Origin of the sequence: Microbispora sitophila (assembly GCF_014892245.1) — a bacterium.
Classification (GTDB): Bacteria; Actinomycetota; Actinomycetes; order Streptosporangiales; family Streptosporangiaceae; genus Microbispora; species Microbispora siamensis.
In genome coordinates, this window is sequence record NZ_JADBGC010000002.1 from 1 (window position 1) to 55,910 (window position 55,910).

General features: G+C 69.2%; 59 protein-coding genes, 1 tRNA gene and 1 pseudogene (1 of these 61 running past the window's edge). 27 read left to right on the plus strand and 34 right to left on the minus strand.

The annotated features are described in order from the left end of the window. The 5 genes from IL992_RS03140 to IL992_RS03160 form a co-directional block, all read right to left on the minus strand. On the minus strand, positions 1-156 hold a 156-nt coding region (locus IL992_RS03140; RefSeq protein WP_193201808.1), incomplete at its 3' end, for a cation transporter. Between the two features lie 307 nt (positions 157-463). Then, a complete protein-coding gene (locus IL992_RS03145) occupies positions 464-673 on the minus strand; it encodes a heavy-metal-associated domain-containing protein (protein ID WP_193201809.1) in 210 nt (69 codons plus the stop codon). 102 nt (positions 674-775) lie between these two features. After that, positions 776-2,065 carry an ArsB/NhaD family transporter gene (locus tag IL992_RS03150; RefSeq protein WP_193201810.1) on the minus strand — a complete coding sequence of 430 codons (1,290 nt, stop codon included), beginning with the start codon at positions 2,063-2,065 and terminating at the stop codon, positions 776-778. Beyond that, on the minus strand, positions 2,062-2,499 hold the full coding sequence (locus IL992_RS03155; protein WP_193201811.1) for a CBS domain-containing protein: 438 nt from the start codon (positions 2,497-2,499) through the stop codon (positions 2,062-2,064). Before IL992_RS03155 ends, IL992_RS03150 begins: the two co-directional genes overlap by 4 nt. A gap of 117 nt (positions 2,500-2,616) precedes the next feature. Beyond that, entirely contained in the window at positions 2,617-3,939 is a 1,323-nt protein-coding gene (locus tag IL992_RS03160) for an NUDIX domain-containing protein (protein ID WP_193201812.1), read from the minus strand. A 111-nt stretch (positions 3,940-4,050) separates the two neighbouring features. Here IL992_RS03160 and IL992_RS03165 point away from each other — a divergent pair, with 111 nt between their 5' ends. From IL992_RS03165 to IL992_RS03175, 3 genes are read left to right on the plus strand one after another with little or no spacing between them, the layout of a single operon-like run. Beyond that, positions 4,051-4,986 carry an aldo/keto reductase gene (locus tag IL992_RS03165; protein ID WP_226872291.1) on the plus strand — a complete coding sequence of 312 codons (936 nt, stop codon included), beginning with the start codon at positions 4,051-4,053 and terminating at the stop codon, positions 4,984-4,986. 46 nt (positions 4,987-5,032) lie between these two features. After that, entirely contained in the window at positions 5,033-5,359 is a 327-nt protein-coding gene (locus tag IL992_RS03170) for an ArsR/SmtB family transcription factor (protein WP_079320763.1), read from the plus strand. After that, complete coding sequence (locus IL992_RS03175) at positions 5,356-6,216, plus strand: SRPBCC family protein (protein WP_319018299.1); 861 nt, start codon at positions 5,356-5,358, stop codon at positions 6,214-6,216. Before IL992_RS03170 ends, IL992_RS03175 begins: the two co-directional genes overlap by 4 nt. An 18-nt stretch (positions 6,217-6,234) precedes the next feature. Here IL992_RS03175 and IL992_RS03180 read toward each other — a convergent pair whose 3' ends face one another. The 3 genes from IL992_RS03180 to IL992_RS03190 form a co-directional block, all read right to left on the minus strand. Then, positions 6,235-6,549 (minus strand): STAS domain-containing protein, encoded by a 315-nt coding sequence (locus tag IL992_RS03180; protein WP_193201813.1) that lies wholly within the window; start codon positions 6,547-6,549, stop codon positions 6,235-6,237. A 206-nt stretch (positions 6,550-6,755) separates the two neighbouring features. Then, positions 6,756-7,577 (minus strand): SAM-dependent methyltransferase, encoded by an 822-nt coding sequence (locus tag IL992_RS03185; RefSeq protein WP_193201814.1) that lies wholly within the window; start codon positions 7,575-7,577, stop codon positions 6,756-6,758. Positions 7,578-7,683: 106 nt separating this feature from the next. Continuing rightward, positions 7,684-8,088 carry an ATP-binding protein gene (locus IL992_RS03190; RefSeq protein ID WP_193201815.1) on the minus strand — a complete coding sequence of 135 codons (405 nt, stop codon included), beginning with the start codon at positions 8,086-8,088 and terminating at the stop codon, positions 7,684-7,686. Positions 8,089-8,383: 295 nt separating this feature from the next. Here IL992_RS03190 and IL992_RS03195 point away from each other — a divergent pair, with 295 nt between their 5' ends. From IL992_RS03195 to IL992_RS03215, 6 genes are all read left to right on the plus strand, one after another. After that, positions 8,384-8,632, plus strand: coding sequence for a DUF397 domain-containing protein (locus IL992_RS03195; protein WP_319018300.1), 249 nt, complete (start codon positions 8,384-8,386; stop codon positions 8,630-8,632). 77 nt (positions 8,633-8,709) lie between these two features. Next, positions 8,710-9,615 (plus strand): helix-turn-helix domain-containing protein, encoded by a 906-nt coding sequence (locus tag IL992_RS03200; protein WP_193201817.1) that lies wholly within the window; start codon positions 8,710-8,712, stop codon positions 9,613-9,615. Positions 9,616-9,757: 142 nt separating this feature from the next. Beyond that, positions 9,758-10,153, plus strand: a complete 396-nt coding sequence (locus IL992_RS03205; protein ID WP_193201818.1) for an ATP-binding protein — start codon at positions 9,758-9,760, stop codon at positions 10,151-10,153. 304 nt (positions 10,154-10,457) lie between these two features. Beyond that, entirely contained in the window at positions 10,458-10,577 is a 120-nt protein-coding gene (locus tag IL992_RS45785; RefSeq protein WP_208802288.1) for a DLW-39 family protein, read from the plus strand. Between the two features lie 39 nt (positions 10,578-10,616). Beyond that, positions 10,617-11,333: an HAD family hydrolase gene (locus tag IL992_RS03210; protein ID WP_079320758.1), complete on the plus strand. Its 717-nt coding sequence runs from the start codon at positions 10,617-10,619 to the stop codon at positions 11,331-11,333. A 155-nt stretch (positions 11,334-11,488) separates the two neighbouring features. Then, a tRNA-Ala gene (locus IL992_RS03215) sits at positions 11,489-11,564 on the plus strand. Positions 11,565-11,620: 56 nt separating this feature from the next. Here IL992_RS03215 and IL992_RS49245 read toward each other — a convergent pair. Further along, positions 11,621-14,086 carry a replication initiator gene (locus IL992_RS49245; RefSeq protein ID WP_449843663.1) on the minus strand — a complete coding sequence of 822 codons (2,466 nt, stop codon included), beginning with the start codon at positions 14,084-14,086 and terminating at the stop codon, positions 11,621-11,623. Positions 14,087-14,343: 257 nt separating this feature from the next. Here IL992_RS49245 and IL992_RS03235 point away from each other — a divergent pair, with 257 nt between their 5' ends. Continuing rightward, positions 14,344-14,817, plus strand: coding sequence for a hypothetical protein (locus tag IL992_RS03235; protein WP_193201821.1), 474 nt, complete (start codon positions 14,344-14,346; stop codon positions 14,815-14,817). Position 14,818: 1 nt separating this feature from the next. Here IL992_RS03235 and IL992_RS03240 read toward each other — a convergent pair whose 3' ends face one another. Then, entirely contained in the window at positions 14,819-15,502 is a 684-nt protein-coding gene (locus IL992_RS03240) for an integrase (RefSeq protein WP_226872293.1), read from the minus strand. Positions 15,503-15,809: 307 nt separating this feature from the next. Between IL992_RS03240 and IL992_RS03245 the strand changes: the two genes are divergently transcribed. After that, positions 15,810-16,166, plus strand: a complete 357-nt coding sequence (locus IL992_RS03245; protein WP_193201822.1) for a hypothetical protein — start codon at positions 15,810-15,812, stop codon at positions 16,164-16,166. 144 nt (positions 16,167-16,310) lie between these two features. Here the strand turns inward: IL992_RS03245 and IL992_RS03250 are convergent, their stop codons facing one another. Next, complete coding sequence (locus IL992_RS03250) at positions 16,311-16,793, minus strand: hypothetical protein (protein WP_193201823.1); 483 nt, start codon at positions 16,791-16,793, stop codon at positions 16,311-16,313. Between the two features lie 316 nt (positions 16,794-17,109). On the opposite strand from IL992_RS03250, the gene IL992_RS03255 reads away from it, so the two are divergent. After that, positions 17,110-17,298 carry a hypothetical protein gene (locus IL992_RS03255; RefSeq protein WP_193201824.1) on the plus strand — a complete coding sequence of 63 codons (189 nt, stop codon included), beginning with the start codon at positions 17,110-17,112 and terminating at the stop codon, positions 17,296-17,298. A 205-nt stretch (positions 17,299-17,503) separates the two neighbouring features. On the opposite strand, the gene IL992_RS03260 is transcribed toward IL992_RS03255, so the two are convergent. After that, positions 17,504-17,785: a site-specific integrase gene (locus tag IL992_RS03260; protein WP_193201825.1), complete on the minus strand. Its 282-nt coding sequence runs from the start codon at positions 17,783-17,785 to the stop codon at positions 17,504-17,506. Positions 17,786-18,303: 518 nt separating this feature from the next. Then, on the minus strand, positions 18,304-18,942 hold the full coding sequence (locus IL992_RS03265; protein WP_319018302.1) for a FadR/GntR family transcriptional regulator: 639 nt from the start codon (positions 18,940-18,942) through the stop codon (positions 18,304-18,306). An 84-nt stretch (positions 18,943-19,026) separates the two neighbouring features. On the opposite strand from IL992_RS03265, the gene IL992_RS03270 reads away from it, so the two are divergent. Next, positions 19,027-20,283, plus strand: a complete 1,257-nt coding sequence (locus IL992_RS03270; protein WP_193201827.1) for an MFS transporter — start codon at positions 19,027-19,029, stop codon at positions 20,281-20,283. Positions 20,284-20,866: 583 nt separating this feature from the next. Here IL992_RS03270 and IL992_RS03275 read toward each other — a convergent pair. Next, positions 20,867-21,460 (minus strand): DUF6461 domain-containing protein, encoded by a 594-nt coding sequence (locus tag IL992_RS03275; RefSeq protein WP_193201828.1) that lies wholly within the window; start codon positions 21,458-21,460, stop codon positions 20,867-20,869. Between the two features lie 1,277 nt (positions 21,461-22,737). After that, a complete protein-coding gene (locus tag IL992_RS03280) occupies positions 22,738-23,118 on the minus strand; it encodes a hypothetical protein (RefSeq protein ID WP_193201829.1) in 381 nt (126 codons plus the stop codon). Between the two features lie 1,395 nt (positions 23,119-24,513). Between IL992_RS03280 and IL992_RS03285 the strand changes: the two genes are divergently transcribed. Next, the gene (locus tag IL992_RS03285; protein ID WP_193201830.1) at positions 24,514-25,311 is read left to right on the plus strand and encodes a hypothetical protein; all 798 of its coding nucleotides are present in this window, start codon (positions 24,514-24,516) and stop codon (positions 25,309-25,311) included. A gap of 160 nt (positions 25,312-25,471) precedes the next feature. On the opposite strand, the gene IL992_RS03290 is transcribed toward IL992_RS03285, so the two are convergent. Then, entirely contained in the window at positions 25,472-26,578 is a 1,107-nt protein-coding gene (locus tag IL992_RS03290) for a phosphotransferase (protein WP_226872294.1), read from the minus strand. A gap of 154 nt (positions 26,579-26,732) precedes the next feature. Here IL992_RS03290 and IL992_RS03295 point away from each other — a divergent pair, with 154 nt between their 5' ends. Further along, positions 26,733-27,314 carry a TetR/AcrR family transcriptional regulator gene (locus tag IL992_RS03295; RefSeq protein ID WP_319018304.1) on the plus strand — a complete coding sequence of 194 codons (582 nt, stop codon included), beginning with the start codon at positions 26,733-26,735 and terminating at the stop codon, positions 27,312-27,314. A gap of 9 nt (positions 27,315-27,323) precedes the next feature. Here the strand turns inward: IL992_RS03295 and IL992_RS03300 are convergent, their stop codons facing one another. Together IL992_RS03300 and IL992_RS03305 are read right to left on the minus strand one after the other, a co-directional pair. Beyond that, positions 27,324-27,923, minus strand: coding sequence for an SMI1/KNR4 family protein (locus IL992_RS03300; RefSeq protein ID WP_193201832.1), 600 nt, complete (start codon positions 27,921-27,923; stop codon positions 27,324-27,326). Between the two features lie 144 nt (positions 27,924-28,067). After that, on the minus strand, positions 28,068-28,412 hold the full coding sequence (locus tag IL992_RS03305; RefSeq protein WP_193201833.1) for a MerR family transcriptional regulator: 345 nt from the start codon (positions 28,410-28,412) through the stop codon (positions 28,068-28,070). Positions 28,413-28,530: 118 nt separating this feature from the next. Between IL992_RS03305 and IL992_RS03310 the strand changes: the two genes are divergently transcribed. Further along, the gene (locus tag IL992_RS03310; RefSeq protein ID WP_193201834.1) at positions 28,531-29,334 is read left to right on the plus strand and encodes an aminotransferase class IV family protein; all 804 of its coding nucleotides are present in this window, start codon (positions 28,531-28,533) and stop codon (positions 29,332-29,334) included. Positions 29,335-29,430: 96 nt separating this feature from the next. On the opposite strand, the gene IL992_RS03315 is transcribed toward IL992_RS03310, so the two are convergent. Both IL992_RS03315 and IL992_RS03320 read right to left on the minus strand, forming a co-directional pair. Beyond that, complete coding sequence (locus tag IL992_RS03315; RefSeq protein ID WP_193201835.1) at positions 29,431-30,342, minus strand: helix-turn-helix domain-containing protein; 912 nt, start codon at positions 30,340-30,342, stop codon at positions 29,431-29,433. A 127-nt stretch (positions 30,343-30,469) separates the two neighbouring features. After that, the gene (locus IL992_RS03320; RefSeq protein ID WP_319018305.1) at positions 30,470-31,021 is read right to left on the minus strand and encodes a DinB family protein; all 552 of its coding nucleotides are present in this window, start codon (positions 31,019-31,021) and stop codon (positions 30,470-30,472) included. Between the two features lie 96 nt (positions 31,022-31,117). Here IL992_RS03320 and IL992_RS03325 point away from each other — a divergent pair, with 96 nt between their 5' ends. Beyond that, positions 31,118-32,071, plus strand: coding sequence for a helix-turn-helix transcriptional regulator (locus tag IL992_RS03325; RefSeq protein WP_193201837.1), 954 nt, complete (start codon positions 31,118-31,120; stop codon positions 32,069-32,071). A gap of 3 nt (positions 32,072-32,074) precedes the next feature. Here IL992_RS03325 and IL992_RS03330 read toward each other — a convergent pair whose 3' ends face one another. After that, positions 32,075-34,345, minus strand: a complete 2,271-nt coding sequence (locus tag IL992_RS03330) for an LLM class flavin-dependent oxidoreductase (protein WP_193201838.1) — start codon at positions 34,343-34,345, stop codon at positions 32,075-32,077. 91 nt (positions 34,346-34,436) lie between these two features. Here IL992_RS03330 and IL992_RS03335 point away from each other — a divergent pair, with 91 nt between their 5' ends. Continuing rightward, positions 34,437-34,964, plus strand: coding sequence for a MarR family winged helix-turn-helix transcriptional regulator (locus tag IL992_RS03335; protein WP_193201839.1), 528 nt, complete (start codon positions 34,437-34,439; stop codon positions 34,962-34,964). A 34-nt stretch (positions 34,965-34,998) separates the two neighbouring features. Here IL992_RS03335 and IL992_RS03340 read toward each other — a convergent pair whose 3' ends face one another. After that, the gene (locus tag IL992_RS03340) at positions 34,999-35,451 is read right to left on the minus strand and encodes a MarR family winged helix-turn-helix transcriptional regulator (protein ID WP_319018307.1); all 453 of its coding nucleotides are present in this window, start codon (positions 35,449-35,451) and stop codon (positions 34,999-35,001) included. Positions 35,452-35,543: 92 nt separating this feature from the next. On the opposite strand from IL992_RS03340, the gene IL992_RS03345 reads away from it, so the two are divergent. Then, complete coding sequence (locus IL992_RS03345; protein ID WP_193201840.1) at positions 35,544-36,002, plus strand: SgcJ/EcaC family oxidoreductase; 459 nt, start codon at positions 35,544-35,546, stop codon at positions 36,000-36,002. A 40-nt stretch (positions 36,003-36,042) separates the two neighbouring features. Further along, positions 36,043-36,669 carry an NAD(P)-dependent oxidoreductase gene (locus IL992_RS03350; RefSeq protein ID WP_193201841.1) on the plus strand — a complete coding sequence of 209 codons (627 nt, stop codon included), beginning with the start codon at positions 36,043-36,045 and terminating at the stop codon, positions 36,667-36,669. Positions 36,670-36,713: 44 nt separating this feature from the next. Here the strand turns inward: IL992_RS03350 and IL992_RS03355 are convergent, their stop codons facing one another. Then, a complete protein-coding gene (locus IL992_RS03355) occupies positions 36,714-37,160 on the minus strand; it encodes an Lrp/AsnC family transcriptional regulator (protein WP_193201842.1) in 447 nt (148 codons plus the stop codon). Between the two features lie 93 nt (positions 37,161-37,253). Here IL992_RS03355 and IL992_RS03360 point away from each other — a divergent pair, with 93 nt between their 5' ends. Further along, a complete protein-coding gene (locus IL992_RS03360) occupies positions 37,254-38,102 on the plus strand; it encodes a TIGR03619 family F420-dependent LLM class oxidoreductase (RefSeq protein WP_193201843.1) in 849 nt (282 codons plus the stop codon). Then, positions 38,099-38,524, plus strand: coding sequence for a nucleoside deaminase (locus IL992_RS03365; RefSeq protein WP_193201844.1), 426 nt, complete (start codon positions 38,099-38,101; stop codon positions 38,522-38,524). Before IL992_RS03360 ends, IL992_RS03365 begins: the two co-directional genes overlap by 4 nt. A 9-nt stretch (positions 38,525-38,533) precedes the next feature. Here IL992_RS03365 and IL992_RS03370 read toward each other — a convergent pair whose 3' ends face one another. From IL992_RS03370 to IL992_RS03385, 4 genes are all read right to left on the minus strand, one after another. Continuing rightward, a complete protein-coding gene (locus IL992_RS03370) occupies positions 38,534-39,082 on the minus strand; it encodes a dihydrofolate reductase family protein (RefSeq protein WP_193201845.1) in 549 nt (182 codons plus the stop codon). Positions 39,083-39,199: 117 nt separating this feature from the next. Then, positions 39,200-39,709 (minus strand): NUDIX hydrolase, encoded by a 510-nt coding sequence (locus tag IL992_RS03375; protein WP_319018308.1) that lies wholly within the window; start codon positions 39,707-39,709, stop codon positions 39,200-39,202. Positions 39,710-39,788: 79 nt separating this feature from the next. Continuing rightward, the gene (locus IL992_RS03380) at positions 39,789-40,337 is read right to left on the minus strand and encodes a dihydrofolate reductase family protein (RefSeq protein ID WP_193201846.1); all 549 of its coding nucleotides are present in this window, start codon (positions 40,335-40,337) and stop codon (positions 39,789-39,791) included. A gap of 186 nt (positions 40,338-40,523) precedes the next feature. After that, a complete protein-coding gene (locus tag IL992_RS03385) occupies positions 40,524-40,757 on the minus strand; it encodes a hypothetical protein (RefSeq protein WP_193201847.1) in 234 nt (77 codons plus the stop codon). A 201-nt stretch (positions 40,758-40,958) separates the two neighbouring features. Between IL992_RS03385 and IL992_RS03390 the strand changes: the two genes are divergently transcribed. Together IL992_RS03390 and IL992_RS48190 are read left to right on the plus strand one after the other, a co-directional pair. After that, positions 40,959-45,242, plus strand: coding sequence for an nSTAND1 domain-containing NTPase (locus IL992_RS03390; RefSeq protein ID WP_193201848.1), 4,284 nt, complete (start codon positions 40,959-40,961; stop codon positions 45,240-45,242). Between the two features lie 462 nt (positions 45,243-45,704). Continuing rightward, entirely contained in the window at positions 45,705-48,095 is a 2,391-nt protein-coding gene (locus tag IL992_RS48190; protein WP_193201849.1) for a discoidin domain-containing protein, read from the plus strand. Here IL992_RS48190 and IL992_RS47480 read toward each other — a convergent pair. The 7 genes and pseudogenes from IL992_RS47480 to IL992_RS03425 all read right to left on the minus strand — a co-directional run bounded on the left by IL992_RS47480 (position 48,083) and on the right by IL992_RS03425 (position 52,850). After that, a complete protein-coding gene (locus tag IL992_RS47480; RefSeq protein WP_264294893.1) occupies positions 48,083-48,205 on the minus strand; it encodes a hypothetical protein in 123 nt (40 codons plus the stop codon). The genes IL992_RS48190 and IL992_RS47480 overlap by 13 nt on opposite strands. A 19-nt stretch (positions 48,206-48,224) precedes the next feature. Then, positions 48,225-48,512 (minus strand): annotated as a pseudogene (locus IL992_RS48875) (SMP-30/gluconolactonase/LRE family protein); the annotation flags it as partial. 129 nt (positions 48,513-48,641) lie between these two features. Further along, on the minus strand, positions 48,642-49,586 hold the full coding sequence (locus IL992_RS03405) for a sugar kinase (protein ID WP_193201850.1): 945 nt from the start codon (positions 49,584-49,586) through the stop codon (positions 48,642-48,644). Continuing rightward, on the minus strand, positions 49,583-50,215 hold the full coding sequence (locus IL992_RS03410) for a bifunctional 4-hydroxy-2-oxoglutarate aldolase/2-dehydro-3-deoxy-phosphogluconate aldolase (protein WP_319018309.1): 633 nt from the start codon (positions 50,213-50,215) through the stop codon (positions 49,583-49,585). The genes IL992_RS03405 and IL992_RS03410 overlap by 4 nt, the downstream gene beginning before the upstream one ends. A 5-nt stretch (positions 50,216-50,220) precedes the next feature. Further along, positions 50,221-51,366 (minus strand): galactonate dehydratase, encoded by a 1,146-nt coding sequence (dgoD, locus tag IL992_RS03415; RefSeq protein ID WP_193201852.1) that lies wholly within the window; start codon positions 51,364-51,366, stop codon positions 50,221-50,223. Next, positions 51,363-52,067, minus strand: coding sequence for a FadR/GntR family transcriptional regulator (locus IL992_RS03420; RefSeq protein ID WP_193201853.1), 705 nt, complete (start codon positions 52,065-52,067; stop codon positions 51,363-51,365). The genes dgoD and IL992_RS03420 overlap by 4 nt, the downstream gene beginning before the upstream one ends. An 18-nt stretch (positions 52,068-52,085) precedes the next feature. After that, complete coding sequence (locus tag IL992_RS03425) at positions 52,086-52,850, minus strand: SDR family NAD(P)-dependent oxidoreductase (protein ID WP_193201854.1); 765 nt, start codon at positions 52,848-52,850, stop codon at positions 52,086-52,088. 162 nt (positions 52,851-53,012) lie between these two features. Here IL992_RS03425 and IL992_RS03430 point away from each other — a divergent pair, with 162 nt between their 5' ends. The 3 genes from IL992_RS03430 to IL992_RS03440 all read left to right on the plus strand — a co-directional run. Further along, positions 53,013-54,002 carry a substrate-binding domain-containing protein gene (locus IL992_RS03430; protein ID WP_193201855.1) on the plus strand — a complete coding sequence of 330 codons (990 nt, stop codon included), beginning with the start codon at positions 53,013-53,015 and terminating at the stop codon, positions 54,000-54,002. A 64-nt stretch (positions 54,003-54,066) separates the two neighbouring features. After that, complete coding sequence (locus IL992_RS03435) at positions 54,067-55,560, plus strand: sugar ABC transporter ATP-binding protein (protein WP_193201856.1); 1,494 nt, start codon at positions 54,067-54,069, stop codon at positions 55,558-55,560. 8 nt (positions 55,561-55,568) lie between these two features. Continuing rightward, positions 55,569-55,910, plus strand: the beginning of a protein-coding gene (locus IL992_RS03440; RefSeq protein ID WP_193201857.1) for an ABC transporter permease. The gene runs 672 nt beyond the window's last position; 342 of the gene's 1,014 nt are visible here — the first part of the coding sequence; the start codon lies at positions 55,569-55,571; its stop codon lies off the right edge, out of view.

Sequence of the window (55,910 nt, forward strand, 5' to 3'; positions counted from 1 at the left end):
CACCTTGGCCTTCTCCGTGGCGTAGTTCACCGTCGCGGACACGCCCTCGAGCTTGTTGAGCTTGCGCTCGATCCGGTTCGCGCACGACGCGCAGGTCATGCCGCCTATCGAAAGCTCGACCGCGCCGGTCGGCCGTTCATCGGTTGTCGCCGACATCACCGCTCCTTCCTCTCGCGTCGTGCCGCCGGCGGACGGTTCCCTCGTGCGCGAAGTCCGGGGACAGGTGGGAGTCCCCGCCGCTCGGCGCCGACGCGGCGAAGGCCGCTGCGCCCCCTCGCGCCCTCCTCGGGGTGCAGGTGCGAGTGAGCCAGGTCGCCCGCATGGATCCTTACCAGGTCACCGACGGGCCTGCCGTCCTCGCTCACCGTGAACACGAGCTTACTGACCCGGCCCGGTGCGAGGTCGCCCGCCGTGAAGATCACCCCGAGGCCTGCGGCGTACGGGCCGAGCCGGGCGGAGGTGTTCACGAGACGCCCGCCACGTCGTATCCGGCCTCCCGGACGGCCGCCACGATGGCCGCGTCGTCGACGCCGCCGTCGGTCTCGACCGTCAACAGGCCGGAGGCGAGGTCCACCCGGACGTCACTCACGCCGGCGACCGCGCCGACCTCCTCGCTGACCGAGCTGACGCAGTGGCCGCAGGTCATGCCGGTGACGGTGTAGGTGCTGGTCATGACGATCACTCCCGTAACTCGTTCCTCATCGATGTGAACACCGTACCCCCCTGGGGTATTTCGCCGTCAAGCCGGGGCCCGGTTCCGGCGGGCCCGCCGGGCCTACAGGAGGTAGCGCAGCCAGAGGTACGGCACGCACAGGGCCACCGTGACGACGGTGACCACCAGGCCATACTTGGTGAACTGCCAGAAGCTGATCCGCGCGCCGTTGCGCTCGGCGATGCCGAGGATGACGACGTTGGCGGAGGCGCCCACGGCGGTGGCGTTGCCGCCGAGGTCCGCGCCGAGCGCGAGCGCCCACCACAGCACATTGTGGTCGCCGCCGGGCACGTGCTGCGCGAGGTCGGCCACGATGGGGCTCATCGTGGCGACGTAGGGGATGTTGTCCACGATCGCGGACAGCCCGGCCGACGCCCAGAGCAGGACCATGGCGGTGACACCGGGCCGTCCGGCCGTCGCCTCCGCCGCCGCCCGTGACACCTGGTCGATGACCCCGGTCTCGACGAGCGCGCCGACCATCACGAACAGCCCGGCGAAGAACACCAGCGTCGGCCACTCCACCTCGCGCAGCGCGTCGTCGGTGGTGATCTTGGTGACCAGCACGAGCAGCCCGGCCCCGAGCAGCGCCACGACCGACGGCTCGTAGTGCAGCACCGGGTGCAGCACGAACGCCGCGATGACCACGCCGAGGACGGACAGGCTCTGCACGAGCATGACCTTGTCCTGGATGGCCGCCCGCTCGTCCAGTTGCATGATCTCGGCCGCCCGCTCGGGGTCGTACCGGAACGCCTTGCGGAACAGCAGCCGGCACAGTCCGATGAAGACCGCCGTCAGCACGATCACCAGCGGTGCGAGATGGACGAGGAAGTCGTTGAAGGTCAGCCCGGCACGGGAGGCGATGATGATGTTCGGCGGGTCGCCGACGAGGGTCGCGGTGCCGCCGATGTTGGACGCCATCGCCTCGGCGATCAGGAACGGCGCGACCGGCAGGGCGAGGCGTTCGCAGACGAGGAACGTGACCGGCGCGATCAGCAGCACGGTCGTGACGTTGTCCAGCAGCGCCGACGCCAGTGCCGTGATCACCAGGAGCAGCGCCATGAGCCGGAACGGCCGTCCCCTGGCCCGCTTGGCGGCCCAGATCGCGAGGTACTCGAACACGCCGGTCTGCCGCAGCACACCAACGATGATCATCATGCCCAGCAGCAGGAAGACGACGTTCCAGTCCACGCCGGACTCCTGCGAGAAGAACGCGGAGTCGGCCGCGGTCGCGTGGATGAGCAGCAGGACCGCGGCGCCGCCCAGGGCGGCCTTGACCCGGTGGACCTTCTCGCTGGCGATGAGGACGTACGTGGCGGCGAAGACGATCGCCGCCACCCATGCGGTCACCGTCATGTGAGCCGCTTGAGCAGCGCGGAGAGCGTGACCGCGCCCAGCAGGCGGTCGCCGTCGAGCACCGCGACCAGGGGGCTGCGGGTGCGCGCCATCAGCGCGGCGACCTCCAGGAGCGTGGCGTCGGGATCGGTCACCGGGAGCTCGCGCGGCCGTTCCGGCATCGCCTGGCGGACCGTGCGCTCGCCCAGCGCCCGGACGAACGCGTCGGCGTGCGCCTCGTCGATCACCCGGGCCAGCGCGGGATCGTCCTGGCAGTAGCGGGGGACGGCCAGGCGCAGCACCTGCGTGCCCGGCAGGATCGACACCGGCGCCCCGCGCTCGTCCAGCACGATCAGGCCGGGCAGTTCGCGCTCGGCCATGAGGCGCGCGGCGTCGGCTATGGGGGAGTCGAGCTCCACGGTGGGGAACGGCACTACGAGATCCCGGGCACGCATGGTCTCACCTGCCTGCCACGTGCGGCTGTGCTCACGTCTGCCTTCCGGTCGCCGGTACGGTCCCCGGGTACGGGAGACCCTTCGCCGACCAGACTTCCCGGCACGCCCCGCATCAGGCTATCGGCCGGATAAGCCGTACAAAAGCCCCGAAGAGGCGTGGCGGACGAATACCCCCTCGGCGTACGGCAGGCGCCCGAGCGACCCGGCCGGGAGCGGGACCATGCCCTCGGGCGCCTCCGTCAGCCGGGCGGAGAAGGCGAGACGGCGTCCGACGCGTCCCGAGGCCGAGACGTAGTCGTCCGCACCGGCGAAGGTCACCTCCCCCACCGGGGCGAGCCGCGCCAGCGCCGCCTCCACTCCCTCACCCGGCCGTACGACCGTGGCGGGCAGGCGGTCGGTCTCGTCGTCGGAGTGGACGAACACCGCGTCGTCGAGCCACCCGATGAGGCAGACCGTGACCTCCTCGAACCCGGCGCGTACGGCCTCGGCCGCCAGATCGGCGGAGCCCGGGACGTCCCATCCGTGCAGGGAGAAGACCGGCGACCCGGAAGCGGCGCCGGCGGACGCGGTGGGAACCGGCGGGGCCGGGGCGAGCGCCCGCCGCACGGCCTCGATGCCCGCCCGCGCGTACGGCACGGTCGGTTCGGGCAGCCGGTCGAGCGGGAACCAGGCGAGCTCGGCGCACTTGTGCGGCTCGGCGTTGATCGGTGTGCCGGTGATGGAGCGCGCCACGAGGAACATCCCGATGCGGGCCGTCCCGCCCGCATTGCGGTGGTGCATCACGTGGACCACCACGCAGCCGTCCACCTCGACGCCGAGCTCCTCACGGGCCTCCCGCACGGCGGTGTCCACCACCGACTCCCCCTCCTCCAGGTGCCCGGACGGCATGATCTGCCACTCCCCGTCGGCGTAGCCGGTGCCCTGGCGGCGGCCGAGCAGCACCTTCTCGCCGTCCGTCAGTACCAGGTGTACGTCGACGACCGGCCGGTAGCGGCCCGGGGCGTACGTCGCGGCGTCGAGCAGCGCGGGCAGGGCCGCGGCGTTCGCGGAGATGAACTCCCCCAGCTCGGGCGGGACCATGTTCAGCGTGCGCACGTCCTCCGGGCGTACGCGCCGCACCTCGTGCAGGCCGATGTCCGGTTCGAGGAACTCCGGGCCGCTGCGGCGCGACAGGTCGAGCGACACAAGACGACAGGCGAAGACCGTGCTCAGGCGGCCGGGCTCTGCGAGGGTGAACACGTGCAGCGCGGGTCCCGCCGTCGCCCCGAGCTCCTCGTCGAGCTCGCGGCGCAGCGCCGCTTCAGGAGTGGCGTCGGCGGGCTCCACCCCGCCGCCCGGCGTGACCCAGTACGGCTCCCGCTCCGGCCGCACGCGCCGGAACAGGACGACGTCGTCGCCGTCGAACAGGATGGCCCGGACGCTGTGCCGTACGGAGGTCATGTCCGGCATCCTCTCGCGGACGGTCCGGCGTCCGCTGCCGGAAGGGGCCGAAATACGGTGAGGAGAGCTCTCCCCGCAGGGAGGGGCTCCGTGAAGAAGGGATGCAGGGGCATGACCGAAATGACCTACCGGCGGCTGGGCGACTCGGGACTCGTCGTCTCGGCTCTCGGTCTCGGCGGCAACAACTTCGGCCGCAGGATCGACCTCGACGCCACGCGCGCCGTGGTCGACGCGGCGCTCGACGCCGGCGTCACGCTGATCGACACCGCCGACATCTACGGCGAGTCGGAGACGTTGCTCGGCGAGGTGCTGAAGGGGCGGCGTGACCAGGTCGTCATCGCCACCAAGTTCGGCGGGGACGTGAACGGCGCCAACGGGCCCGACTGGGGCGCGCGGGCCTCGCGGCGGTACGTCCGCCTGGCGGTGGAGCGGTCGCTGCGCCGCCTCAAGACCGACTGGATCGACCTCTACCAGCTGCACTTCCCGGACCCGTCCACGCCGATCGAGGAGACCCTGTCGGTGCTGACGGACCTGGTGCGGGAGGGCAAGGTCCGCTACGTGGGCTCGTCCAACTTCGCGTCCTGGCAGGTCACCGACGCGGAATGGATCGCCCGCACCGGCGGCTTCGAGCGTTTCGTGAGCGCGCAGAACGAGTACAGCCTGCTCGACCGGCGGGTGGAGAAGGAGCTCGTCCCGGCGCTGCTGCACCACGGTGTCGGCCTGCTGCCGTACTTCCCGCTGGCCAACGGCCTGCTCACCGGCAAGTACCGGCGCGGGGAGGAGCCGCCGGCGGGCACCCGCCTCGCGGGCCGGCCGCAGTATCTGACCGACTCGCGGTTCGAGGTGGTGGAGCGGTTGCAGGAGTTCGCCGAGCGGCAGGGGGTGTCCCTGCTGGACGTCGCGATCGGCGGCCTGCTCGCGCAGCCGGCCGTCTCCTCCGTGATCGCGGGGGCCACCCGGCCCGAGCAGATCAAGGCCAACGTCGCGGCGGCGGCCTGGCGACCGGACGAGGCGGCGCTGAAGGAGCTGAACGAGATCGCGAGCTGACTATATGCAGTTGTGGCTATATAGCTGATCGGGTATTTTCGAAGATGTGTCAGCGACCTTCGACGTACTCGCCGAGCCCGCCAGGCGGCGCATCCTCGACCTGCTGCTCGAACGCCCCCGTCTGGTCGGGGAGCTCACCGAGCGGCTCGGCCTGACCCAGCCCGGCACTTCCAAACACCTCAAGGTGCTGCGGGAGGCCGGGCTGGTCCGTGTGCGCCGGGACGCCCAGCGCCGGTGGTACGAACTGTGCCCCGAGCCGCTCGCCGAGATCGACGCCTGGCTCGCGCCCTACCGGCGGCTGTGGTCGGAGAGCTTCGACGCGCTGGAACGGCACCTGGACACGATGCCCGAACATTCAGAGGAGACACCGTGAACGCGACGCTCGGCATGTTCGACGGGCGGCCGTCGCTGCGCATGGAGCGCAGGCTGGCCCACCCTCCGGAGAAGGTCTGGCGGGCGGTCACCGAGCCCGACCGGCTCGGCCAGTGGTTCCCGTTCACGGTCGTCGAGATGGACCTGCGGGTAGGCGGAAGGATCACGTTCGACGGCGGCGGCATGACGATGGACGCCGAGATCACCGAGCTCGACCCGCCCCGCCTGTTCGCCTTCCTCCAGCACTCGCCGCGGGAGATGCCGCGCGAGGGCGACAACCTCCTGCGCTTCGAGCTGCTGCCCGAGGAGGGCGGCTGCCTGCTCGTCTTCACCCAGGTCTTCCACGACCGGCCGGCCGCGGCGAGCTACGCGTCCGGCTGGCAGGTCTGCCTCGACGCCCTGGAGGCGGTCGCCGGCGGACGACCCGCCGAGTGGCCCGAGGGGAACTTCGCCCACCTCCATGAGGCGTACGTGGAGGCGTTCGGGCTGGCCGAGGGGGTGGCCGGGCGACTGGGCGAGCAGGAAGGCGGCGGATGGCGGGTGCGCTTCGAGCGGCAGCTCACCCGGCCGGTCGAGGAGGTCTGGACCGCCGTCGGCGCACCGGCCGCGACACCCGGTGAGCCGGTGCCCGACGACATCGGCGAGGGAATCGTCACGGCCGTCCGGAAACCCGCTGCCGAGCTTCCCGCGTACGTGGAGTCCGGCGAGCAGGGCAGGCAGGTGCGCTGGGAACTGTCGCAGGGCACCGGGCACGGCGCCCGGCTGGTCGTCACGGAGACCGGCCTGCCCGACCCCGCCGGGGCCCTGAAGGCATGGCGGGACCGGATAGAGACCCTGGCGCGGCGGCTGCTCGTCTGAGCCCGGCGGGCGGGGCCGTCACTCGTCGAGCATCTCCAGGAGGCGGCGCAGGTAGGGCGGCACGTTGCGCAGCCGTACGGCGTCGCTCGCCGCGGGGGGCACCGGAGCCAGCAGAGCCCGCAGTCCCGACAGGTCGATGAACCGCAGAGCCGCCGTGTCGACGGTGATCTCGCTGCCCTCGCTCCTCGCCTCGGCGAGCGCGGTCGCCAGGGCGGCGCTGTTCGAGACGTCGACCTCGCCCTCGATGATCACGGAGGAGTCCGCAGAGGACCACCTGACGCTGAGGTAGGTGTCCGTGTAGAGAACGCCGCAGTGGCCGCCGGCTGGATTCACGAGACGCACCGGCCCGGCGAACCGGTGCGCGAAGCGCTGTCCGCCCGTCTTGGGCGCGTATTTTCGGAGCAGGACACGGTGAACGTCGTCACGGTCCCACCTCCTCGCTGCAAGTGGAAATACTCACTGAGCGTGGCCGTCCGACAGCGCATCTGTCAACGGTTAGCCCAGTTAATATTCAACGAAGATCAAAGATCTGGCGCTTCTCACCGCTTGCGGCCGACGCCGCCGACCGCCCAGACCGTGTCCTTCGGCGGTCGTAGCTCGTCGGGCTCCGGCCGCCATTCGGGCACCTGGACCAGGCCGGGCTCCACCATTTCCAGATCGCCGAACAAGGGCAGGATCTCGGCCCGGGTGGGCAGCCGCAGGCGGCCGTCGTCCTTGACGGCCCATTCGTTGGCGAACAGCAGGGCGAGCTTGTCCGTCACCTCCGGCCGGAGGTCGGAGATCGCGTGGCTGATGACCATATAGCTGCCGGGCGCGATCGCCTCGCGCAGGCGGGCGGTGATCGCCAGCGTCAGGTCGTCGTCGTTGATCGCCGCCAGGACCGAGACGAGCAGGACGCCCACGGGCTCGTCGAGGTCCACGAGCTCCCGCAGCCGAGGATGCGTGAGGATCGAGTCGGGGTCGCGTACATCGCCCTGGATCACCGCGACGCGCTCGTTCTCCTCCACCAGCGCCTGGCCGTGGTTCACCACGACGGGGTCCTTGTCCACGTAGACCACGCGGGCGTCGGGAGCGCACTCCCGTGCGATCTCGTGCACGTTGCCCTGGGTCGGCAGACCGCAGCCGATGTCGACGAACTGGCGGATCCCGGCGGCGGCCAGGAACCGTACGGTCCTGCGGAGGAACTTGCGCCCCTCGCGGCACATCAGGGGAAGCTCTGGCGCGATCAGCAGCGCCGCCTCCGCGGCCTCGCGGTCCGCCGCGAAATTGTCCTTCCCGCCGAGCCAGTAGTCGTAGACCCGGGCCTCGTTCGGGACGGACGGGTCGAAACCCACAGGCTCGACCGGGGGGAAACCCGGCATGATCCTCCGTTCAGCCCTGGTGACCGATATTACCGGTGCAATACAGGCTGAAGTGAGGATTCGTGCGTGTGTCGCGAGTCGGGCCTTCGGGCCTTCGTTGCGGGGCTCAGCGGTAGACGGCGGCCTCGGCCGTGAATCCGGCCCACACGGCCTTGCCCACGGGACGTAGCCGCGCCCAGCCCCACATGCGGCTGACCCCGGCGACGACCTGCAGGCCGCGCCCGGTCTCCGCGACGTAGTCGGGCTCGCGCAGCACCGGCGCGTCGTTGCTGGGGTCGGTGACCATGCACAGCAGCGCGCGGGACGAACGGAACATCAACAGGCGTACCGGCAGGGGATGGATGGCCTGGTGCCGCAGGCCGTGGCGCAGCGCGTTGGTGACCAGTTCGCAGACCGCGAGCGCGGCGTCGTCGGTGACGTCCTCCATGGACCAGGTCCGCAGCACCCCGGTGGTGAAGTGTCGCGCGGTGCGCGCGGCGAGACTCTCACGGTGGAACTCGTGCACAGCCACCTGGGGAACGCCGCACGGCTCTTCGCCGCCGGTCCAGGGCCAGCGCCTGCCTGCCGGAAAGACCTGCTCAAGCGTGCCCAGCCAGGGATCCCGGGCAACGCTATCGGCTTCTGCGAGGGAAGCGCGGTCTGTCCGATAACCAGTCATTGAGAGCCTTATGAGGTTGATGTCGACCATGTGGCGGGATGACTCAGTAAGTCATACTGCTCCCATTGATGCTCCTGTGCAAGTACAGATGCACGTGCAAACGCACGAATGTTGTCGGTTGGGCTCGGATTCCGAAACGAGGCGCCCCGTGTCCGTGATCTACAACGGAATGCCCTCATCTCACCTGGGGCAGCAGGCCTGGCGCAAGAGCCGGCACAGCAATCCGAGCGGCAACTGCGTCGAGATCGCCGCGCTGCCCGATGGCCGGGTGGCCCTGCGCAACTCCCGGCACCCGTCCGGACCGGCGCTGATCGTGCCCCTTCAGGACATGGCCGCATTCCTCCGCTCCGCCAAGGAGGGTGAATTCGACGACCTCCTTGGTGAAGTGGAGAAATGATCTCGCCACTTGCGCGGGACGACCTGGCGAGTATCGTGAACGTGGCGTAAACATCGGTGCACCTCAAAGGACCCCATATGACTGCGGCCCCTTCGGAGGGTGTGCCCCACCCGCTCGACTTGGCGGCACGATCACGCCGCAGCCCCACCGTCCTGCGCATTCTGCTCGGCACTCAACTGCGACGACTCCGTGAGAGCAGGCATATCCGTCTGGAGGAGGCCGGCCACGCCATCCGCGCCTCCCATTCGAAGATCAGCCGGATGGAACTCGGGCGCGTCGGGTTCCGCCGCCGTGACGTCGCCGACCTCCTCACCCTGTACGGCGTCACCGACGAGAGCGAGCGGGAGGCGCTGCTCTCGCTCGTCGCCCAGGCCAACGCCCCTGGCTGGTGGCACAAGTACGACGACGTCCTGCCCTCCTGGTTCGAGGCGTACGTCGGCCTGGAGCAGGCCGCGAGCGCGATCCGCTGCTACGAGGTGCAGTTCGTGCCCGGGCTGCTGCAGGCCCCCGAGTACGCCGAGGCGGTCGTGCGACTCGGCCATCCCGACGCGCCGGACGAGGAGGTCGCGCGCCGCGTCCGGCTGCGGATGGACCGCCAGGAGGTGCTGGTCCGGCCGGATCCTCCCATTCTGTGGGCGGTGATCGACGAGGCCGTGCTGCGCCGTCCGGTGGGTGGGGCCGAGGTGATGCGGGCCCAGATCGAGTACCTGCTCGAGATGATCGCCCTGCCTCGTGTAACGCTCCAAATCATTCCGTTCAGCGCCGGCGGCCACGCGGCCGCCGGAGGGCCGTTCAGCATCCTGCGCTTCGCAGGGGTCGGCCTGCCCGACGTCGTCTACCTCGAACAGCTCACCAGCGCGATCTACCTCGAGAAACGGGAGGACATCGACCGCTATCTCGCAGTCATGGAACGCCTGTGCATCCAGGCCAAACCGGCGTCGGAGACCAAGCGGATGCTCCAGCAGCTCATGACGGAGCTGTGACGATGCGCTAGCGTCACGTGCGCGACCTCCGCTGCCGCACGCCCGCAGGAGACGGTGGCGCAAGCCGTACCCGAAAATACGTGTCAGGTGCGCGTGGGCGGTAAATGGAGTACTACCACACCGTGGGGCAAGCAGGAGGGCGGTGAGAACCTTGGCGGGCAGCATGCTCAGCCTGGAGTTCGACCGAAGTTCGGTCACCAGGGTGCGGCATCTCGTCATGGTGTCGGCGCAGGAGGCCGGACTCGAGGGCGTGGCCCTGGAGGACTTCGTGCTCGCGGTGCACGAGGCGGTCACCAACGCCGTCCGGTATGGCTCCCCGCCGCGGGGAATCGCCATGTGGCGTGAGGCGGGGGTGCTGGTAGCCGAGATCACCGACAAAGGTCCCGGCATTCCCGACGAGGCGCTGGAGCGCGAGGAGTCGGCGACGCGGTTCGACTTCGGGGGACGTGGATTGTGGCTCATGAACCGCCTGGCCGACCTCGTCGTGCGTACGGGGGCCGAGGGAACGACGATCCGCCTCTGCGTGACGCTTCCCTGATCGACATTTGACTTCCGCTGAGAGCGGAGCACGGACCGCCTGACCGAAACCAGGCTTCCCCATCTCCCCGAACTCCGTCTGCGCGCATGGTTAGCGCCACTGTGAGCTGGGCACTTCTGATCTCGCCGCCCCGCCGCCAGGGTCGGACGGCAGGCCAAGCGGGCGAGCCGTAATCATGATTTTGGTGCACCGAAATTTCGGGCAATCCGGGTCGGACGCCGAAGCCTTGCTAGGCTGCAGGGAACCGTAGAACCGGGCGTTGTCTCACCCGGCAGGTGAGACCGTCGAGAAGTGGGGTCACACCGTGAAGAAGCTGCTTGTTCTCGCTCTGGTCGCCGTCGGCGGGCTTCTGGTCTGGCGCAAGGTGCAGGCCGACCGTGCCGAGCTCGATCTGTGGACCGAGGCTACCGGCAGCGAGAACTGACCACCAGGGATGGTGCTTGATCGTGGCAAGGGTACGGGAATGACCCCCGTGAAGCTGGCCTGTCTTGACTTGGCCGGAACCACGATCGGTGACATCGACATGGTGGAACGGGCGTTCGCCGAGGCGATCGCCACGCAGGGCATCGTCCCCGGGACCAGCGCCTATGCCCGTGCCATGGTGCATGTGCACAGGTCCCGGGGATGTCCCAAAATCGAGGTCTTCCGGGGCATCTTCCCCGGCAACGAGGCCCAGGCGCAGGCCGCGAACCTGACTTTCGAGCGCTCCTACGAGGGAGCCATCGAACGGACCGGTCTCGTGCCCCTGCCGGGGACCGTCGAGGCCATCGCGAAGCTGCGCGACGCGGGCCTGAAGATCGCCCTGATCACCGGCTTCAGCCGCGCGACCCTGGGACGGGTGCTGAGCACCCTCACCTGGGTCGACATGCTGGACCTCGCACTGTGTCCCGAGGACGCCGGACGTGGCCGTCCGTACCCGGACATGGTGCTCACCGCCGTTCTGCGCTCCGGCGTCGACGACGTACGGCAGGTGGCCGTGGCGGGCGACTCCGAGAGCGACATGCTGTGCGGCCGGCGCGCGGGCGCCTCGATCGTCGCCGGAGTGCTCACCGGCGTCCACAGCAAGGATCGTCTGCTCGGCGGCGGCGCCACTCACATCATCGACTCCATCGCCGACTTCCCCGGGCTCGTCCTCGGCAACGAGGTCGGCGCCTCTCCGGTGGCCACCTCGGCCTCCTGATCGCCGGTCGGTTCCCCCTGCGGGTCTGCTCCGGCGGGCACACGGCCACCCGGGCGACGCGACGGGGTATCGAGTGGCGCTCGGGTGCGGGCTGTTGCTACGGTGTACGCACCGGCGGCCTGTGGATCTGCGTTTGCGCAGTTCGCACCCGCCACGGGGCCTTAGCTCAGCTGGCAGAGCGCCTGCTTTGCAAGCAGGAAGTCAGGGGTTCGAATCCCCTAGGCTCCACCAGCCAAAACGCCGCTTCTCTGATCATGAGGAGCGGCGTTCGTGCCATCAACGTGCCATTAGCTCTTGCCGGCATCGCGCTCCGCCTCGACTCGCGCGCTCAGCGCATCGGCGATCTTCCGGTCGGCGTCGCGCGTGGCGTGCTGGTAGATCAGCGCGGCACGGTCGCTGTCATGGCCCATCCGCGCCTTGAGATCGGCGAGGCTCGCGCCCGACTGCGCGGCGAGCGTGTTGCCGGTGTGCCGCAGGTCGTGGAAGTACAGACCCTTGACGCCCATCTCCTTGAGCGCTTCCGCCCACTTGGCCTCACGCCGGAAGTTGCCACCGCGGAGAAACGCACCGCGCTTGCCGAGAAAGACGAACGCGTCCTCGCCCGTGCCGGTGAACTGGTCGAGGTGGTCGACGAGCGCCGGGACGATGGCCGAGGGGATGCTGACCGTCCGCTTGCCGGCCCGCGATTTGGGCGGCGCGAGCACCATGTCTCCGCCGTCCAGCTCGATGAGCTGTTCGCGTACGCGGACCGTACGCGCATTGAGGTCGATGTCCGACCGCCGCAGCGCGATCACCTCGCCCCAACGCAGGCTCGCGAAGGTGGCGAGAAGGATCAGCGCACGGAATCGACGGTCGGCCATCCGATCGGCCAGCTCGAAGACCTGGGCGACGGTGAGGATCGGCCGCTCCGGCGTCTGCTCGTTGTCCGCGCCCTTGATGCGGCAGGGGTTCCGGGTGATCAGCTTGTCCTCTTCGACCGCCGTCATCAGCACGGCCCGCAGCAGCCGATACGCCTTGGCGGCCGTGGACACTGAGACGCCTTTATCTATGAGGGCGGCTCGCCAGCGAATCTGAAAGCGGCCGGAGGGAAGCTTGCGGATATTGCCGAAACGCCGGTGACCATCTCTGTTCGCCATCAGGCCGCCCGTCCCTTCGGCGCTTTGACCGGCTCGACGAGCCCGGCCGCGATGAACGCTTCGAGGGCGGCTTCGGGAATGCGAACGCCCCGGCCGACGCGGACGAAGAAGATACGGCGTTCGGCGATCAGCCGACGAGGAAAGCGGACCGAGGTGTTCAGCCGTTCGGCCGCCTCTTCCACTCGAAGGAGTCGGCCTTGGGCCTCTGGCGGGAGTGGCGTGGTCGGTGAAATCGCGTTCGTCATGCTGCCCTCCCTTCAGTTGCCCAAAGAACTTGTCCGTCTGCCGCGGCTTCGAGCCGGTCGAGGTGGTTGCGCCAGCGCTGGCGTTCCCATGGACCGGACGGAGGAGGCGCACGCCAATCGGGGCGAGTTCAGGATCTCCGGGCTTGACCGGTCGCCAGATGTAGCGGTGGGGGTCGACCGGCTCGTTCTGGACGCCGAGGGCTTCCAGGACCCAGGTGCGGCGGTCCTGCTTGTGCTCGGTGAGGGTCTTGTTGGACCACTTGCGGGAGACGAGGACGCGGCGGCCCGCGTAGCCGAGGTGGTCGGGCTTGTGTGCCTTGCCCTTGCATCGGCCCGGAGCCATGCCGGGCTTGGCGCCCTTGGGCTGCACCCCGTACCGCAGCCAGTTCGGGCATGTGGGGGAGCATGGTTCGAACCGCAGAGCGTCGAGCAGCCGTTCGGCATGTGCTTTCCGGCGTGGGTCGTCGGTTCCGAGGGCGTCGCCGAGGGACTTGGTGAGGTACTTCGAGAGGTACTGGATGAGCTGGTCGGCGTCCGGTGTTCCGGCGAGGACGCTTTGTATGTCGAGTTGGTCGCCGAAGCGGAGCACGTGCAGGGGTTCGGCCTCGTCGTCCTGGTCGAGGGCGTCGAGGGCCTGTTCCCAGGTCGGCAGGACTTCCCCCGTGGTTGGGTCGAGGTAGCCGGCCCCGTCCTCCCACACCGGCAGGTGGTCACCCTCGAATCGGACAGTGTCCGTCGAGGGCCACCACACCTGGTGATACGTGGCCGCGATGATCTGCCGCAGCTCCGCGCGGGGCACGGTGCCGCGGATCGCCATGTGCAGGTGCGGCGCGAGCCGCTTCTGAGGCTCGACGGTGGCGAAGTACTGCACGTCGTATCCCGCCACGCGGCGGAGGTTCTGCACGAAGCGGTCGACGAGCTGGGAGAAGTGCAGCGCGTCGCGGGCCGCCCGGCCGTAGTCGTACCGGCCCGGGTCGAGGGGCGTGCCCTCCAGCACCCGCCCGTACGACGGGAGCGTGAGCGTGACGAACATCGACGGCCGGTAGGTCTTGCCGTCCGAGCCGGTGAAAGTCCGCCCGAGCGTGCTCTTGGTCATCTGCCGCTTGGGCAGATCCGGCGCGTCCTGCCGCCGCTTCGTGGACCGCGAGCGCTCCGAGGCCCGGCCGAGGACGTTGCCCCGCATCCCGGCCCGGTTGATCTCCTCGTCCAGCTCCACGATCGCGGCGTCCATCTGTTTGGCGATCTCCTCGACCACGTCCCGCGCGAGCGGTTGAGCCATCCGCACGGCGCGGGGAGTCGATCGATCGTTGAGGCGAGCGGGGGAGGTCGGCTGGTCTCCCCCGGCCTGGTGGGCGTCGGTGAGATCGATCAACTGTCCTCCTCTGCGGTCTCGGGGATGGTGAGGGCGGTGGCCGATACCGGGAGGGGAGGGATTGTGCGGCGAATGTGAAGGGCATGCAGATATCTCGCGCACCGATGGCTGCCGCGTAGCCCGCTGATCAGACTGTCTCTGTGGCAGCTTGTGTCTCGACGGGATCGCGGAGACGCCTTCCCCGGCTTCTCGTGTTTGCTTGCTCCGGTTGGCTTGCCCTTGTCGGCCTCGAAGTCCTGTGGATTCCGCTTTCCCGGATGAGCCTGTGGCTCAGTTGGCTCGTGATCTTTATGGCCTGGGGATGGGCGATCGTCTGGTCAACGAAGACTGCGTTTGCCTATCTGGCGGGCAGGGCGTACAGCCGATGTGTCGTGACGACCGTTGTCATGCTGACCGTGTGGGTCGGTGTCCGCATGACGGACTGGAATGCCCTCTATGTGAATGGGATGTTCTGGCTCCATCGCGATACCTTCGCCGCACTCGCCAACGCCTATGAGAGCGGCCGACCGATGACGGTGCCCTCATGGATGGAGCACCTGTCGGTGAACGGCAAGGTCGAGCGGCAAGGTAACGCGCTCTACCTGCCCGTATTCACTGATCAATGGCGTGGGGAGACCGGGGCGGGGATCGCTTACCTGCCAAACGGCAGTCAGAGGGTAGTAGAGACCGCGGCAGGCGATGTCGGCTATCCAGTCCGCGACCTTGGCAACGGCTGGTGGTGGGTGGAGTAGATCAAGTTACGTGACAGTAGGCCGCCGTTGCGTCGTCGTGGGGTTTGCTGCGCGGCCAGCGCTCCCCGTGCGGGTCTGACTGCTCAGCCTCGCGAACTCGGCGGATCAGCTCGGCTGATCCGTCCTGCGCCAGGAATCGGAGGAGTTGCCGCCAGTTGGTGAGGTGGTAGCGGTTGACGGCATCGGCGGCTCCATCGGTCAGTAGGGCTGCGGCGTGTACCTGGTCGGTGGGGGTGGTGCCGGTGAGGGTTTGGTCTGCGGCGAGGGGGTCGGTGGAGGCGACCCAGAAGTCGCCGTCGCGGTTGCGGTACTGGCCGAGGGTTTCGACGTACTCGCGGCGGGCTTCGGTGTGTTCGGGGGTGCCGCCGCGGAGGCTGTCGAGCCGTGTGCGGTGGGGTGCGGCGACTTGGTCTAGCCGGTCGTCGCAGATCAACAGTGGTTCGGTCGTGCCGGTGTCGAGGATGAGAGTGGAGTCGCCGAGGACGAGCCAGTCGAGGTGGTCGGCGGTGTGGCGGAGCATGATGACGGTGGCGGAGGGGGAGCCGCCGTGGGTGAGGTCGCAGGTGAAGTCGTGCAGTGAGGTGACGTGCTTGATGCCTTGGGCGAGGAGTTCGGGCAGGGGGCCGGCGCTTTGGGTCATCTCGGCGAGCAGGGTGGAGCCGAGGGTGTGGGAGTACCAGCGCACGCTGTGGGAGCAGGTCGAGGTGACCCCTGGGGGGATGCTGGCGCCGTCGAGCAGGACGACGCGTCGGTGGTGGCGCCGATGAAGTCTTCGTTGGGCCGGTCGGGGTGGGCGGGTTCGCTGGCGAAGGCGACGCGCATCAGGTGTCCTCGTGCCGGTAGAGCGGGCTTGCCAGTTCCGCTCGCACTGGTTCCCCGGTTTGAGGGTCGTATTCGACGCCGACCACGCAGGAGAAGCGGCGGTCGCCGACCTGCCAACATGCGATCACGTGTGGGCTGCACTGGTCCCATTCCCTTACTAGTCTGTCGAAGTGATCGAGCTGGGCTCGCGAGAGCGCAACCAACCGCCGCCTCCCCACATCGTGTGGGAGAGCCTGGCCAACCCATGGCGACCTGGTGGACGGCGATGGCTTGATCTGCGTCCCGACGAGGTTGAGCCGCGCATCCTCCAAGCGGTGAAGCCGGAACTCGTGGTCTGGTCGTCCTTGTGGCCTGAAAGGCCCGACGATGAGATCCGGTTCGATATACGGCCAGCCGAGAACGGATGCGCACTGTGCTGGACGCTGTTGACGCCTGGAGAAGCTCCCGAGCAGGCTGTGATCGGTCATCTGCGTTACCGGCTCAACTTCTTGATCAACGCTCAGCTCCGCTTCTCCTTTGGACAGTAGGGCCGGAATCACTGCGTGACGAACTGCGTGACGACGCCGATGGATAACCGTGGACACTGACGGACAGCAGTGGACGGTCTCCGCAGGTGGAGACCCTGTGAGCCCAGTTCGAACAGCTGTGCCGTTGCCTGATAAGCAAGCGTGTCACGGCAGTGCGGGCCAGAATTGCAGGCGGTACGTCTCAAGTCCTTCGGGAGGCTGCTCGTCCGGGTAGCGCGCACCGGGACCAGGGCGGACATTTGCACGCACGAGCCAGTTCCGAGCTTTTTGGCGGAGGTCAATGAGTTTGTCGGAGGAATTACCGAAGGGTCCGACCATACGCAGCTTGCCGGAACTCGAGTACAGCTCTACCGTCTCACTTCTGGCCCACAGGGTGTCATCGGCCGGCGGTTCCCCATCCCAGAGCTCCAGCGTGACCTCAACCCTGTGCCAGTCATCCGCCTCACTGGTGATAATGCCGACGTTCGCCGTGGCGATGAACCAGTTGGTCACGGTCGCGCGGTCTGAGAGTTCCCAGAGGTCCTCGGCCCCTTCCGGTACTCCGTTCGCTCCATCGAGGTCCATGATCATAACCTGTCGATACTCGACGGTGATCACGTCCGTGAGGCTGTCAATCAGGCGGGACATCGCCTGTCCTTAACACGAGGGGACAGGTTAGGCGCGACGATGCTACCCCTCGTCGATCGCGTGTAGGACTCCGCACAGGAGCAGCTTGCATTGTGACTGGATCTTGTCGAAAAGCGGAAGCCAGGCTTGTGGGCATGACGGAGCCGGGGCACTTCGGGGGCACATGGCTTCGGAGAACGCAGGCAAGCGATGACAACGAATGGAAGCGTTTTTGCAGGTCGCTTATGGTGCAGAGCGAATCCGTGCAGGTAGCGAGCATGCGGAATTAGAACCCGGCCTACAGGCCAAACGTTCCTATGGGGCCTACTCTGTGCGTGTGAGCAAGAGGCGATACGTCGCCAGAGGCGTGCCCGGCGGCTACCGGATCTGGGACAACAAGGCCCGTCGCTGGTGGGGTGACCTCTACGAGCTATGCCCCGACGACCTTCAGAACGAGTTGAACGGCGAGAAGAACAGCGAGAAGATCACCGCGCTGCTGCAGCGGTACCGCGTCCAGAAGCGGTAGCGAACGGCTGTGTACAGCAGCGAAGTACAGCAACACCACCTCACACAGGCACCCACGGCCGAGCCGCAACCACCTGGCGAGCAGGGAGCGGAGCCGTCTACGTCGTGACTGGCTCCCGTTTGCAAGCAGGAAGTCCCTAGACTCCACCAGCCAAAACGCCGCTTCTCCGATCATGGGAAGCGGCGTTCGTACCATCAACGTGCCATTAGCTTCTGCCGGCATCGCGCTCCGCCTCGACCCGCGCGCTCAGCGCGTCGGCGATCTTCCGGTCGGCGTCGCGGGTCGCGTGTTGGTAGATGAGCGCGGCCCGGTCGCTGTCGTGGCCCATCCGGGCCTTGAGGTCGGCGAGGCTCGCACCCGACTGCGCGGCGAGCGTGTTGCCCGTGTGCCGCAGGTCACGGAAGTGCAGGCCCCTGACGCCCATCTCCTTGAGCGCTTCCGCCCACTTGGCCTCACGCCGGAAGTTGCCACCACGGAGGAACCACACCGCGCTTGCCGAGAAAGTCCGCCCCCGGTGTTGAGGCTGATCACGGCCGAAGGCCGTACCGTCCGCCGCCCCCATCGCGCCGCGTCCTTCGCAGACGTGTTGGTCTTGCCGGCCGCCGAGCGGGGAGCCCGCATCACCCGAGCCGAGATCGAGTAGGCCAGCCGCTCCGCCGCCTGACGCACGTACGGCTTGACCTCCAACCCGTCGAACTCGGCCGAGGCCAGCGGCACCCCGGGCAGCGACGGCGGGACGACCGGCTGCACCTCCGACAGGATCTTCACGGTCACCGTCTTCTGCGCGGCCTTGAGCGAGGGGTCGGCGTCCATCACCGGAACCTGCCAGACCGGAAGCCCGGTCACCTCACCACGACGTAGCAGTTGTGCGGGAACAGCAGCTCAAAGCTTGATCGGAATGGGTCCTTGCAGTGCCATCGTCCACCACCTCACCGGCCTGCAGCGCTTCGCGTTGCGGGGCATCGTCAGAGACGCCTCGCCCGAGCGGGGAGGCAATTGCGTGGTTCAGCGCATGAAGGGTTTGAAGATGGAAACCACCTTCGTGGCAGCACGGTCAGCGTCCCCGTCCGCGATTGCCTCGACCAGATCGTGGTGGTAGCGGTGTGCCGCGTCCTCGTCCTCGCTCTTCTCGTCCCGCATGTGGGCAGCGAAGACGTCGAGCATGCTGGAGTACAGCTTGACGTAGAGAGGGTTGTGCGTCGCTGCCACGATCGCGCGGTGCAGGGCGAGGTCCGCGCTCGCTCGCAGGTCGAGATCATCGGTCGACCAGCTCGCTTCTCGACGGTCGCGCAGCTCGCGCAGCAGCTCGACGTCGGCATCTGAGCGGTTCACTGCGGCCAGTGACGCCGCAGCGCTGTCAAGGGCAAGGCGTAGTTCCAGGTAGTGGCGACGGGTGCCGCCGGCGAGCTGACGTTCAAGAGTGCCTGTCAGCTCGGAGCTGGAGATGACGAAGGTGCCGCGGCCCTGCTCACGGCGCAGCAGACCTGCGTGCACCAGCGACTGCACCGCCTCTCGCACGGTGTTCCGACCGATCCCGAACTCCGACACCAGTGCGGCCTCGGTCGGTATCCGCTCACCGACCGGCCAGCGTCCAGAGGCCACCTCCTCGCGGAAGCGCTCGGCAGCCTGGTCGATGAGTCCCACTCGACGCACGGGCTGTCGCGTGCCAGACTCTTCGTGACTCATCCCATAATCCCATCATCTGCTGACCTTACACCGGAGTATAACGTGACATCGCTCGCCTCATCGCTCGTTCCGTTGCACCGTGGGCGTCTGACCTTGTGGGCCGGGCTCGCCATTGCCCTGACGGCGGTCAACCTGCGAACGGCCGTGACCGGGTTCACTCCGCTCCTGGAGATCATCGGATCCGATCTCGGCTTCGGGGTGGCGCTGTCCGGCCTGCTCGGCACTGTGCCAGTGGCGTCCTTCGGCATCTTCGGGTTTCTGGCCCCAGCGGTGACGAGGAAGTTCGGACTGGAGCGCACGGCCACTGTGGCGCTGGGCCTGACGGCTCTGTCGCTTCTGATGCGTGCCTTCTCTCCAACGCCCTCGTTGCTGGTGCTTTCGACCGTGCTGGCACTGGCCGGAATCGGAGCCGCGAACGTCGTGGTCGTTCCGTTGGTGAAGGCCTGGTCCGCCGACCGGCTGGCCCTGTGGACCTCGCTTTACCTGATCCTCATGCAGGCGGGCCAGTTCGTCGCCCCGCTCATCGCGGTCCCGGTGGCAGAAGCGGCGACGTGGCGGTTCTCGGTAGGCATCTGGGCGGGACCGGCTGCTGTGGCCGGTGTGGTCTGGCTCGTCCTGGCGGTCAGGCTGCCCGCCGATCACCACGCGCCCGCGGCCGTGACGGCGACCGATGCGAGACCGAGGATCAGCCGATCAGCAACCGTCTGGGGTCTGGTGATCCTCTTCGCGATGATTTCGCTGTCCAACTACGGAATCGTCACCTGGGTCCCGGCAGTGCTCACCGACGCAGGAGGCAGCGCGGCCCTGGGCGGCTCCATGGTCGCGCTCTACTCGGCATGGGGCATGCTCGCGGCCTTGGTGGTTCCCCACGTGGCCACGCGCATGATGAACCCGTACATCGTGGTCGTCGGGTGCGCGATCTTCCTGGTAGCGGGATACCTGGGCCTGCTCCTGTCCCCGCTCGACGGCACGCTGATGTGGGTGTGCGCGCTGGGAATCGGGGTGAGCACCTTCCCGCTCTGCATGACCCTCATCAACCGTCGAACCAAGAGCCCGCAGACAGCCTCTGCCGTGTCGGGCTTCGTTCAAGGCATCGGCTATGGGCTGGCGTGCTTCGGCCCGATCGGGTTGGGCCTTCTGCGCGAGGCGACCGGATCATGGTCGATCCCGCTCCTGGTGCTCGCTGCGACCGCCATCCCAGGGGTGATCGCCGGCTGGTTCGCTTGCCGTCCTCGCTTCGTGGAGGACTCTGCGCCACAGCCGACGAAGCGCGACGCTGACCAGCGGCCGCGACGATAAGGGTCATGCGTCGAACAGATCCGAATTCGTGTCAGCGGCCGCACGCCACCGAGTACATACAGCGCCACCGAGTAGCAATTTGGTACAAGTTGCACGATTTCATCGTCAGGCATCGCCTGAAGATGCTCGGCAGAGATAAGACACGACGGCCGGGCCATTAGCGGGCCATTAAGGGCGGTCAACAGGGGGTACTCACGGTCACTCGCGGGCCGCCTCTCGCCCAGGTCGAGGCCGTTGTCCCTGGTGATCATGCCGATTTGCAAGCAGGAAGTCAGGGGTTCGAATCCCCTAGGCTCCACCCACTCAAAAGCCCAGGCCAGGGACCCTTTCCCCCGCCTGGGCTTTGATCGTTAGTCGGCCTTCGCGCTCTTCCGCGCCCCGTTGCGTGCCCGATCCACTCTTGAGTTGTCCTCGCGCGAGGCTGTCAAGGCGGCGGCGCGGCGCCTCGCGGCCCTGCGCCCGCTCGGCGGCCGGGCATGCGGCCTGGGGGGCCGTCCCGGGCGCCGGCAGCTCGGGGCGCCCGCCGCGCACCCATCCCGCCGTAGTCATCTCCACACCGACCACCGGCACGCCACCGCAGTCTCTAGGCGACGGTGCCGCCCAGCCACGGTCCGTTCAGAATCTCCTCGGTCAGCATCACCCCGGTCAGTCTGGCGGTGAGCAGCAGTGCCGAAGCCACGTTTGGACGCATGGCCGTCGCGCCGTCGTGACTGTCTCCCGGCGTGTAGCCGGGATCGAGGCCCGCATCCCGCATCACCTCCAGCAGACGATCCGGATCACTACCGGAACGCCACGCGGGGATTCGAGGGTTGAAGCAGGTAATCAGTTCCCCGTCGACGGCGTACGCGAAGTCATCACTCGCGTAGTCGTGCCGTAAGACGCATACCGACTCTGTCCCGCTCGACAGTGCCCGTAGCGTCTCAATCTCGGTCGCCTGCCACCCGTACACCTCGATAAGCGCGGTCCAATCGCCTAGGCGTACAGCCAGAACCGTGTCGGGAAACAGCCCCCCATCAATCAACTGCTCGTACGTGAGCGGCTCAACGCTCTCCTCACTGGCACCCATCCGGCGAAGAGCCTCAACCTCGTCAACGTCCCGGACGAAGGTCAGACACCAGAGATCACCCAAGCCCCACTCGGGATACAGCCAGGCAATATCAGCCCGTGAGATGTTCATAGTCAGCACTCCCCAGTCCATCTGCTACCAGGTTCCCGACAAGGTAGCGACCGCCGGGTCCAGGTCGTTCGTCCAGTTGGGCGCTCCACCTGGACCCGGCGGCCTTGGCCCGCTCCCCTCTTCGGGCGGGTCGACGGCACACGGGGTGATCGGCAGGCGTACGCATGCGCGACGCGCATACTGGCGGGCTACGAGCACTGGCCAACCGTCTCCACCGGATGCTCCGGGCACTGCAAGCAGACGAAGAGGTACATCGACCCTGCATCGCCGAGCATGATGTCTGCGGGTTCCTGAAGCTCCGGGACTTGATACCGACGTAGCAGGTGTTGCTCTTCTAAGGGCGTCCACCTCTTGCAGGAGTGCGCATCGTGCTCCCAGCTTGCGACCGTCAACAGGTGCTCCATCTCATGGCCTCGGCTGCACTCGACCTGGACCGGATCCTGGATCCAGTGGACCCACCCCCCGACCTTGCTTCCCGGAGCCGCTGACAGGTGGGAAAAATATCCCCAGCCATCGGGACTCGGGAAATTCTTCTCCCAGTCCCAGATGCGAGCCCTGAACTCACGGGACAGTGCCCAGCCAGCCGGATACTCCTCCACTCGCTCTGGCGACAACACACAGGCGGCAGGGAGGTACGACTCGTCGCTGTCGGCATGGGGCTCGGGTGCCTCGACGAGGAGAGACCCGGCTGCTATCGCCTTACGCCAGCGTACGACCGGGTAAGGCTGACAGAACGGCTCGTGATCGACTGGACACCACAGCACCTGGAGAGTGTCGGTGTCATCGGGAAACGGCAGTTCGGGAACATCCCGGGCGAAGAGCTGAAGTACTGGAACCAGCGGAAGCGGATCGAACCCTTCCGAGGGGTCATGAGTCTGAGGCGCTGGGCAGATGGGCCAGGGTTCATCGGCAGGCCACAGCAGCGGGCCGCCCAGAGAACTATCCGTGATAGTCGGCTCACCGCGGCGCGGATGCAGTCGAACGGTCGTCCTGCTCTGACCTTCCAGCTCAGGAAAGATGGCCGCTATAGCAAACGGTGCTGAGGGCGTCGTTAGCCCCATGCTCATCACTCCGATCACAAGGACAACGTCGTGATGGCACACCGTAGGGCAGAGGGCCGACAAGGTGGAATCCCTGGCCACGACTGCGTTCGCCGGGCCATTAAGCAGGGTGACGAGGGGGCAACCGCGGTCACTCATGACCGGTCTCGCACGCAGGTCAGCGACTCTACGGGCCGTGATCCATGCAATTCCCAAGCTGGCAGGCCCGATTCGACATCACTCGCGCGCCTTCTGCTCCTTCCACCACGTCAGATCCGCCTCCCAGTTCGTCGGCTCAGCCCACTGCTGAGCACGCCTGATGATCTCGTCTGGAAGTCGTACCGAATGTTCTCCTACGTAGTGGGCCAACCCCTGTGGCCATAGGAACACGCCATCTGTGAATTCCAGGCTTCCGTTGGTCTTGTCGCAAATCCGGCATAGCGAGAAGCCGGCTGTGGTATAGGGAGCGCGCTGACCACTCTCGAGGTATAGGGCGACCAGGTCGCGTTCTTCGGGACTCCAGCCAGGATCGACCCAGTCTTGCGGCCGAGGCAATTCCGGAGCGTCGGGGCTCCACCAATAGCCGATCAGCCGGAGTTGGGTATGGGAATCTGACATGCGTTGATCGTTGCATGTCGTGCCCAGCCGGCCCTTCCGGGACAGGTGCTCGCGTGCCCGTTGCGTGCCCGATGGGGCGGAGATCAAGGGGGAGCGGCGGGGAGCCAGGGGGAACACAATCAGTCGCCCCAGCAGCGAACATGCAGACCAACCATGATCGGCTTACGTGTTTGCAAGCAGGAAGTCAGGGGTTCGAATCCCTAGGCTCCACCCCACATCAAAGGCCACCTCCCATGATCAAGAAGTGGCCTTGGTGGTCTCGTACAGCAGAAATGTACAGCTACCTGTTCAACGAGGTGGCGTAGGGGCGAGCAAGTCCAGGACCATGGTGCCGTGGCATTTCTCCGCATGCTGGCGCTTGGCCTTCTCTGTGGTGTTCTAGCTGTGCCGCTTTTGTGGCTTCAAGGTGGCGGCGGCTTCGAACACGCACGGCTTGCAGCCCTGATGGCGTTGGCCATGGGCCAGTTCGTGACTGTGCCGCCCGGGATGGTGGTTGGCTCCGTCCTTGTCGCTACGAGATCGTGGACACCTACTCCTGGCTATGTTCTGGGGGCGATCACCACCATCTTTGGAGTGATCGTCGCAGTGCAGGCTTCGCTCACGATGAGCTGGGTCGACGGGCGACCTCCCGGGTTCGGCGATCCAGATGGCGAGGTTGCTGTGGCGTCCCTTGCCTTCTTCTCTGGAGGGATCACCGCTCTTGTTGGGATCTCTATCATCGTGATTCGTTGGCTTGGGGGGGATTCGCGTGAGCGGCGCCGTCAGTTCAGAGAGCCTCGCGGAGGTACCGCAGGGGAAGATGTGGGTCTTTGTCTCATGTCGGAGGCCGTTCCTCGTGACTGAGGAGTGGGCTGCGTCGGCGGAGAAGACTGTTATGAGTCCAGATGATCACCGAGCTTCTTGAGCGCTCGGGCGTGTCTCCTCTGACGAGACCTCGCTGTAGATGTTCATCGTGACGGAGATCTGGCTGTGCCGAAGGATCTGCATCGCCATGCGTGGGTGAACGTCGAGTGACCCTGGATCTGCCGGCCGACCGTCATCTCCGCCTGGTCCAGGTCAATGTCTTAGGCCCAGAGGTCGTATGCGGCCAGTACGAACGCCGGCTACGAGAGTGGGCCAGGCATCAGGCAGCCGATCGGTAGGTCTGCGGGATCTGCACAAGATGATCTCTCTCCTCGGGTGACCTCGGACGCCTGGCTCAGCAGGTCAAAGCCCTGGAAAGCCGGAGAAGTCTCCTTCACTTCTAATCCGATCGCCTCTCGCGACATGTCTGGGGGCGATCGACGATTCGGGGGCGTCGTTTCTCAGCCTCGGTGGTTTGGGGACCTCTTCAGCACCTGCAACTCCACTGTGATCTTTGATGCGCAGACTGGGCTCATCGGACAGGGAGGGCCTGTGAAGCGTCTTGTCGCCAGCATGGCGGTTGTTGTGTTGTCTGTACTGGGGGTGGTGACCCCCGCCCATGCGGTCACGGATCCAGTCGCCATGCTCAAAAGGCACCTTGTCCTCAATCATGGTGTACAGATCTCCAGTGTCTGGAAGATGGACCAGGGCGGAGCATCGATCAAATACCGGCATACCGGTGACCTGGGCTTCGATGCGTCTGGAGTAATCACCTTCGATCTCGCCGGTCAGGCCAAAGTCGAGAACAAAGCGAAAGACATCTTCGTCGGAACGAGCGAGGAACCCACCCGCTCCATCGCCGTTGACAACGAGACCTACATCACCGGTGCCTATGACCACCTTCTGCCTGACGGTAAAATCTGGGCGCGAATCACCGGGCCCAAGGGCACTGTCGCTGCTCGGCACTACTCCCTCCTCGACGTTCTCGACCCGGCCACGCTGAAGGCCGTGCTGGCTACGGCGAAGACCAAGGCGCCCGGCATGGAGCTTGATGGCGTGAAGACCACGCTCTATACCGGCGTGATCACGGCCAAGCAGGCGTCTCCCGGCGCCAGGATGTCTGCGAAGGAGGGCGCGCAGCGGATCGGCTGGCGCTTGTGGATCGGCTCCGATGGTTTGATCAGGCGACAGATGACCACTACGACCAAGAAGATCAAAATTGGCAGGAGGGCCGCCAAAGAGCTTCTGAGCGAAGACATCTACTACCGCGGCTGGGGATCTGAGGTGATCATTACTGCGCCACCGGCCGAGGAAGTCTGGGACCTCAAGTCCCCCGTTCTGACGCCTTAGTCGAGACCTCGCAGCGAAACAGCCGTTGATCAGCGACTTGGGGTGGGGTGCCCCTGTCCGCATCGCAGCGTGCGGCAGTCGGGCCGCCCGCCGTTACGCCACCGCCGGCACGAACGCGTCCCGCCGCATGGGACGTCGCACCGCCATCCGGACCGCAGGGTCAGTCTCGGCTGGATTCGAGATAGCCGGTGAGATAGGTCAAGGATGCGGCGATGTCCTCACCGATGCCGTGCGGCCGGCGCAGCTCGTCGACGAAGATGGCGATGTCTGCGAGCCGCCACCAAAGCGGATAGAGAGCGAGGCCGGCCGGTGAGACGGTCCGGCCGGTGGCCCGGGTGTAACGGACGAGTACGTCCTCATCGCCAACCGGATTCCTGCCGAGCATGCGGGCGAGGGCGGGGGTGAGCATCCACAGGTCCCGCTCCGGCGGAGCGATCTGCACGGTGCCCCAGTCGATGAGCCGCAGTCCAGCCGGGGTACGCATGATGTTCCCGGGGTGCGGTTCGCCGTGCGTGACCACCCACACCGCCGCGGTGTTTCGTACCTGGTCGACCCGCCGATCGAACTCGGCGAGCAATCGTTGGACTTGCCCGGCATGGACGGACAGCAACTTGCGGGCCGGCTCGGCATAAGGCCCGCCGGTCCACTCTCGATCGAGGTCCCGCAGCGCCTCCTCCAGCTTGTCCCGTCCGGGCAGCACCAGGTCAGCCCGCGATGTGGTGTCCGCGACGATCGGGGTTGCCTCGTGCAGCTCGGCCAGCAGGTCGATCACCTCGACACGGTCCTCGGGCCGGTGTACGCCGAAGTGCCCAGCGGCACCCGCCACCATTGGAAACACCGACAGGGCGTATCGCGAGGTCAGCCGCCAGATCGCGGCGTCGGTCGTCGTGGTCGGAATCGGCGCAAGGACGAAGTCGAGCCCCGCATCCCGGTGCAGCGCCAGGGCGGCACCGAAGGATCGGCCGAGCCGGTCGAACGCATCATCACGTCTTGCGTCCTCGACGCCGAGGTCGTCCACCTTGATGAACCACGCCGTCCCACGTTGATCCACCATCGACCAGTGGTAACTGCCTGCGCCCACCGGAAGGTACTCGACCGAGTGGGGCTCTATGCCCCAGCCCTCGGTCAGTGCCTCCACCAGTTCGGCCTCCGCCAGACCTGCCGGTTTATCCCTCATACGCCGGAATTCTGTCTCACTCACCCCAGGGCCACAGATCACTTCAGAAGTCACATGCAAGACCTCGGCCTCGCCGTACTCGGAGAACATAAGACAGATCCGTTGAATGGTTCTCCTCCTCAGGCGGCGCCCATGCGGATGGGGCCTGGTCCAGGCGTTTCAAACGAAGCCGGAAGTACGCGAACCGGTCCCATGGTCCGGTAACTTCCGGTCCGTTGGTCCATATATGCGAGGAGGTGTGGCTGTGACCGAACGCGCCGATGCCGCCCGCAACCGCGCAGCCGTACTGACCGCCGCGGAAGCGCTCTTCCAGCGAGAGGACCTCGAGCATGTCAGCCTGGCCCGCATCGCCCAGGCCGCCGGCGTCGGCAAGGCCACGGTCATGCGCCGCTTCGGCGACCTGCCGGGACTGGTCGAAGCGCTCATCGCGCCACGCGTCACCGCGCTGCAGAATCGTGTGCGATCCGGGGAACCTCCACTAGGACCCGGCGGAGATGCCGGTGTACGGCTCCACGCCTACCTCGATGTCCTGTTCGACTTCGTCTTGGACAACCGCACCCTCATCCGCGCATTGGAGCACTACGGGCCGCACGCCTACTACGCCAATCCCGCCAGCCAGTTCTGGATCGACGAACTCACCGACCGGATCCATGCCGCCCGGCCCTCCGTCGATGCCGGTTACCTCGCTCACGCCGTCTTCACCGCACTCCGCACCGACGTCATCGACTATCTTCGCCGGCATCAGCACATGGACACCGAACGCATTCGGGCGGGCGTGCACGCCCTTGCCGATCCGCCGGACCTCCGGCCCGGCCTGCACCCCTGAGCGCCGAAGTCAGTGCCGGAGGCCGCGAGTCCATCGGATGTACCAGTCGAGGAAGGGCACCGGTTCCGTCCATCCGCTGTGCGGGAAGCCCCAGCGATCGTGATTGAGCCAGGGGGCGGACGGCCACCAGTACATGTTCTCGGCCCAGCCCATCTCCGTCATCCAGACCGTGCCGGCGAGGTCGCCGTTCATTGCCAGCATGCTGATCCAGGTGCAGCCGTGGGAGCAGAGGAGCATGGTCCCGGGCATCGGTTTGCCGGACCAGAGGATGGGTTCGGTGCCCTCGGCCGCGAGCTGTGGCAGGCGGGCCACGTCGGTGCGACTGATCGGGAAAGGAGCTGAAGCGGAGACCGCGGCTTCCGGTTCCTCCGCGAACATTCGCTGCTCGTGGAGAGTCTCGTCGGTGATCCACTCCAGGTTGAGCATGGGGCCAGGGCGGACACCGGGGCCGAACTGAAGGAGGAACGAACGGAACTCCTCCGGCAGAGGCGCCCCCACGACGCCTTCGAGTGCCTGTACTTCTGCTTCGGACAGGGGTGCGATAGCCGACAGGTTGGTGAGCTGGGCGAGTTCTTCGCCCAGCTGGGCCAAGCCGACCTCTGATCGCATGCCCTCCTCCTTGCGCGCTACCGAGGGAGTTTCAGCGTGCGGCAGCGCCGAGCGCATTCGGCTAGCCAAATTCTGGCTAGTCGACTTACCGCGAGCGATCGCGACCGCCCGGCGTCGTCGCGGAGCTGGTCATGCGGCGACGGCTCAGGGGCGTGCCAGGTAGCCGGCGAGGGCGCCGCGGCTGCGTTGGAGGTTGTCGATACGCTCATCCATGGCCGCCAGTTCCCCGTTCAAGATGTCCCACAGCTCTGCGCACCACTCGAAGTCCGGGCGCTCGCCGCGTGCACACGGCAGCACGGAACGGATCACCTCGGTGGACAGGCCGGCCTTCAGCAAGGCACGGACCTGCCGCACTGTGACCACGGAGTCCTCGTCGTAGTGACGGTAGCCGTTCCGACCACGCCTGGTGTCAAGCAATCCCTGCGCCTCGTAGTAGCGCAGCAGCCGCGGGCTGACCCCGGTACGCCGGGCCAACTCTCCGATCAGCATGCGACCCGCCCACCCGAAGTTGACCTTTTCATTGGTGTGAGGCCATAACGTCGCCCCATGGGCGGACATTCCGTGCGGTTGTCCGCATCCAATCCATCTCGCACTGCTGGAGTGATGTATGTCCTCTTATGTTGCGCAACGTAATGGCCACCCGGCGAGCGCGGAAGAGTTGGCGCCGCTCGCCTTCGCGGGCTATGCCCACTTCACCGCCATGCAGGTACGTGGAGGCCAGGTCCGAGGCCTCGACCTCCACCTGGAGCGGCTGCGATCCGCCTCCGTGGAACTGTTCGGCCGGGCGTTGCCCGACGACCGAGTACGGGCCTGTCTGCGGGCGGCGCTACAGGCCGGTCCAGCCGACCTTTCGCTGACAGCCACGATGTACCTCCCACCGGGCGAGTTCACGGTGGCGGGGGCTCATTCGGAGCCCGAGTTGCTGGTGCGGACCGGACCCGCCGCGTCCGGTCCGCAGGGTCCGCTCGCGCTCGCAGTGGTCGAGTACGAACGGGTCCTCCCGGCCGTGAAGCATGTCGGCGAGGTAGCGAAGACCTATTTTCTCCGCCAGGCCGTTCGGCAGGGCTTCGACGACGCTGCCTTCGTCGATCGGCGGGGCCGGCTGAGTGAAGCGTCGATCTGGAATCTGGCCTTTTGGGATGGCACCGCCGTGGTGTGGCCTGAGGCCGAGGTGCTGAGCGGCATCACGATGGGTATCGTCCGCCGGCAATTGGACCGGCTCGGTGTGCCCCAACGCGTCCAGGAGGTCACGGTCGCGGACCTGCCGAGGTTGGCGGGGGCTGTGGTCATGAACTCATGGACTCCGGGGGTGGCGGTGCATCGGATCGGCTCTGTGTCCTTGCCCGAAGCGTCATCCTTCGTGCAGGTGCTGCACCGGGCCTACCAGGCCGAACCGCTCACCTCGCCGTAGGGGCCGGTCCGGCCGTTCCCTGACCACCCTCCGGAAACGGCCGATCTGCTCCGACCTCGCCGCCCCCGCGCGATCCATCCGGCGGGGGCGGACGGCTCAGCTGTGGGCGCGGATGGCGGCGATCAGCCAGGTGAATGCGGGCATGGCCGACGGAGCGGGCTCACGGCCGTTGAGCACGGCGATCAGCTGCCAGTAGCGCTCCACCCGGGCGTCGGCGACGGTCTCAAGCCACCGATGCAGTTCGCTTCGTTCATCGGCAGGCATGCCGGGCTTGATGATCTGGTTCAGCACCGACCGGCCTTCGGCCGAATCCGGTGGGATTGATTCGGCTATCGCCCGGTTGGCGTGCTCCAGGGTCAGTGACCGGAGCTCATAGCCGTAACGCGACGCCACCGATGAGGCACCGGTCAGTGCGATCTGCCGGAGCCGTTGCCGGAAGTCCTCGCCGGTGACCAGGTCGCTCAGCTCGATCCAGGCGTCCACCTGGCCTGGCGTCGGATCGTCCGGCAGCTCATCGGGCAGCTCTCGCATCCACTTCGCGACCACCTTGGCGTCGTCGTCCAGCGTGATCCCCGAGAACGTGTCGTCGATGAACTCGTCGATGACCTGCCGCCGCTGAGCGGCGGACAGTTGGGCGAGTTTGTGCGTCATCATCGTCTCCTCGGTTGTGCCGCCGCGCTCGGCGATCGTGCGCAGCACGGCACGGCGAAGCTGCAGAGCCTTGATCTCCGCGTCCAGCGCTCGGGCGTGCACCTCGGCCACCTCGGCCACCGTGGCTTGTCGCGCCAGGATCTTCTGGACGGCCTCCAGCCCGATACCGAGTTCGCGCAGAGCCCGGACCAGGTCGAACCGGGCCACGGTGGCGGCGTCGTAGAGCCGGTAACCGCCGGCCGACCGGTCGGTGGGTGCTATCAGGCCGCTGTCGGACCAGAAGCGGATGGTGTGAACCGAAAGACCGGTACGCCGAGCGATCTGGCCCACGGTGTAAAGCTCTGCTCCGTCACTCACGAGGACGAGCCTGCACCTTCGAGCTACTCGAAACTCAAGACAATTTCACGCCACCGGCACGCCCGGGCCTTGGCTCGGGGAGGATCCCCGCGCTCTTGGGCGGATCGGTTGCTGCGGGCCTCGCGAGTCAGCCCATGCTCTTGGCGCCGTCCAGGGACTCGCGGATGATGTCGGCGTGGCCGGTGTGCTGGGCGGTCTCGGCGATGATGTGCATCAGCACCCGGCGGGCCGACCATCGCGCGCCGGCCTCGAACCACGGGGCCTTCGGCAGCGGCTGGGTCGCGTCGAGGTCGGGCAGGGTGGCCACCATCTCGTCCGTACGGCGGGCCACCTCGGCGTAGTCGGCCAGCACACCGGCGAGTGTCTCGCCGGGCAGCATCCGGAACTGGTCGGCCCACCGGGCCCAGTCGGCCTCGGTCATGGTCGTGGCGTCGCCCATCGCCGACGGGCCGTTCATGATGAAGTCGGCCCAGTTCCGCTCGACCAGGGTGACGTGTTTGATCAGGCCGCCCAGGCACAGCTCGCTGGCCGTGGTCCGCTGCCCGGCCTGCTCGTCGGTGAGGTCGCGGGTGGTGAAGCGCAGGAAGTGCCGGCTCTTGGCCAGCGCCGCCAGCAGGTCGGCGCGTTCGCCGGTGATGGCCTGCGCGTCTGTGAGGTCGCGAGTGGTCGTCTCGTTCACGGTCTCCGCCTTCCGTTGTTCCGCTCGTCGGTCAGGAACCACGCTAGGAGTCATAGCGGTCACTTTCTGGCCTGAATCGACGAGAGAATCCGGAACATGGCGAACACCAGCACCCGGACGCTGCGGCTGCTCTCCTTGCTCCAGACACACCGGTACTGGCAGGGCACCGAACTGGCCGAGCGGTTGGGAGTCTCCGTCCGCACCCTACGGCGGGACATCGACCGGCTGCGTGAGCTGGGTTATCCGGTCGAGGCACAGCGCGGAGTCGACGGCGGCTACCAGCTCGCCGCGGGCGCCGCACTGCCGCCGCTGGTCATCGACGACGAGGAAGCGGTCGCCCTGGCCGTGGGACTGCAGACCGCCGCTCAGGAGGCGGTGGAGGGCATCGCCGAGTCATCGGTGCGGGTGCTGGCCAAGGTGGCGCAGGTGATGCCGGCCCGGCTGCGGCACCGGGTCGAAGCCCTGCGCACGATGACCGTAGCCGCCGGGTGGGGCGGCCCGGCCGACGCGGGCGTCGACCCGGATGTGCTCACCGCGATCGCGCTGGCCTGCCGGGACCGTGAACAGCTCCGCTTCACTTACCAGGCGGCCGACGGCAGGCAGACCGACCGGCACGTCGAACCGCATCGGCTGGTCTGTCTCAGCCGCCGCTGGTATCTGGTCGCGTACGACCTCAGCCGGCACGACTGGCGAAGCTTCCGGGCCGACCGGCTCACCGCGCCGGAGGGCACCGGCTCCCGGTTCCGCCCACGGGACCTGCCCGCCGCCGACGCCGCCGAGTTCGTCCGTGCCGGCCTGAAGAACCTGCCTCATCCTTACCGGGTGGAGGTGCTTGTCGACGCTCCGGCCCCCACGGTGCGCGAACGGATCGGCCGCTGGTGCACCGTCGAGGAGGTCGACGCCGAGCATTGCCGGATCCGGACGACCACCCACTCCCTGGATTGGCCGACCATGTGGCTGGGCATGGTCGGCGTCGACTTCCGCGTCGTCGGCCCGCCCGAACTGGTCGACCAGATCCACAGCTGGGGGGCCAGGTTCCAGCGGGCCTGAGGCTCAGTCGTCCGCCGGTTGGATGGGGAAGTTCGCGCGGAACACGTTGTCCGGGTCGTAGGCGCGTTTGACCTGCCGCAGCCGGGCGAGGTTGGCTTCGCCGAACGCGTCGAGCAGCCGTTCTGGCCGGGTGTCGGTGTCGAAGGACAGGTAGAGGCCGTCGGTGTACGGCGCGACCTCGGCGTCCCACGCGGCATCCAGGGCCGACTGTGCGGCGCCCATGGCGGTCAGCACGAAGTTCTGATGCCGATGCGGATAGGCGGTCGCGTCGGGAGCGAGGTCGTGCGATGCCCCACCGGTGGCGCGTATCTGCAGGAAGTAGGACAGTCCGGTGTGCGCCATCCTCTCGAAGGCGCGGCTCACGTCCCCGTCGAGGTGGGCGACCAGGCCGGAGCGTACGGCGGGGCTCCCGCCGCCGGTGTGGTGCCTTTCTGCAGGCTGCACCACGCCCGAATAGGGCAGCACGTATCCCTGGTGCCCCAGCAGCGGGCCGGCCTCGGCGAGCCGTTCGAGCTCGCTCACCGCGGCCTCGGTGTCCGCGCCGGCGTACACGGTCATGAGCTGGGCGACCGCGTCCTGACCGCGGCGCGCCGGGGAGAGGATGAGGAAGCTCGTCAGCTCACGCGGGGCCTTCTCCACCGCGGCGCCCCAGCGCTGGAGGAGGCCGGCCGTGTCACGGGCGTCCAGGGCCATCTGGGAGAAGACGACGTCGCCGAGCTCCATCGCCTCGATCTCGACCCAGGTGACCACGCCGAGGTTGCCGCCGGCGCCGCGCAGGCCCCAGAACAGGTCGGGGTTCTCCTCTCGCGAGGCGTGCAGCACCCGCCCGTCCGCGGTCACGACCTCCGCGGCGACGACGTGGTCGATCGTCAGGCCGAATGTGCGCCCGAGCAGGCCGATGCCGCCCGTCGTCGCGAGGCCGCCCACGCCCACGCCGCCGAAGTCGCCCGAACTGATCGCCCATCCGTACGGCACCAGGGCCTCGGCGACCTCGCCCCAGGTCGCGCCCGCGCCCAGCCGCACCCGGCGTGTGGCCGGATCCACGACCTCGACGGCGTTGAGCGCACCGAGGTCGAGGACGATGCCGCCGTCGTTCGTGGAGCGGCCGCTGATCCCGTGCCCGCCGGAGCGTACGCCGAGTGGCACGTCCTGGGACCGGGCGTACGCGAGCCCCTCGACGACCTGGCCGACGGTTCTGGGCCGCAGCACCAGGCCGGGGGACCCGGCACGCAGGTAGTTGTGCCGCACGGACTCGTAGGCGCGGTCGCCGGGCTCGACGGCGTCCGCCGCGAGGCTCGCCGGGACCTTGTCGTAGTCGATCCCGTCGCGGCGCAACGCGATCGCGGCGGCTCCGCGGCGGGCGGTCGCGGGGACGGTGCCGGTGGCCGCCCGTTCGCGCGCCACCGCGTCCCGTACGGCCGGAGCGATCTCCTCGCCGTACACCCGGATGAGCCGCGGGTCGTCCGAGCCCAGGACGAACGTGCCGATGCCCTCCTCCAGGGCCAGAGCGGTCAGCTCCTCCACCCACTGCTCGACCGGCCCCTGCAGGAAGCCCTGACGGGCCTCGGTGACCGCGCCATTGATGTTCAGCAGGCGGCGCACCTGCGCCGGTTCGCGCCCGGCCTCCTCGGCGGCCTCGTCGATGATTTTGTTGCCGCGCCGCAGGTCGCCGTCCTTGAGGTAGGCGAGCGAGGGCAGCCAGCCGTCGGCCTCGCGCGCCACCAGGCGCAGCATCCGCGGCTTGTAGGCGCCGATCCAGATCGGGATGTCATGCGCGGGGGCCGGGCCGCGCTTGGTCCCGGCCACGCGGTGGTGTTCGCCGTCGACGCGCAGGATGCGGCGCTTACGCACGTCCCAGATGCCGCGGATGATCTCGATGGCCTCTTCCAGCGCGGTCACGGACTCGGCCGGCGTCAGGCGGGTGCCGCCCATCGATTCGATCGCGTCCCAGAAGCCGCCCGCGCCGATGCCGAGCGCGAACCGGCCGCCGGAGAGCAGGTCGAGCGACGCCGCGGCCCGGGCCAGCACGGCCGGCGGGCGCAGCGGCAGGTTCAGCACGTTGCCCGAGACCGTGATCCGCTCGGTCCGCGCGGCCACCCAGGACAGCAACGTCCAGGTGTCCAGGAACCCCGGCTGGTACGGATGGTCCTGGAACGTCACGAGATCCAGCCCGGCGGCCTCGGAGACCTGGGCCAGCCGGACCGGCCCCTGCGGGTCGTGGTTCTGCGGGGTGAGGAACGTGCCGAAGGCCAGTTCGTGGCCGTAGTCCGTCATGCCGGGCCTCTCCGAGAAGTAATCTGTGGAACAGACGATATGCGGCACAACTTATCGAAGCATCATCGTATTCCGGGCTAGAGTGGACGATGTGACCACCCTCGAACCAGCCGTCTCCCCGCCGTCGTCATCGCAGGGTGCGTCATCGCACGGCTCCGTGCTCGGGTGGTCGCTCACCGTGCTGCTGCGGGAGTGGAGCGCACGGGTCGAGGACGCTTCACGCGACCTGCCGCACGGCGTGCGCGGCTACCAGGTGCTCTCCGCGGTCGTGCACGAGGCTCCGCCCACGCAGGCCGCGCTCGCCGCCCGCCTCGGCATCGACCGCACGGTCATGACCTATCTGCTCGACAAGTTCGAGGGGTGCGATCTCCTGGAGCGCCGGCAGGACCCGTCCGACCGCCGGGCGCGGCGCATCGTGCCGACCGACCACGGCCGGCGGGTCCTCGCCGAAGTGGACGCGCGTGTCGCGCAGGCCGAAGAGGAACTGCTCTCCACCCTCCCGCCCGAGGACCGGCGTGTCCTCCGGGCGCTGCTGGAGCATGCCGCGACCGGGGCGGCTCCCGGCGAGGACCGCTGCGCCGCCGTCGCGAGACCGGCCGGACTGACACAGGAGCCGTGACCCGGTCCGGCGCGTCCCGGCCGGTAGACGTCCGTCAATCGGTCCGCTTGCCGTGGAGCTCCGCGGTGGCCTCCAGGTACGCGTCGGCGGCGCGTGCGAAGTAGTCGAACAGCACGGCCTGCTGCTCGGACGAGTAGCCCTGGACGATGGCGCCGATCTTCTGGCGGGCCGGGGCCAGGGCCTCGTCGAGGCCGCTCGGGCGGGCGACGAGTTCGACGATGACCTTGCGGCGGTCGTCCGGGTCGGGCGCCCGGCGCACGTAGCCCGCCTGCTCCAGGCGGTCGATCAGCCGGGTGGTGGGCCCGGTGGTCAGGCCGGTGCGCCGGCCGAGCTCGCCGGGGGTCATCGCGCCGCCCAGCCCCAGGATGTTCAGCGCGTACAGGTCGGTCGCGCCCAGGCCGACGGCCTTGGCGCCGGCGTGACCGTGCAGCATCACGGCGCTGAGGTAGCGCCGGTACACCGCTCCCGCGTTGTCGAGTGTTGACACGTGCCGACTCCATCCCTAATCTCTTCCTTAGAGAAGAGAAATCTTCGAAGAAGCAAATGCTTCAAAGAAGCTATCACGAGAGGGTAGGGCTCATGAACGCCTCCATCGCCGCCGACACCGCCGCTGTCACCGCCGTCCTGGACCGTCTCACCGCAGCCTGGAACGCCGGAGACGGTGCCGCCTACGGCGCCGAGTTCACCGCGGACGCCACCTACATCACCTACGTCGGCACCCTCTACGTCGGCGGCGCCGAGATCGGCAGCGCCCACCAGGCGCTTTTCGGCAGCTTCCTCAAGGGCACCCGGCTCGCCTGCGAGATCGTCGGCATCCGCTTCACCGGCCCGGACACCGCTCTGGTCGTCACCCGCGGGGACGTCCACAAGGGCAGGCCCGGCAAGCTCGGCAAGATCCAGACCTACACGCTGGTCCGCCAGGCGGACGGCGACTGGAAGGTGGCCGCCTTCCAGAACACCAAGCACAAGGCCCTCATGGAGGCCATCTCGTTCCGGGCGCAGCCCGCCACCAAGCCCGCCACCAGGCCCGCCGCCTGACCGCCCAAGCCCGCCGAAGCCCATTGGACCGGAGGACCCCATGGCCCATCTCGCCGTCGTCGGCGCCACCGGCCGCACCGGCCGCCTCGTCGTCGAACGCGCCCTGGCGGCCGGGCACCACGTGACCGCCGTCGCCCGCCGCCCCGAGAACCTCGACCTCGACCATCCGCGCCTCACCCGCCGCGCCGCCGACGTGCTCGACCCCGGCGCGCTCCGCGACGCACTGGCCGGACTGCACATCGTGGTCTCCGCGCTCGGCTCGGCCGGGCGCGGACCCACCACCGTCTACTCGGCGGGGACGGCCGCGATCGTCGCGGCGCTGCCGCCGGACGCCCGTCTCCTGGTGATCTCGTCCGCCGGTCTCGCGGTCCCGGCGGACGCCGGACCGGGAGCCCGGCTGCTCGGACGCGTCCTGCATCGCCTGATGCGGGATACGTACGCCGACATGGCCCGGATGGAAGAGCTGCTCGCCGGGAGCGGCCTCAGGTGGACGGCGGTGCGGCCGACCGGGCTGACCGACCGGCCGGGCACGGGCCGTCCGCGCGTCTCGATCGGCGCGACCGGGCGTGTCGGCAACCGGACCTCCCGTGCCGATCTGGCCGCCTTCGTGGTGGACCGCCTCGATGACCCGTCGACCTTCGGCCGTCCCGTCGCGGTCTCGTCCTGAGCGCCGACGGCCGTGGCTCGGGACCCTCGCCTACCCGCGCGATGTCACGGGGCGTGCGGTCCCCGGTACGGGAGGGTCTCGCTGTAGACGATGTTGGTGGTGGTGCTGCCGAACTGCGCGAGCTCGTCCACCACCTTCTCCAGGTGGGCCATGGAGGTCGCGGCGACCTTGAGCGTGTAGCAGTCGTCGCCGGTGGTGCGCAGGCACTCCAGGATCTCCGTACGCTCGCCGAGCAGCCGGTGCAGCGGCTCGTGCCGGCTGCCCGGATATTTCAACCGCACCACGGCGAGTACGGCGTATCCGGCCTTTCCCAGGTCGACGACCGCGCGGTAGCCGCTGATGACGCCGGCCGTCTCCAGGCGCCGCACCCGCTCGGTCGTCGCGGAGGCGCTGAGGCTCACTCGCCGGGCCAGCTCGGTGAGCGGCACGCGGCCGTCGCGCTGCAGCTCGGCCAGGATCGACCAGTCCGTCGCGTCAAGACTCTCGGCCATCGGCCGAATATACCGTGGAATCCACGGCGAAACCGTCCCTTAACAGGGACTTCTTTCTTTCAGACGGCCTGATCGCCTGAATACTCTGGTCCGGTGAAACTAGGCGTCAACGTCCCGAACTTCGGGCCGGGCACTCGCCCCGCCGCGCTGCGCGGCTGGGCCGAGACGGTGGAGGGGCTCGGGTTCGACCTGCTCATGGTCTCCGACCACGTTGTGGTGACCCCCGACGTGGCCGAGCAGTATCCCGCGCCGTTCTACGAGCCCTTCACCACGCTGTCCTGGCTCGCCGGGATCACCACCAGGATCAGGCTCGGCACCACCGTGCTGATCCTGCCCTACCGGCACCCGCTGCTGACCGCCCGGATGGCGGCCAACCTCCAGGAGCTGAGCGGGGGACGGCTGGTCCTCGGCGTGGGCGTGGGCTGGGCCCGGCAGGAGTTCGAGGCGCTCGGCGTGCCGTACGGGCGGCGCGGGGCGCTGACCGACGAGCACCTGCGGGCGATTCGCCTGGCCTGGCAGGACGAGGAGGACTACCGGGCCGGGCACATTCCGATCTGGGTCGGCGGCGGCAGCGACGCCGCTCTCCGCAGGGCGGTGCTTTTCGGTGACGCGTGGCACCCGCTGCGCTTCACCCTCCCGTGGCTGGGCGAGCGGGTGGACCGGCTCGCCGCCGTCGCGGAGAGCCTGGGGCGTCCCGCACCCGTGCTCGCCCCGCGCATCCTGCTGCGGCTCACCGGCACGCCGGTGACCGGCGAGGGACGCCGGGCCGGTGAGGGCACCCTCGATCAGATCATGGACGACCTGGAACGGCTGCGCCTCCTGGGCGCCGAGACCGTCCTGCTCGACCCCTTCTGCGGGGACCCCGATGAGACGAACCATCCGGAGACGGCGTGGCACCTGCTCGAGACAGTGGCCGCCGCTTACAGCAAGGAGCATTCATGACATCCGACGACGAGAAGTTCCTGCGCAGGGCGATCGAGCTGGCCGCCGAGGCACGAGTGGGCGGCAACCCGCCGTTCGGCTCCCTGCTGGTGGGCCCGGACGGCGACGTGCTCGCCGAGGAGCGCAACACCTCGCTCACGGAGGCCGACATCACCGCTCATCCCGAGCTGAAGCTCGCGCGCTGGGCCGCCCGTGAGCTCGGCCCGGCCGCCGCGGCCGGTGTCACCATGTACACGAGCTGCCAGCCGTGCGGCATGTGCGCCGGTGCGATCGAGCGCTCCGGACTCGGCCGGGTCGTCTTCGCGCTCTCCAGCGATCAGCTGGGCGGGCTCAAGCCGCCGGCCGCCCCGTCGTCCTTCCGGCAGGAGGGGCCGGCGCTCTTCGACGAGGCGCGCGTACCCGTCGAGGGCTACTACGTCTGACGCACGCCGTCAGCCGGCGTCGGGGACGTAGCTCAGGTTGAGCACGCCGGTCTTGAACGTCTCGGATTTCACCAGCTTCAGCTTGTGCGTCGGGGTGTCCTCGAACAGCCGCTGCCCGTGGCCGACGACGATCGGGTGGACGAGCAGGTTCAGTTCGTCGAGCAGCCCGTTGGCGAGCAGCCACCGCACGGTCGTCGCGCTGCCGGACATCTGGAGGTCGCCGCCCTCGATCTGCTCCTTGAGCTCGCGCAGCCTGGCCGCGACGTCGCCGTTGACGACGGTGGTGTTGTTCCAGTCCGCGTTCTCCAGGGTGTTCGACACGACGTACTTGGGGGCGTTGTTGAAGGCCTCGGCGATCTCCGGGTCCTGGTCGGTGGTCGTCCAGTAGGCGGACCACTCCTCGTACAGCGTGCGGCCCATCAGCATCCCGGCCGAGTTCTGCATGCCCGCCTGGACCACGGCGCCCATCTCGTCGTTCCAGTACGGGAAGTGCCACTGGTCGGGCGACTCCACGACGCCGTCCAGGGAGATGAAGAAGTTCGCGACGATCCTGGCCATGGCTCCGCTCCTTTTGCCGTATGACGATGGCTTTTTGCCGTATGACGGTGGCTGCGAATGGGAGATTAGGCGGGAACGCTCGCCCGGGTCTTGTACAGAAACGACACGGCCCGGCGGCTACGGTCGGCGTAGCCGCCAGAGCATGTAGGCGGCGATGGACGACGAGTCGCTGACGGCGCCGTCGAGGATCATCTGCTCGAACTCGGTGCGGTGCACCCACCGCTGGCGCATGTCCTGCTCGGTGTGCTCGCGGCGAGGCTGGCCTCTGGTGAGGCCGGTGGCCACGTAGACGTGCAGCCCCTGGTCGGTCATCCCGTGGGCGTTGTCCATGCGCCCGAGATAACGCAGCATGCCGGCCCGAAGCCCGGCCTCCTCCACCAGCTCGCGCCGGGCTTCGTCCTCGCGGGTGTCCGCCTCGGCCGTCCCCTGGGGGAAACTCCACGAGCGGCGGCCGATCGGGTATCGGTACTCCTCCACGATGTGGAAGCCGTCGTCCTCTTCCGGCACGATCAGGACGAAGTCGGGCTTGACCACGTATCCGTACAGGCCCGGAGAGCCGTCAGGGTGCTCGATCGCGTCCTCTCGGACCGTCATCCACGGGTTGCTGTAGACGATTCGAGAGGACACCTGCCGAATTACGGGCTGCGCTTCGGTCACGTGGCCGGATACTACCCACGCTCCGGCTGGGCTTCGGCGGCCGCGGCGGTCACTTCTCCGCGGGCTGGTAGGCGAGAGACAGCACGCCCGTCGGGAAGGTCTCCGAGGACGTGAGCGTCATCGGGATCTCCAGGCCGTCCTCGAACAGGCGCTGCCCCTTGCCCACCACGATGGGGTGGACCAGCAGCCGGAGCTCGTCGAGCAGGTTGTGCCGCATCAGCGAGCGGACGAGGTTCGTGCTGCCGCTGATGCCGATCGTCCTGCCAGGCTGCCGCTTGAGCTTGGTGATCTCCTCGACGAAGTCACCCTTGACGAGGGTGGAGTTCTGCCATTCGACCGTGTCGAGGGTCGAGGAGACGACGTACTTGCGGATGTTGTTGATGAAGCCGGCGAAGGGGTCGTCCGCGTCGCTCTTGCCCGGCCAGTAGGCCGCCCAGCTCTCGTACATGACCCGGCCCATCATCATCGCGTCGGCCTCGGACATCAGCGCGCCGACGGCCGCGCCCATCTCCTCGCTGAAGTAGGGGAAGTGCCACTGGTCGGGCGCCTCGACGACGCCGTCCAGGGACATGAAGAAGCTGGCGACGATCTTGCTCATCTGGATCTCCTCCGTCTCGCGCTTGCGTGACTCCAGACTCGCACCCGACGAGTGGAACTGTCAAGACAATAATTTTTGTCGGTTGGCCGGGTGTGGGCCAGGGTGGGGTATGCCCCTGCCGATACCCCACCTGTCCTCTTCCCGCAGGACGGCCGCCGGTGCGGTCCGCGCCCGTCGGTCGCCGGGTCAGGCCCAGTTGCGCAGCCGGATCGAGAGCCACCCCTCCGTGCTGTGCGGCTCGAGCACCCCCGTCGAGCACGAGATCAGTGGAGGGGCGTTGTCGCAGGTGCGGGTGCGCCGTACGGCTCCGCCGAGGCCGGCCCGGCGACCAGCACCGTCCCCAGGAACGCCGACGCCACGGTTCCCCCCCGCCGTCAGCCGCCGGAACGGGATCCGCGTTCCGCTTCCGCCTGTGGTCATTGTGTCTCCTCCCGGATCGGGATCGGGTCGGAACGAGCATCGGACGGGTCGGTATACGAGGCGTATAGCCCCTGGTGGGAGCATTCGCCGCCCGGCGGACGGCCTCCGATCGGCCGAGAGCCGCCGCCTGACTGGATGATTGACAAATCGGGCGATGATCCTGGATTCTTCACTCCGGTGTCCGACAGAGGCGGAATCCGAGTGGAATTTCACGTCCTGGGGCCGCTCAGCGTTTCTCGCGGTGGGCACCTGGTCCCTGTCGGCGGAGCGCCGAAACTCCGGCTCACCCTGGCCGCGCTGCTGTCGAAGGCGGGCCAGCCGGTGTCCGTCGACTGGCTGATCGCCGCCGTCTGGGGCGACCGGCCGCCCGCGTCCGCGCGGCGCAACATCCACCTCTACGTCCACCAGTTGCGGCGGGCGTACGGCGCCCACGTCCTGCCCGGACGGCCGGGCGGCTACGCGATCATCCCCGACGCGCTCGACGCGGCGCGGTTTCGCGGCCTCGCCGCGCAGGCAGGCGCGGCCCTGGACCGGGGAGACCTCGAATCCGCTCGGGACGGGCTTCGTGCGGCGCTGGACCTGTGGCGAGGGCCGGCGTTCGCGGAGTTCGCCGACTGCGCGCTCGTCGCCGACGAGGCCCGGCGGCTGGAGGAGTCGCGGCTCGTGGTGCACGAGCGGCTGGCGGAGGCCGAGCTCGCGCTGGGCCGGCACGCCGAGGTGGCCGCCGAACTCGCCGACCTCACCAGGGAGCATCCCTACAGGGAGAGTCTGCACGCGCATCTCATGCTCGCGCTGTATCGGTCCGGGCGTCAGGTCGAGGCGCTGGAGGTCTTCCGCGGGACCCGCGACGTCCTGAACGCCCAGCTCGGCATCGAACCCGGCCCCGTGCTCCAGCGTCTGCACGAGGCGATGCTCCGGGGCGACGAGGACCTCCTCCCCGCCCTGGCCCCGCCCCCGGAGGCGGAGCGGCGCAAGACGGACGACTGCCCCTACCGGGGCCTGATGGCGTTCCAGCCGGAGGACGCGGACTGGTTCTTCGGCCGTTCCCACCTGGTCGACCGGCTCCGCGAACTGGTCGACCGGCTGCCCGTGGTCGGCGTGTTCGGCGCGTCGGGGAGCGGCAAGTCGTCCCTGCTGCGCGCCGGCCTGCTGGGGTCCGCCTCCGGCGGGCACGGTGTCTCAGGCGGGCACGGTGTCTCAGGCGATCACGGTGTCTCAGGCGAGCACGGCCAGGCGGCACCCTGGCGGAGCCTGCTGATGACGCCGGGGGAACACCCGCTGGACGCGCTGGCCGACGTGGTGGCCAAGGCGTCGGGCGGCGACCCGGTGGCGCTGCGCGACGACCTCGCCCGCGATCCGGATGCGCTGGCCGCCGCGCTCGGCGGCGCGCCGGAGACCCGCCTGCTGCTGGTGGTGGACCAGTTCGAGGAGATCTTCACGCTGTGCGCCGACGACGGAGAGCGCCGCCGGTTCGTCGAGGCCATCCTCGGCGTCGCCCTCGGTGCCGGCCGCCGCGTCGTCCTCGTGCTCGGCGTCCGCGCCGACTTCCTCGCCCACCTGACCCAGCACCCCGCCCTGGTCGAGGCGCTCGGCGGCGAGGCCCAGATGCTCGTCGGGCCGGTGTCGTCGCCGGACCTCCAGGAGATCGTCGTACGGCCCGCCGCCCGGGCGGGGCTCACCGTGGAACCCGACCTGCTGGCCACGGTGCTGGCCGATGCCGCCGAGGAGCCGGGCAGCCTGCCGCTGGTCTCGCACGCGCTGCTGGAAACCTGGCGGAACGCCACCGGCGCGAGGCTCACGCTGGCGGCCTACCAGGCGGCCGGGGGCGTACGCGGGGCCATCGCGCAGAGCGCGGAACGGGTCTTCGGCGAGTTCGCCCCGGCCGAGCGCCAAGCCGCCCGCAGGATCTTCCTGCGGCTGACCGCGCTGGGAGACGGGACGGAGGACACCAGGCGTCCCATCTCCCGTACGGAACTCGTCGGCGTGGCCGACCCCGACGTCACCGCCCGCGTGCTCGACCGGCTCGCCGCCGCGCGGCTCGTCGTCCTCGCGGAGGAGACGGTCGACGTGGCGCACGAGGCGCTGATCAGGGCCTGGCCGCGGCTCCACCGCTGGCTCACCGACGACCGCGAGAACCTGCTCGTTCACCGGCGGCTCACCGACGCCGCGCAGACGTGGCGGGAGCTGGACCGCGACCCGGGAGCCCTGTATCGGGGCGCCCAGCTTCTCGTGGCCGGAAGCTGGGCGGAGGACCACCCGCAGGAGCTCAACGACATCGAAAGCGCCTTCCTGCGGGCCAGCCGCGCGCTGGAGGACAGCGAGCGCGCCGCGGCGCGGCGCCGCACCCGGTTGCTGCAACGCCTGCTGGCCGGGATGGCCGCGCTCTTCCTGCTCGCCCTGCTCGGCGGCGGCGTCGCCGTACGGCAGGGCAGGGAGGCCGGCCACCAGCAGGTGGTCGCCCTGTCGCGGCAGCAGTCCCTGCAGGCCCGATCGCTCCTCGCCACCGATCCCGATCTCGCCGGCCTGCTGGCGATCGCGGCGTACCGGCTCGACCCGGAGGCCGAGACACGGGGCGCCCTGCTGAGCGTGTCGGCCGCCGTGCGCCGCCGGATCGAGCTCAACGTGGAAGGGCCCGCGGTGTTCGGGCTGGCGTTCAGCCCGGACGGGTCGCGGCTGGCCGCGGCCGGCACCGACGGAGCCGTCGGCCTCTGGGACCTGCGCACCCGCACCCGCGTCGCCACCTTCCCCGGGCCGCTGCCCCGGACGGGACCAGGGGAGATCCACGCCAGGGCCGCGGCGTTCAGCCGCGACGGCAGGCTGCTCGCCTCCGTGGTCAGGGACGCCGCGCTCGAATCGAGCAGGGGCGTGGTCGTCGTGTGGGACCTGGCCTCCCGCAGGCCCGTGTTCCAGCGGCAGCGGGACAGGCTCACCGACGCGATGGCGCTGAGCCCCGACGGGACGAGGATCGCCGTCGGGGTGGGCAAGGGCGCCGTCGAACTGTGGGACCTGCGCGACGGGAGCATGCGCACGCTGAAGGGACGCCGGGAGGAGGTCGTGGCTCTCGCCTTCAGCCCCGACCAGGCGTTCCTGGTGTCGACCACGGGCGGGACCGAGAAGCCCATCGTGTGGGACGCCGCCTCCGGGGCGAAGCTCGCTGCGCTCGACGCCGTGAACGTCCACAGGCTGGGCTTCGATCCCGCCGGTGGAATCCTCGCCACGGGATCGTCGCACTACGGTGTGCGGTTCTGGCGGATCGCTCACCGTCGTGTGACTCGCCTGCCGGGGCTGCCCAAGCGGTCGCCGTACACCTGGGACATGTCGGCTCCGGTCGCCGGCCGGATCGCCGTCGCCGACGAGGACGGCCTGATCACGATCTGGGATGTGGCACGACGGCAGCCGGTCGAGACCTACCAGGACAGGAGCCGCACCGAGACGCTGTCCCTCGCCCTGAGCGCCGACGGCTCGATGCTCGCCTCGGCCGGGCTGGGCCGGACCATCGTGGTCCGCGAGCACGCCGTTCCCCCGTTCAGCGGACACAACCAGGCCGTGAACGACATCGAGATCAGCCCGGACGGCCGGCTCGTCGCGTCGGCGAGCAGTGACAGGACCGTCCGGCTGTGGGACGTGCGCGGAAACCCGATCGCCACGTTCGGCGACCATCCCGATCACGTCAGGGCCGTCGCCTTCAGCCCGGACGGCCGCCTGCTCGCGACCGTCACCCGCAGCCACACGCTCACCCTCTGGGACGTCGGCAGCGGACGGAGGCTCGGAACGGCCGCGTACCGGGGGCTCGGCGCGTCCACCGACGTCGGTTTCGATCCGCGCGGGCGCTTCCTCGTCGCCACCGCGCTCGGCCGATTCCGCTGGGATGTCCGCGATCCGGGCAAACCGGTCGAGGTGCCGATCCCGGGCGGTTATCTCGTCTCGGCGCTGGCGTTCAGCCCCCGCGAGCCGCTGCTCGCCACCACAGGTCCCGCCGGCGACCTGGTCGTCTGGGACCTCGCCCGTAACCGGGAGGTGCGCGCCCTCAGGACCAGGCAGGGCTCCGTGCTCGACGTCGCCTTCAGCCCGGACGGCAGGTCGATCGCCACGGCGGGCGCCGACCGCACCGTGAAGTTCTGGGACACCAGGACCGGGGCGTCGTACGCCACGCTCGCCGGCCACACCGCCCCCGTCCAGGCCCTCGCCTTCAGCCGGGACGGCCGTTCGCTCGCGTCCGCGGGGGACGACCGCACGATCATGGTCTGGGACCTCGCGACCGGAAGGCCGGCGGCCACGCTGACCGGGCACACCGCTCCGATCAGGGGTCTGGCCTTCACCGCGGACGGAGACCTGATCTCGGGCGGGGAGGACGGCAGGATCATCCGGTGGGAGTTGCGGCCCGGCCCGCTCGTGGGGAAGCTCTGCGAGGAGATCGGCCGCGACCTCACCCGCGCGGAGTGGGCCGCCTACTTTCCCACGGTGGACTACCGGCCCACCTGCTGAAGGCCACGGTGGCCCTGGAACCGCCCCCCTCGCCTTTGTGACACTGCCGGGCATGACAAGCCGGCCTTCCTTCGCCGATCTCCGCCGCAGGCTCACGCATGTCCGCTGGATAGCCGGCGGCGCCGGAGCCGGCAAGAGCACCGTCACCCGGGCCCTGGCCGAACGGCATGACGTGCTCGTCTACGACGGCGACCGGTTCGCCGATCCCGCCCGGGCGACGGCGACGAGATCGCCCAGTCCGAGGCTGGGGTCGAGCGCAACCGTGCGCAAGACTCCTGCAAGCCTCGGCGCAAACCACCGCAAGATTTTGGCCTATTGCACGAAGAAGTCGGGCGCGGTAACCATTACGGCAAGCGGTCCGCCGGACGGAAACGGCCCGGGCCGCTCCGTGCCTCCTGGCGTCCCCGGTGCTTCCGGAAGGACGGCGCGGTCAGCGAACGCTGCCCAGCATGAGGAGTGCACGTGCCGTTCTCTCGCCGTACGTTCATCACGTCCGTGGTCTCCGGATCCGCCCTTGCCGCGGTGTCGTCCAGTCAGCTGGTGTCCGCGCTGACCTCCGCCGCGAGCGCGGCGAGCGGCCCGGGCGACGTGGTGGGCAAGATCACGGTCGGCTACCAGGGCTGGTTCGCCTGCCCGGGCGACGGAGCTCCCATCAACGGCTGGTGGCACTGGAGCCAGAACTGGTCCCAGGCGCCCTCCCCCGGCAACACCGCCATCGTGGCCTGGCCCGACATGCGGGAGTTCACCCACGCCTACCCGACCGCGTACGGCAACCTCGGCAACGGGCAGCCCGCCACGCTCTTCTCGTCGTACGACCAGCAGACCGTGGACACCCACTTCCGCTGGATGCGGGACAACGAGATAGACACGGCCGCTCTGCAGCGCTTCAATCCGAACGGCGGCGAGGGCGCCACGCGCGACGCGATGGCCGCCAAGGTGCGCGCCGCCGCCGAGGCGTACGGCCGCAAGTTCTACGTCATGTACGACGTGTCCGGCTGGACGAACTTCCAGCCCGAGATCAAGACCGACTGGACGACCAAGATGTCGGCCCTGACGGCCTCCTCTGCGTACGCGCGCCAGAACGGCAAACCCGTCGTGGGCATCTGGGGCTTCGGGTTCAACGAGGACAAGCATCCGTCCGACCCGGCGGCCTGCCTCGACGTGGTCAACTGGTTCAAGGCCCAGGGCTGTTACGTGATGGGCGGAGTGCCCACCTACTGGCGTACCGGTGTGGAGGACTGCCGGCCGGGGTTCATCGACGTCTTCAACGCCCTGAACATGCTCTCGCCGTGGATGGTCGGCCGGATCGGCAACGCGGCCGACTCCGACCGGTTCTACGCCAATCTCAACGTTCCCGACCAGGCGTACTGCGACGCCCACGGCATCGACTACCAGCCGTGCGTGCTGCCGGGGGATGTGAAGTCGCGGCAGCGCGCGCACGGCGACTTCATGTGGCGGCAGTTCTACAACATGGTCCGCGCCGGGGCCCAGGGCATCTACATCTCGATGTTCGACGAGTTCAACGAGGGCAACCAGATCGCCAAGACCGCGGAGAACGCCTCGATGATCCCGGTGGGCTCCGGTCTCCTCGGCCTGGACGAGGACGGCACGGTCTGCTCGTCGGACTACTACCTGCGGCTCACCCGCGACGGCGGCCGGATGCTCAAGGGCCAGATCGCGCTCACCTCCGTACGCCCGACGCCGCCCGTCGTCGGCGGTGGCGGCGACACCAACCTGGCGCGGGGGAAGGCGACGTCGGAGAGCGGGCACACGCAGAACTTCGCCGGCGGCAACGCGGTGGACGGGGACGCGAACACCTACTGGGAGAGCCCGAACAACGCGTTCCCGCAGTGGGTGCAGGTCGACCTCGGAGCCGCCGCCACGGTCGGGCGGGTGGTGCTGAAGCTTCCGCCGTCCGCGGCGTGGGCGGCCCGTACGCAGACGTTGTCGGTGCAGGCGAGCACGAACGGCTCGTCGTTCACCACGGTCGCCGGGCCTGGCGGCTACACGTTCGACCCGGCCTCCGGCAACACGGTGACGATCACCGTGCCGCCCGCCACGGCCCGGTACGTGCGGATCACGGTCACCGGCAACACCGGCTGGCCCGCCGCCCAGATCGGCGAGCTGGAGGTGTACGGCACGGCGGGGGACCGTGACACGAAGTCCCCCACCGCACCGGGCAACCTGACCGTGACCGCGAAGACCGCCACCAGCGTCTCGCTGTCGTGGTCGGCCGCGAGCGACGACACCGGCGTGACCGGCTACGAGGTCCGCAGGGGGAGCACGGTCGTGGCCACCGTCCAGGGCACCGCGCACACGGTGACCGGGCTCAGCCCGGCGACCGCGTACACGTTCACGGTCACGGCGCGGGACGCGGCGGGCAACGTCTCACCCGCCTCGAACAGCGTGTCCGTGACCACCGACGCGGACCGGAACACCAACCTCGCGCGGGGGAAGGCGACGTCGGAGAGCGGGCACACGCAGAACTACGCCTCCGGCAACGCGGTGGACGGCGACGCGAACACCTACTGGGAGAGCCCGAACAACGCGTTCCCGCAGTGGGTGCAGGTCGACCTCGGAGCCGCCGCCACGGTCGGGCGGGTGGTGCTGAAGCTGCCGCCCGCCACGGCATGGGAAAGGCGTACGCAGACACTGTCGGTGCAAATCAGCACGAACGGCTCGTCGTTCACCACGCTGGCCGGGCCTGGCGGCTACACGTTCGACCCGGCCTCCGGCAACACGGTGACGATCACGGTGCCGCCCGCCTCGGCCCGGTACGTGCGGATCACGGTCACCGGCAACACCGGCTGGCCCGCCGCCCAGGTCGGCGAGCTGGAGGTCTACTCCGGGTAGCGGGACAGGACGGCGGCGCGGGCCGGTGGAGCGGTCACCCCCGCGTCGCACGTCCACAACGCCCCGTCGGCCGGTGCCGGGTCGGCGAGGCCGTACCCGCGTGAGGTCACCAGCAGCCGTGTCCCGTCCTCGCCGGCCGATCGCCACGGACGACGGCTGCCGGCACGGCAGGTGCACCACCCGGTCGACCTCGCCGTACGGGCTGACGCGCAGGACGCGGGACTGGCCCCAGACCGCCGTCCAGAGGAAGCCCTCGTCGTCCACCGTCATGCCGTCAGGGCTTCCGCTGTCCAGGCGCATGAGCGGTTCCGGGGCGCCGAGCGCCCCGGTGCGCGTATCCAGGGGATAGGCGCTGACGACGCCGCGTGCGCTGCCGGCGAGATAGAGCCGCGTGCCGTCCGGGGAGAACGCGGGCCCCCGCGCCGGGTCCCGGGGAGACCTCGTACAACGCGCCGTCGAGGATGTCCACGACGACCCACCGGTCCCCGAGCCGACGGGCGCCCTCGCCGAGCTCGAGACCGGCGTCGACCAGCGTCTCCGGCGATGTCACCGCAGCGTCTCCCCTTCCGGCAGGGCCAGCGCGGGCAGCTCGGCCCGGGTGGGCAGTCCCTCCCAGTCCCCGGCGCAGGCCACGGAGGCCGCGCCGAGCAGGGTGGCCCGTTCGAGCCGGCCGTACGCGTCGAGCCCGTCGAGCCGCCCGGACAGATATCCGGCGGTGAACGCGTCGCCCGCGCCGACGACGTCCACCACGGGCACCCTGCGAGCCGGGACGTCGAACGAGGTCCGCGCGTCGTGGTAGCTCGCGCCCGCCGCACCGCGCTTGACGACGACCTCCTCGACACCGGCGTCCAGCAGGGCCGCCACGCGGTCGCGTTCGCCGTCGCCGTCCGCCACCAGATCCAGCTCGTCGTCCGACGCGATCAGCACCGTGACGTACGGCAGCAGCGGACGCAGCGCCCGCACGGCCGCCTCCCGGGACCAGAGCAGGGAGCGATGGTTGACGTCGAGGCTCACCCAGGCGCCCGCCTCGCAGGCGTATTCGGCGGCGGCGGCGACGGCCTCCAGCGGCGCGGGCCCCAGCGCCGGCGTGATGCCGGTGAGGTGCAGGCCCGTCTGGCCCGCCTCGACGGCCGGTCGCGCCTCGTCCCACGACAGCGTCGAGGCGGCCGAGTCCCTACGGTAGTAGTGCACGCGGGCCCGGCCCCCGGCGGCCACGTCCCGCAGCAGCAGGCCGGTCGGGGCCTGCGTACGCCGCACGACGTGGTCGGTCAGCACGCCCTCGGCCCGCAGCGTGCGCAGGACCAGCTCGCCGGGCTCGTCGTCCCCGAGGGCGCCGGTCCAGCGGGCGGTGTGCCCGAGGCGGGACAGGGCGATGGCGACGTTGGCCTCCGCTCCTGCGGTGGACACCCGCGAGTCGCCGCCGAGGCGCAGCGGTCCGGCGCAGCGGACCGTGACCATCGCCTCGCCGATCGTCAGGACGTCCGCCCTCATGAAGCGTCCACCAGGTCGAGCGCCGTCCTGACCCGGCGGCGCAGGTCATCGAGGTCGCCGCCGCGCGGGGCGTCGCCGAGCAGCGGCGAGCCGAGGCCGATCGCGACGGCCCCGGCCTCCAGATAGTCGTGGACGCTGTCGAGGCCGACGCCGCCGACCGGCACGAACGGCACGGCGGGGAACGGGTCGCGCAGCGCGCGCAGGTAGGAAACCCCTCCGGCGGAGGCGGGGAAGAGCTTGACGGCGGCGGCCCCCTGCGCGGTCGCGGCGATGACCTCGGTGGGGGTCATCGCCCCGGCGAGCACGGGCAGTCCGAGGCGCAGCGCCTCGTCCACTCCCTCGCCGAGGCCGGGGGTGACGGCGAACGTCGCGCCCGCGTCCCGGGCCGCGACGGCGTCCCGCGCGGTCAGCACGGTCCCGGCGCCGAGGTGCACGCCCGCGCCCAGGGTGGAGGCCGCCTTCCGGATGACCGACAGCGCGTCGGCGCCGCTGAGCGAGACCTCCATCAGGGTCACGCCCTCCTCGGCGAGGACGTCGATGCTGCGCAGCGCCGCCTCCGGGTCGTCGCCGCGGACGATGGCCAGCAGGCGCCTGGTCCTGAGGAGGTCGAGCAGATCGTGTGGTTGCACGCCGGTCACCATTCTGCGAAGGAGCGGTCGGGATAGCGCCAGATCGGAGAGCGCCACGAGTGGCCCTGCTTGTCGGCCTCACGCACTGCCGCCTCGTCGACCACGATGCCCAGCCCCGGCCCGGTCGGCCGGGAGAGCCGGCCGTCGGTGAAGGCGAAGACGGACGGATCGACCAGGTAATCCAGCAGTTCGTTGCCGTCGTTGTAGTGGATGCCGATGCTCTGTTCCTGGATGAGGAAGTTGGGGGTCGCGAACGCCACCTGGAGGCTGGAGGCCAGGGAGATCGGTCCCAGCGGGCAGTGCGGAGCGAGCAGGGCGCCGAACACCTCGGCCTGGGCGGCGATGCGGCGGACCTCCGAGATGCCGCCGGCATGGGACAGGTCCGGCTGCGCCACGGCGACGCCCGCCTGGAAGGCCGGCAGGAAGTCCCAGCGGGAGTAGAGCCGCTCGCCCATCGCGATGGGAACGTTGGACGCCTCCACGAGGCTGCGCACCTGGGACATCGACTCCGGCACGACCGGTTCCTCGACGAACAGGGGCGTGAGCGGTTCGAGCAGCGGCAGCAGCCGCCGGGCGTTCGGGTAGGACACCCGGCCGTGGAAGTCGACCGCGACGTCCCGGCCCGGGCCGAGCACCTCGCGGGCCGCCGCGACGCGGTCGATGACCTCGTCGATCTCGCCAGGGCCCGCGATGGGGGACATGCGGCCGCTGGCGTTCATCTTCACCGCGGAGAAGCCCGCCTCCACCTGGCGCCGGGCCTCCTCCTTGATCTCGCCGGGCTCGTCGCCGCCGATCCAGGCGTACGCGCGGACGTGCTCGCGTACGGGACCGCCGAGCAGTTCGTGGACGGGGACGCCGCGCGCCTTGCCGGCGATGTCCCACAGGGCCTGGTCGAGGCCGGCGACGGCACTGGCGAGCACCGGCCCGCCGCGGTAGAAGCCGCCCTTGGTCATGACCTGCCAGTGGTCCTCGATGCGCAGCGGGTCGGCGCCGACGAGCAGTTCGGCGATCTCACCCACCGCCGCCCTGACCGAGTGGGCCCGACCCTCGACGACCGGCTCGCCCCAGCCGACGTGTCCCTCGTCGGTCTCGACCCGGCAGAACAGCCACCGGGGCGGGACCAGGAACGTTTCGATGCGCGTGATCTTCACCGGTCTCCCTGGAGGCGGGCCGCGCGGTCGACGTCGGCCATGGACTTGTCGAGGAGCGCGAGCGCGCAGCTTCTGGCGGCTTCGCCGTCCCCCGCCCGGATGGCGTCGAGCAGGGCGCGGTGACTCGGCACCGGGTCGTCGGCGGTGACGACGTCGTGGACGATGCGGTCCCGTTCCGCCAGCACGGACTCGATGACGACCTCCATGCGGACCAGGAGCTCGTTGCCCGTCGCGGCCAGGACGGCGCGGTGGAAACGCAGGTCGGCGGAGGCGGCCTCGGCCGGGGTCCTGGCCGCGGTCATGTCCTCCAGGGCCGCCTCGAGTTCGGCGAGGTCGGCGTCGGTGCGCCGGTCGGCGGCCAGCGCGGCGGCGGCCGGTTCGAACATCTGCCGCACCTCGGCGAGCTGTCCGAGCATCTCGCTGCCCCGGTTCTCGAACTCCCAGCTGATCACGTCGGGATCGAGCAGGTTCCACTCGCTGCGGGGGCGCACCACCGTGCCCCGCTTCTGCCGCGAGTCGACCAGGCCCTTGCCTGCCAGCACCTTCAGCGCTTCGCGCACCACGGTGCGGGACACCTGCAGCTCGGCCTCCAGCTCGACCAGGTCGATGCGCCCGTTCTCGGCGAACTGCCCGGTGACGAGGCGGCGGCCGATGGTCTCGACGACCTGGCCGTGGATGCCACGCCCTTTGTAGGTGCTCATGCTCTGCGGTCATCCCTCTCAGGAGGAGTTCTTCGTCGCGCTCCAGCCGCCGTCGACGACGAGGGTGGTGGCGGTGATGTAGGACGCCTCGTCCGACAGCAGGAAGGCGATCGCCGCGGCGACCTCGGCGGGGTCGCCGAACCGCTTGGCGATCGTGGCCTCCGCGCTCAGGCGCCGGTCCTCCTCCGCCACGCGGTCCCACGCGGGGGACATGATCGGCCCGGGCAGCACGGTGTTGACGCGCACCTCGGGGCCGTAGTCCACCGCGAGCTGGCGGCCGAGACCCACCAGCGCCGCCTTCGTCGCCGCGTACGCCGGGTGGCCGGGCAGGCCGACGAGGGCGTGCACCGACGAGACGAGGACGACCGCCCCCGACGTCGCCTTCAGATCCTCGTGTAGCGTGCGAAAGGCCAGGTAGGAGGCGGTGAGGTTCACTTCCAGCTGCCGGTTCCACGATGCCGCGCCCAGGTCGTGCACGGGTCTCACGTCCACGACGTAGGCGTTGCTGACGAGGTGCCGCACCGGGCCGTACTCCCGGTGGGCGACGCGGCGGAGTTCCCCCCACGCGCTCTCGTCGCTGACGTCCATGCGCACGAATCTTGCCGTGCCGCCCGCCTCGGCGACAGCCGCGGCGACGTCCTCCCCGGCCGGGGAGATGTCGCACAGCAGGACGGGCACGCCCGTCGCGCCGAGACGCCTGGCGGTAGCCGCGCCGATGCCGGAGGCGGCGCCGGTCACGACCGCGCAGCATCCGGCCTCCGTGGAAGGTCCGGGGAGGTTCACGCCGCCACTCTACGATAAGTGTTTTTTTATGACAATTTATTGACAGGCACGTTACGCCCGCCTCATCATCTGGACGTGGCGCAGCGCGCCCTACCCGGTGGCGTCGCCAACCGAAGACAGACTCATGGGAGGCCATTCGTGGCATCAGTTCGACTCACGGCGATGCGCTGCATCGCCCTGCTGGCCGTCGGCGCCGTGCTCGCCGCCTGCGGTCAGTCCGCCGGGTCCGGCGGCGCCTCGGGCACCAAGGAACAGCTGCGCGTCGGGGTGATCTACCTGGACTCGCAGGGCTTCTACGCCGGTGTGAAGAAGGGCATCGAGACCGCCGCCGCCCAGGACTCGCAGCTCAAGCTGCTGGGCAACAACGCGCAGGGCGACGCGGCCAAGGAGTCCTCGTACATGTCGACCCTGGTCGCCTCCAACGTGGACGCGATCATCACCTCGGCCGTCTCCGCCACGGCGTCCACCCCGGCGATCGCGGCGGCGAGCAAGGCCGGCATCCCGGTCGTCTGCTACAACACCTGCATCAACGACGCGGACGCCAAGAAGTACGTGTGGGGCTACGTCCTGTCCGACCCGTACGTCTTCGGCAAGAAGCTGGGTGAGCAGGCCGGCGAATACTTCACCTCCCAGAAGATCGACAAGCCGAAGATCGCGATCCTGAACTGCGACTTCGTGGAGGTCTGCAAGGAGCGCAAGCGCGGTTTCAAGGACGGTCTGGCCGAGTCGGTGCCGGGCGCCCAGTACGTCGCCGACCAGGAGGGCGCGGTCGTCGACAAGGCGACCCCGGTCGCCGAGAACATCATCACCGCGAACCCCGAGCTCGACGCGTTCTACGCCGTCGCGGGCGGCGGCACCCTGGCCGGCATCAAGGCCGTCACCACGCGCTCCCGCGTCGGCAAGACCGTCGTCTTCGGCAGCGACATGACCGTCGACATCGCCAAGGCCCTGGTCGACGGCAGCATCCTCAAGGCGGAGATCGACGTCCCCGCGCAGACCGTGGGCAAGCTCGCGTACGAGGCCGCCCGCAAGGCGTCGAGCGGCGCCAAGAACGACTCGTTCGTGATCCCGGTGGACCCGATCCTCTACACCGCCGACGACAAGGCGACGAACGAGAAGTGGCTGACCGAGCACAGCGACGGGATTCCGTAAACCGTCCCTCGTATTGAAAGGGCACAGTCACTCGTCCCCACCGAAGGCTTCCAGGAAGGCTCCCATGTCGAACACCGACGTCGTCGCGGAGGTGCGTGCGGGCACCAAGCGCTACCCCGGCGTCACCGCTCTCAGCGACGTCGACTTCGCGGTGCGGCGCGGCGAGGTCCGCGCGCTGCTGGGCAAGAACGGCGCCGGCAAGTCCACCCTGATCAAGGTGCTGTCCGGCGCCGAGCACCTCGACTCCGGCGAGGCGCTCGTACGCGGTACGCCGCTCGCGGGCCTCGGGACGCGGGACGTCGCCGCCCTGGGGGTCGCGACCGTCTACCAGGAGCTGAGCCTGGTGCCGGAGATGACGGTCGCGGAGAACCTGTTCCTGGGCGCCTGGCCGCGCTCCCGCGGCGCGCTCGACCTGCGCAGGATGCGCGCCGACGCGAAGGAGGCGATGGCGCGCATCGGCGTGGACATCGACGTCGACAGCCCGGTCGGCTCGCTGGGCTCCGCCGGGCAGCAGCTCGTGGAGATCGCCCGCGCCGTCAGCCAGCGGCCCACCCTGCTCATCCTCGACGAGCCGACCAGTTCCCTGGCCGCCGCCGAGGTCCGGCAGGTGATCGACGTCGTACGGACCGTCGCGGAGCAGGGCGTGGCGGTCATCTACGTCAGTCACCGCATGGACGAGATCCGGCAGGTGGCCGACACCGCCACGGTCGTCCGCGACGGCAGGATCGTGGAGACGCTGCCGGTGCGCACGGCCTCCACCCACGAGATCGTCGCGATGATGCTCGGCACGGCGCCCGAGGCCGTGGCGGCCCGGGACCGCCGTCCGAGCGAGGAGCCGCCGGTGCTGTCGGCGCGCGGCCTGGTCAGCGACCGGCTGAACGGCCTCGACATCGACGTGCGGCCCGGCGAGATCCTGGGCATCGCCGGGGTGCTCGGCTCGGGCCGCACCGAGACGCTGCGCGCCCTGGTGGGGCTCGACCGTCCGGCCTCCGGTGAGATCCGCCTGCGCGGCGAGGCCGTACGGCCCGGCGCGTTCGCCGCGATGCTCCGCAGGGGGCTCGGCATGACGCCGGAGAACCGGCGGCGCGAGGGGATCGTGCCGCTGATGGGCGTCGACGAGAACATCGTCATCAGCGACCTGGGCAGGGTGAGCAGGTCGGGCGTGCTGGACCGCCGGGCGATACGGCAGGCCGCCCGGGCGCTCATCGACCGCCTGGCGATCAAGACGGCCCGTCCGGGCACGCCGATCGGCACGCTCAGCGGCGGCAACCAGCAGAAGGCCGTGCTCGCCCGGTGGCTGCACGCGGGAAGCGACGTGCTGCTGCTCGACGAGCCGACCCGCGGCGTGGACGTGGAGGCCAAACGCCAGATCTACGACCAGATGCGCCTGCTGGCCGACGACGGGCGCGCCGTGGTCTTCGTGTCCAGCGAGGTGGAGGAGCTGGCCGACGTCTGCGATCGGATCGTCGTCCTGCGCGGCGGGCGTGCCGTGGCCGAGCTGAGCGGTGACGAGATCGAGCTCAACCGGGTCATGGCCCTAGCGATTGCCGAGGAGTGAGGGAGAACATGAGCACGACCACGCCCACGGGCCCGCCCGTGGCCAAGGCGGACGCCCGGGGCGGGCGGCTGGGACGCAACACGCAACGGCTGAACGAGATCGGGCTCATCGGGGCCATCGTGGTGCTGTTCGTGGTGCTCTCCGCCACGGCGCCGGGGTTCCTGTCCGTGACGAACCAGCTGGCCATCCTGCGCGACGCGGCGACGATCGGCGTCGTGGCGTGGGCGATGACCCTCGTCATCGTGGCCGGTGAGATCGACATCAGCATCGGCCCGGCCGTGGCGTTCTCCTCGGTTCTGCTGGCCAAGGCCACCGGGGAGTGGCACATCCCGTTCGCCCTCGCCGTACTG

Excerpts from the sequence above, each read along its gene's own strand:
- IL992_RS03145 (WP_193201809.1), bottom strand. The coding sequence starts at position 673 with ATGACCAGCACCTACACCGTCACCGGCATGACCTGCGGCCACTGCGTC.
- IL992_RS03150 (WP_193201810.1), bottom strand. The coding sequence starts at position 2,065 with ATGACGGTGACCGCATGGGTGGCGGCGATCGTCTTCGCCGCCACGTAC.
- IL992_RS03155 (WP_193201811.1), bottom strand. The coding sequence starts at position 2,499 with ATGCGTGCCCGGGATCTCGTAGTGCCGTTCCCCACCGTGGAGCTCGAC.
- IL992_RS03160 (WP_193201812.1), bottom strand. The coding sequence starts at position 3,939 with ATGACCTCCGTACGGCACAGCGTCCGGGCCATCCTGTTCGACGGCGAC.
- IL992_RS03165 (WP_226872291.1), top strand. The coding sequence starts at position 4,051 with ATGACCGAAATGACCTACCGGCGGCTGGGCGACTCGGGACTCGTCGTC.
- IL992_RS03185 (WP_193201814.1), bottom strand. The coding sequence starts at position 7,577 with ATGCCGGGTTTCCCCCCGGTCGAGCCTGTGGGTTTCGACCCGTCCGTC.
- IL992_RS03200 (WP_193201817.1), top strand. The coding sequence starts at position 8,710 with ATGACTGCGGCCCCTTCGGAGGGTGTGCCCCACCCGCTCGACTTGGCG.
- IL992_RS03210 (WP_079320758.1), top strand. The coding sequence starts at position 10,617 with ATGACCCCCGTGAAGCTGGCCTGTCTTGACTTGGCCGGAACCACGATC.
- IL992_RS03235 (WP_193201821.1), top strand. The coding sequence starts at position 14,344 with ATGAGCCTGTGGCTCAGTTGGCTCGTGATCTTTATGGCCTGGGGATGG.
- IL992_RS03250 (WP_193201823.1), bottom strand. The coding sequence starts at position 16,793 with ATGTCCCGCCTGATTGACAGCCTCACGGACGTGATCACCGTCGAGTAT.
- IL992_RS03275 (WP_193201828.1), bottom strand. The coding sequence starts at position 21,460 with ATGAACATCTCACGGGCTGATATTGCCTGGCTGTATCCCGAGTGGGGC.
- IL992_RS03280 (WP_193201829.1), bottom strand. The coding sequence starts at position 23,118 with ATGTCAGATTCCCATACCCAACTCCGGCTGATCGGCTATTGGTGGAGC.
- IL992_RS03290 (WP_226872294.1), bottom strand. The coding sequence starts at position 26,578 with ATGTTCTCCGAGTACGGCGAGGCCGAGGTCTTGCATGTGACTTCTGAA.
- IL992_RS03300 (WP_193201832.1), bottom strand. The coding sequence starts at position 27,923 with ATGCGATCAGAGGTCGGCTTGGCCCAGCTGGGCGAAGAACTCGCCCAG.
- IL992_RS03305 (WP_193201833.1), bottom strand. The coding sequence starts at position 28,412 with ATGCTGATCGGAGAGTTGGCCCGGCGTACCGGGGTCAGCCCGCGGCTG.
- IL992_RS03310 (WP_193201834.1), top strand. The coding sequence starts at position 28,531 with ATGTCCTCTTATGTTGCGCAACGTAATGGCCACCCGGCGAGCGCGGAA.
- IL992_RS03325 (WP_193201837.1), top strand. The coding sequence starts at position 31,118 with ATGGCGAACACCAGCACCCGGACGCTGCGGCTGCTCTCCTTGCTCCAG.
- IL992_RS03330 (WP_193201838.1), bottom strand. The coding sequence starts at position 34,345 with ATGACGGACTACGGCCACGAACTGGCCTTCGGCACGTTCCTCACCCCG.
- IL992_RS03345 (WP_193201840.1), top strand. The coding sequence starts at position 35,544 with ATGAACGCCTCCATCGCCGCCGACACCGCCGCTGTCACCGCCGTCCTG.
- IL992_RS03350 (WP_193201841.1), top strand. The coding sequence starts at position 36,043 with ATGGCCCATCTCGCCGTCGTCGGCGCCACCGGCCGCACCGGCCGCCTC.
- IL992_RS03355 (WP_193201842.1), bottom strand. The coding sequence starts at position 37,160 with ATGGCCGAGAGTCTTGACGCGACGGACTGGTCGATCCTGGCCGAGCTG.
- IL992_RS03365 (WP_193201844.1), top strand. The coding sequence starts at position 38,099 with ATGACATCCGACGACGAGAAGTTCCTGCGCAGGGCGATCGAGCTGGCC.
- IL992_RS03370 (WP_193201845.1), bottom strand. The coding sequence starts at position 39,082 with ATGGCCAGGATCGTCGCGAACTTCTTCATCTCCCTGGACGGCGTCGTG.
- IL992_RS03380 (WP_193201846.1), bottom strand. The coding sequence starts at position 40,337 with ATGAGCAAGATCGTCGCCAGCTTCTTCATGTCCCTGGACGGCGTCGTC.
- IL992_RS03385 (WP_193201847.1), bottom strand. The coding sequence starts at position 40,757 with ATGACCACAGGCGGAAGCGGAACGCGGATCCCGTTCCGGCGGCTGACG.
- IL992_RS03405 (WP_193201850.1), bottom strand. The coding sequence starts at position 49,586 with ATGAGGGCGGACGTCCTGACGATCGGCGAGGCGATGGTCACGGTCCGC.
- IL992_RS03420 (WP_193201853.1), bottom strand. The coding sequence starts at position 52,067 with ATGAGCACCTACAAAGGGCGTGGCATCCACGGCCAGGTCGTCGAGACC.
- IL992_RS03430 (WP_193201855.1), top strand. The coding sequence starts at position 53,013 with ATGCGCTGCATCGCCCTGCTGGCCGTCGGCGCCGTGCTCGCCGCCTGC.
- IL992_RS03435 (WP_193201856.1), top strand. The coding sequence starts at position 54,067 with ATGTCGAACACCGACGTCGTCGCGGAGGTGCGTGCGGGCACCAAGCGC.